The following is a 56,280-nucleotide window of genomic DNA, read 5'->3' on the forward strand; positions in this document are numbered from 1 at the left end:
TGATGTGGTCGCCCAGTTTGAGGAGGAGACCGGCATCGATGTGAAGGTGACCCTCTCCAACAACGAAGACATGATTTCCAAGCTCCGCGCCACGGGCGGTGCCGGGTTTGACCTGGCCCAGCCGAGTCAGGATCGCATTGTCGGCGTGCAGCGCCAGTTCAATATCTACAAGCCGATCGATTTCAGCCGGGTGAACACGGATCAGTTGCAGCCGTCCATGGTCAAGGCGACCCAGGATTCCACCGAACTGGATGGCCAGTTTTATGGGGTGCCCTCGGTGTGGGGAACCAGTGGTCTGATCGTGCACAGCTCGGTAGCGGGTACCGTGTCTGACTATACCGACCTGTGTGATCCAGCTGTCGAAGGTCAGGTCAGCTACCGCCTCAAGCGACCCACACTGATCGGTTTCGCCTTTGCCATGGGGATGGATCCGTTCGCAGCCTACGATGACCGGGACCAGTACGAGTCGATCATGGCAAAGGTTGAGGACAAGCTGATTGACTGCAAAAGCAATGTAAAAACCTATTGGACCGGTGGCGACCAGTTGCTGGCCCTGCTGCGCACCGGTGAAGTGAAAGCGGCCATGGCCTGGGATGCCGGCGGCTGGAAGCTCAACGCCGAGAACCCGGACATCCGGTTTGTTGCCCCCGAATCCGGCGCCCTGGGCTGGATCGATACCTTCGCGATTCCTCGCCGAAGCGAGAACGAAGAAGCCGCCTACAAGTGGATCAATTTCGTGATGCAGCCGGAGATTGCGGCCCGTATTACCAATGCGTCGGGCAACTTCACCGCCTCAAAAGGTGCCGATGAGTTTGTCAAAGCTGATCTGCGGGACGCTTACCGTGAAAGCTTTGATGACGCCGCCATCAACAATATCAAGTGGTATCCGCCGGTTCCCCCGGGACTGGAAACCATGGAAGGGCAGGTGCTGGATCGCGTCCAGGCCGCGAACTGATCCCTATGGGAATGGATTCGGACCTGTTCTGTGAGGGACTTGTACGCCGCTTTGGCAGCAATGCCGCGGTGGACCATGTGTCCCTGGACGTGCCTGCGGGCACGTTTTTCTCCATTCTTGGCCCCTCCGGTTGCGGCAAAACCACTCTCCTGCGACTGCTGGCCGGCTTTGACAAGCCCGATGAAGGAGATATCCACATCCGTGGCCGGCGCATGAACGATGTGCCACCAAACCGGCGGCCCGTGAACATGGTGTTCCAGCATCTGGCCCTGTTTCCCACCATGACCGTGGGCGACAACATCGGTTACGGGCTCAAGCGCCGGAAGATGCCACTGGCAGAACGTCGAAAGCGCATTGCCCGGGTGCTGGAGCAGGTCGGCCTGCCTGATCTTGAGCACCGTAACCCCCAGGAGTTATCCGGTGGCCAGCGACAGCGGGTGGCCCTGGCGCGCTGCCTGGTACTGGAGCCAACGCTCCTGTTGCTGGATGAACCCCTCGGCGCCCTCGACCTGAAACTCCGTGAGCAGATGAAGGTGGAACTCAAGCACCTGCAGAAGCAGTTCGGCACAACCTTCGTGTACATCACCCACGACCAGTCGGAAGCCATGGTGATGTCGGATCAGGTGGCCGTCATGCGCAACGGGCGATTTGATCAGGTGGCGCCACCGGAGGAACTTTACCGGGAACCGGCCACACCCTTCGTAGCCGGGTTCGTCGGCGACAACAATCGCCTGTCCGGTGAGCTGGTAGCGGTGCGGGATAATCTGGCAGACATCCGTCTGGATGATGGTGTTCTGGTTCAGGGACGGGTGGCATCGGACAACCTCAGAACCGGCCATCGGGCGGAACTGTATATCCGGCCCGAATCGCTGGTGTTGTCAGGTGATGCCCTCAGTGCCGGTTTCTCATCAATGCAGGCAAAGGTGCGTACCACCCTGTTTGATGGTGCCAACAGCCGGGTCGAGGCAGAGAGCTGTGGCCAGCCGGTGTACGCCCGCCTGCCCCAGGATGGCTCGGCACCGAGGCTGTCTGCCGACAGCTCCATCCGGCTGGCATGGAATCCCGCTCTGGCCCGGGTCTTTGGAGCCGACAGTCCGTGAAGTCATCGGTCAGTCGCTTATCCCTCTGGTTGCTGCTTACCCCGTTCCTGCTCTGGATCGTGTTGCTGGTGTTGTTGCCCCACCTCCAGATGTTACGGGTGTCGTTTCAGGTTCGGGAAAGCTGGGACACCATTGCCTGGGGCATTGAGCAGTACCAGAACTTCTTTACCGAGTCCTATTACTGGCGCACGTTCGTGCGTACCGGGGTGATGTCGCTGTTCACTACCTTTTTGACGCTGATCATCGCCTTCCCCATTGCCTGGTACATAGCCCGTCTTGCAAGGGGACGCTCCAAAGGCATTCTGTTTCTGGCTTGCCTGATTCCGTTCTGGGCCAGTGAGCTGGTGCGTACTTACGGCTGGATGATCCTGCTGCGTGAAAGTGGCCTGTTCAGTTCCTGGCTTCAGGCCCTGGGCTGGGTGGATGGTCCGGTGGAAATGCTCTACAACGACGTGGCGGTCATTATCGGCCTGGTCTATAACGGGCTGTTGTTCATGGTGGTACCACTGGTAACCACCCTCGATGGCATGGATGAGAACCTGGTGGAGGCCGGCTACGACCTGGGTGGCGACCACGGCACCGTGTTGCGCGAAATCGTTGTGCCCTGGGCCATGCCCGGCATTGTTTCCGGCTGCATCGTCGTGTTCATGCTCACCCTTGGCAGCTATCTGACCCCGGTGCTCATGGGCGGGAAGGACAGCGCCTGGTTTACCGAGCAGATCTTCACCCAGTTCATTACCCGCTTTAACTGGGAGCAGGGCGCCGCACTGGGTGTTCTGCTGCTGGTGCTGTCATCGGTTATCGTCTGGCTTGGACTGAAAGTCTCCGGCCAGTCGTTGCGGAAGGTGATGGGATGAAGGTGAGGGTGAAGCCATGATCCGTTCCGTCCCCCGGTCCCGTCTGTTCGATTGGCTCTACCTGGCGTACCTGGTCGCGTTTTTCGTTTACCTCGCACTGCCCCTGCTGGTTACAGCCGTGTTTGCCTTCAATGACGCGCCTTTCCCGTCGCTGCCATGGAAAGGCTTCACTCTGGACTGGTATTTCGCTGATGGCAGCGAGGGCCGCACCGGACTCTTCCACGACGATGGGCTGCTTACAGCGCTCTGGGTCAGTGCCAAAATTGCGTTCTGGGTAACGCTGGTGAGCCTTGCCCTGGGATGCGTGAACGCTGTGTTGTTTGAACGGGTACAGTTCCGGGGCAAGGAGTTCCTGTACCTGCTCATGCTGCTGCCTTTAGTGATTCCCGGGGTCATTCTGGGGGTGTCCATACTGGTGTTCTACAGCGGCATGGCCAATGATATGTCGGCCGCCTGGGGCATCGAACTGGACCTGTTCCGGCCCGGTATGACGCTGGTGGTAATGGGGCAGGTGGCCTTCATCGCGACTCTGAGTACGTTGGTGATCGCTGCCCGTCTTCGCAAGTTTGATCCCCAGCTGGAAGAGGCCGCCCTTAACCTGGGCGCCACGCCCCTGGTGGCCTGGTTTACCGTTACCCTGCCATGGCTGTTGCCATCCATTTTCGGAGCGGCCGCCATGGCGTTCCTGATGTCATTTGAAAACTTCAATACCACCGTTATGCTGACAGGTAGCGATACACCGTTGACGGTGGCCCTCTTCAATCGCCTTCGGGAAGGGTCGACGCCCGTGCTCAATGCGGTGGCACTGTTGCTGATGGTGGGCTCTGCGCTCCTGGCCTTGCTGGTGATGGGTCGCTCCTCACGTTAACGGTGTTCGCCGCCATCATGGGATAACGCGACCCGATTGAGCCGGCAGTCACCGGGAGGTCTCATGAAATTTATTTTCGAAGTGCATATCCGGGAAGGCCATACTGCCGAGGAATACGCGGATGCCTGGGTAAGGGCGAGCGAAATTATCCAGCAGGCGCCGGGCGCCCGCGGTACAGAACTGCACCGCAAGATTGGCGACCCCAATACGCTGATTGCCATCGCCTCCTGGGAGAGCAAGGAACAGCGGGATGCCATGGAAGGGCAGCATAACCCCGAGGTGGCCGCGATCATCCGCAGCGCTGCGCCTTTCGTGGATATCAAACCCATCGGTGAGTTTGAGGACCCGGAATGGGTGGTGGAGCCGCCTCAATCATCGCATGGTCACGAATCGCCTTGAGCGCACCGGTCGTATGCCCCGAAAGAGTGCTCCGGATTTGCGGGGACTGGACTATAATCAGATCTGATCGCCCCACAACTCAGGTTTGCCTTCCTGATGCCACAGATTAGCCTGCTTCGTCTGGTTACCGCGTTTCTGGCCTTGATACTGCCTGCACTTACCTATGGAGCGTCTCAGCCGGTAGCCGAAGGTTGGGAGTATCGCTGGGGTGATTCTCCCTTTACCGAGGACGGTGTTCCGGAGTGGGTGGTGCAGGATGCACCCGAAAAATGGCAAAGCATTGGTTTTCCCTCCAATCCACCCGGCCGTGAAGGGCGTGAGAATGTCTGGTTCCGGGTCACCCTGCCAACCGGCGAGTGGCAGGAGCCCGTCCTTTACATCTTCAGTGTCGATCTGATCGTTCAGGTCTGGGTTGAGGGTGAAAAAATCTACCAGTATGGCGAGTTTGATGACCAGGGCCGGGGCCGGTTTGAGGGCTGGCCGTGGCATGAAATCGTGCTGCCGGAGAACTATGAAGGCAAGCCGGTGTATTTCCGGATTTTCTCCAATTACACGGATATCGGGCTGTGGGGCGAAGTCTCCATCATGGATCATCCGGATCTGGTTCTCTACATTCTCAAGAACTCCCTCGAAGCACTGGTCATTGCGGGTTTCGCCACCTTGATTGCGTTGTTGGCGATCATCTTTGCGCTGTTGCAGGCGGAAAAGAAAACCTTTGCAACTATCTCTCTGTTCACTCTCTCATCTGCCCTGATGCTGGTTTCTGAGAGCCAGGCCAGTCTACTGATTGCTTACCAGCCGTTGATGTGGGATTACCTGGCTGCCGGCTCCTATTGCATGCTGCCGGTGGCCCTGGCACTGCTGCTGGAGCAATGGCTGACCAATCATCGCCCCTGGGTGATAAATCTGATCTGGAAAGTTCATCTTGTTTACCTGGTGGGTGCATTGCTGGGCGCGCTGGCGGGCGTGTTTGATCTCTCATCTACGTTCCCGCCATTTGATGCCATGTTTCTGGTTTCTCTGGTTATTATTTTTGCCGTCGTGCTTCGTCGCATCGGTAAAATGTTGCGCGAGCAACAGGTACTGCTGTTGGCCTTTGGCTTTTTCTGTGCGCTGCTGATTGTGGATATGGCAGTGGCCCATGGTGTGCTTCCCTGGGGCCGGGTCCCGGTCAGTTGGGGAATGCTCCTGTTCTCTCTGGCGGTGGTGGTTATTTCACTCTGGCACTACGCAGGCACCCAGGAGGCGTTGAAGCGGCTGAACGTGTCACTGGAAGAAAAGGTTGCCGAACGTACCGCCAAGGCGGAGGCTCTGGCCCGGCGCGAGCAGGCGCGGGTCCGAATGCTGACCTTTGAAAATGAGAAAAACCGGATTCTGGGCGACGTGATAACCGAGCTTCAGGACTGTCTGGGCCTGCAGCAGGCGTTCGGGTTGCTTGTCCGGGCACTCCCGGATATTTGCAGCCCGCTTAAAGGCGCCTTTTATCAGCGGGGCTCAGACGAGCGGTATGATCGGGTTGCCGTCTGGGGTTTCAGTCGCCCGGTTCCGCTCCCGGTGATTCTGGATGCCCGCAAAGGCCTCCCGGAGCCCTCCAGGCTGCCGCAACTGAAACAGTGGCAGGGCGCCGAGGGGGAGGGGAGAGAGGCTGAGAGCGGTACCTTGTGTTTCTGGGTGAATGTGGAGTCGGCCAGTGCCGGCAATGTGACTGAAGGTGTGCTTCTGCTCGAGGGCGATGGCGTTTTCGGTAAGGCAGAGAGCGAGTATGGCTCGGCACGTCTGCTTACGGCGCTGGATCAGGCCATCCAGAGAATCGGTATCACCCTCTCAAGCATTGCCCTGCGGGAAGAGTTGCAGAAGTTTTCCTACGAGGATGCACTCACCGGACTGAAAAACCGCCGCTACTTTGATCAGCTTTTCGAACATGAAAGCGCCGTCGCGCAGCGTAACGATTTGTCGCTATCCCTGTTGATTGTCGACATCGATCACTTCAAACGGTTCAACGATACCCACGGCCACGAAGCGGGAGACCATGCCCTGAAGATCGTCGCTGGCATTCTTCAAAAGCAGTTCCGGGAGAGTGACATAGTTTGCCGGTATGGCGGTGAAGAGTTTGTGGTGGTCATGCCGGGAGCAACGTCCGAAGCAGCCCGGGATAAAGCGAACCAGCTGTGCGAAGCCGTTCGCAAGGTACCTATTATTCATCGGGAGCAGGATCTTGGGGCACTGACGGTCTCGGTGGGCGTTGCCAGCTGGCCTGACGATGCTGAAAAGCCACTACAGATTCTGACCCTGGCCGACAAGGCGCTGTATCGCGCCAAGGAAGCCGGCCGTAATCGGGTCGAAATCTCGGTTTAGACGGTCACACCACCAGGACCGGGCACTTGGCATGGGACGCAACCCGGTGGGAAACGCTGCCAAGGAACATGCCATCCTTGTCGCTGTGCGTTCCTTTGGTGCCCACGACAATCAGGTCTGCGCCCTTGTCTTTGGCAAAGTCGATGATAACTCTCGACGGCCTGCCCGCCTTCACAAAGCCCCGAACGTGGGTGGCGCCACGTTCCTTGGCAAGTTCCTTTGCGTGATTGACGACTTCCTTGGCGTATTCCGACAGCACCTTGTCCGGGATATCCATGTCGTCCGGGCGTCCTATCGACAGCGACGCCTCAAACAGGCTGTGGTGTTTGTAGACGCAGAGGAGAAAAATCTCTGCGTCGGTCAGTTTCTGCAGTTCGATGGCCTTGGTCAGAGCATCGAAGGAGGTCATCGAGCCATCGACTGCCACCAGAATCCGTTTGAACATCTTGCTCTCCTTTGTATTCACCCTTCAGGGTGATCAGATCACCTGAAGGCCAGGTCGCGCAGGAACAACGCAATTTGCGGGAACGCAATCAATAACCCGGCAGCGGCTATCAGCATGATTACGAACGGCGGCGTGCCGCGAATAACCTCCAGATAGGGGCGCTTGAATATCGCGATGGCGGTAAAGATGTCACAGCCGAACGGCGGCGTTGCCGAGCCGATGGCTACCTGCAGGGTAATGAGCACGCCGACCAGTACCGGGTCGATGCCAGAGGCCTCGATGGCTGGTGCAAAGATTGGCGTCAAAACCAGGATCACCACAATCGGGTCAACGAACATGCAGGCAATAAAGAAGGCGATACAGATGGTAATCATCACGCCTATCGGGCCCATGTCACTGATTCCGACCGCGTCCAGAATAGCCTGGGGGATTTGGGCAAAGGAAATAATCCAGGAGAAGCCGGTGCCCACGGCTACCAGAATAAATACGACAGCGGTGATCAAGCCTGTGGACTTCGCGATCCGATAGATGTCAGCAAGCTTGAGTGATCGGAACACCACGAACTCAAGCAGGAAGGCGTAGAGTACGCAAACGGCTGCAGCCTCTGTCGGACTGAAGATACCCCCGTAAATGCCGCCCACGATAATGACCGGGAAAAACAGCGGCCACAAAGCCTCGCGCATGGCTACGGCTCTCTGGCTCCAGGTGGACTTCTCCTCGGTCGGAAGGTTGTTGACGCGAGCATAGATCAGGCAGTAAATCGAAAACATTATCAGAATCATCAAGCCTGGCCCGATACCGGCAATGAACAGCTCGGCAATGGAGGTCTCCGAAATAACACCGTAAATAATGAAGCCGATGCTCGGGGGTATCAGAAACGCAATGTCACTGGAGTTGATAATCAGCGCGAGCGAGAACGGATCAGAATAGCCGGCCTTGAGCAGTTTGGGCCGCAACGGCGAGCCAACCGCCACAACCGTTGCCTGGGTAGAACCTGATACGGCACCGAAAAGGGTGCAGGAGGTGGCGGTACTGATCGCCAGACCGCCTTTTACGTGGCCGATGAACGCCATGACCATATTGATAAGACGGTCAGCGGATTGACCGCGGGTCATGATGTCTGCGGCGAGAATAAACATCGGGACGGCAATGAGAGAGGCTGGCCGGATGCCACCCATCATCTGCTGGACGAAGGTGCCCATCTGGCCGAAGCCATCAAACATCATTACAAAGCCGACCACAGCGCCGGTGATCAGGGGAATCATCATCGGGAAGCCCAGCAGCAATAGCCCGATCATGATCAACATCATTATAGTTGCCATGATTTCTTATCCTTCCTTTATGTCAGCTGCAGGGTTCATACTTCCGATTCGGTATCCGCGTAACCGTCTACCACCCCGGTAGAGAGGTACACGTCCTTGCTGGTGAAGTTCTTGATGGCCGTGAGGAGGTACTGAATTCCCGTAATGGCAAAACCGATGGGCACCCAGATATAGATCCACCAGATTTCAAAACCCAGCGCAGGCAGAATGCGGCCTCGGCTGTACAGGGTCTGGATATATTCGAACGAGTGATAGCAAAGGAAGAACATAACCACAGAGGTGAACAAAGCGATGATGATCATCAGCACTTTTCGCCCCTTGACCGGAATGGCGTCGTAAATTGCAGACATCCGGATATGCCTGCCATGGCGGGCCGCATAGCCGATGCCGGCAAAGGTGATCAGGATAATGAGAATCCGGTTGATTTCACCGGAGAAGAAAAGGCCTTCGCCGAACACATACCGCGCAATAACGTTCACACAGGTATTGATGGCCATCAGGATGACGCCAACGGCCAGCATGAACGCCTCGACCTTGGCAATTATTTCATCGATGGTTCCAAGAAATCCGGGCAGGCCGGACTCGTAGATGCCGGTATCGTCTTCAAGATCCGGGGAATTCTCGGACATGGGGTCTGCTCCAGAGAATGTCGCTCCCGGCCGGTAGGAAGTCCCCGGCGGGGCGGGGTTAGTACAGCTACCCGCCGGCCGGAGCCGGCGGGAGTGGTTCCATCAGGTTCAGTTGTTCTGAACTTCTTCCAGGTCTTCCTTGAACTGGTTCAGCAGTTCTTTGCCGCTCTCGCCAGTCATTTCGATGAACTTCTCTTCAACCTGGGGCGCACGGGCCTTGAAGGCTTCGATCTGCTCGTCGGTCAGACGGGTAACGGTGACCTCATCGCTGGCTTTCTTGATCTTGGCCAGGGCCTCATCGGCGAGACCGTCGATGTGCACGATGATTTCTTCAAACGCATAGTCAGCGGCGTCTTGCACCAGCTTCTTGTCTTCATCAGACAGGCCGTTGTAGAAATCCTGGTTGGCCATCATGGCAGTGGTGAACCAACCGTGCTTGGTGAACACCAGGTTCGGAGACACTTCGTACAGACCGCCGGACTCGATCCAGAAAATGGGGTTTTCCTGACCCTGGATCATGTTGGTCTGCAGTGCGCCGTACACTTCACCCCAGGGCAGCGGTGTGGGCGTTGCGCCAAAGGCAGAATAGGTTTCTGACAGAAGCGGGTTGGTCATGACCCGGATCTTCTTGTTGTTGAAGTCCTCAGGCTCAGTGACCGGCTCGTCCACGGTCACAACCATTTCACCTTCCGGGTACATCTTAAGCAGCTCGAGGCCCTTCTCTGCGTATAGCTCCGGGAAGTCCTCGTTGATGGCTTCACTCGTGCGGAAGAACTCGATAACCGTATCCATGTCGGTCGGCATCAGGTAAGGAATGAAGAAGATCTGGGCTTCAGGAATCAGGGAACCGGTAAAGCCGGGCGACTGGTTAACGAAGTTGAGGATGCCCGCCTGGGTCTGCTCCATGATGTCGTCGGACTCACCCAGCTCGCCAAAACGGTAAACCTGCAGGGTGTGGTCGGAATTTTCCTCGATGTATTCCTTGAACTTGTAGGCGAACACATCCTGTACGTCGCCCTCGTATTCCTCGTGCGCGTACCGCCAGTTTGCGGCGTTTACAGAATTCGCCATGGTCATCGCAGCGAATGCGAACGCTGAAATTCCGGCCAGTTTTTTGAACTTGCTCATGCTGCTCATCGGGTTTTCTCCGTTCGTTTTTTTGCTGAAATTTATTGTTACATTAATAAAGACTGGCAAAACAAAGTGGTTTTCGCAAGAAAATGGCCAAAACAATAAATTTCGAAGCGGTCGTTTTCCCGGTTTCGCAAGTTCATGAAATCACGGTTGATTCATGTCTGAAAGGCAGGTTTGGAGGAATCCACGGAACTCACTGGCAACCCGATCGAGGCTGTTTTCCAGCCGGTGGCCATCGGGCAGAACCAGTATGGGAAGGCCCTGGTCCCGTGCCAGGTCAAGCACCGGAACGACCGGCACTACGTCATCCTCCCAACCGTGGATGATCTGGCAGTGGCGGGCCCGGATGATCGGGCTGGACTGGGGGTACCGGGTCATGGCAAGGGCTGGCGCCAGGATAAAGCAGCCCAGAACCGGAGTGTCAGAGCTGGTTTGAGCGCACACCCAGCCGCCCATGCTGGAGCCGGCCAGTATAGTGTTTGCCGGATTGGCGCCGCTCTGAGCCATGGCCTCCTGCATTTGTTTCAGGCGGGTAGAAGGATCCTTGGTACTCCTGTGATCAATCGCATGGGCATTGATGTTCGGGAAGGTTTCGGCTTCGGCTTTCATGGCCTGGATTTTCGTGCTGCCCGGGCCGCTTTCCAGGCCGTGGGACAGGAAGACATGGATCGGGGTATCGGTCATGATGAAAAAGGCTCCTGCTTTGAACACTGTTTACCCACGATGATGAGCAGCCGAACCCTTTATGTCCACTTTGCAGGCTGAGCCAGCCGTCCGGTCGGCGCGTATAGAAAACAGCGAAGCGAACAGGGAAACGGGATTCATGAAACACCTCAAAAGCCTTCTGATGATGCCGGTATTGATTGTCAGCCTTGTGGGCGCGCCTGTGGCGCAAGCCGACAGCTGCCCGGCGTTTCTCGATCATGAAATGCGTAAACTGCACTCCTCCGACACCGTTAATCTCTGCGACCTGGCGGCCGGCAAGCCGATGCTGGTGGTCAATACCGCCAGTCGCTGCGGTTACACCGGCCAGTTTGAGGGGCTCGAGGCCCTGCACAAGCAATACGCGAAGGATGGGTTGGTGGTGGTCGGTTTTGCCAGCGACGATTTCCGTCAGGAGGCAGATTCGGAAGCCGAAGCAGCGACTGTCTGTTTCAAGAACTTCGGTGTGACCTTCACCATGATTGCCCCGGGCGCGGTTACCGGACCCGAGGCAAACCCGGTGTTCCAGGCCATTAACGAGCAGAGTCAGCCCCCGCGCTGGAATTTCACCAAGTATGTGATTGATCGATCAGGCACGGTGGTGGAGAGCTTCCCAAGCCGTGTGCGTCCCCAGGATCCGGAGCTGATCGATGCGGTTGAGTCTGTGCTTTAGGAGAGTGCCTGAGGAGCCTTTCTGGTTTGAGCAAGGATATCGAGCGCGTGCCTGCGCTTCGCGGGATCGTAAATGTCCACGGTGAACATCAATTCATCGACCTCAATGCCTGAAAGGATCTGTTCAAGCTGGCGCTGGATAGTCTTGGCATCGCCGAGCAGCTGGAGCCCGAGAAAATCCTTCACGCTGGCTTTTTCGCCGGCGTTCCACAATCCCTCCATGGTGTCCACGGGAGGCTTCATCCAGAGTGGCTGGCCCCGGAACAGCGCGAGAATACGCTGGTAGCTGGTTGTGGCCAGATGCTCGGCTTCCTGCACCGAGTCCGCCGGAATGGCCGGCAGTGCGAGCATGGCGTAGGGCTTTTCGAGTCGCTCCGAAGGTTGGAAATTGTCGCGGTAGACTCGCAGGGCTTCCCGATACAGTCTGGGGGCAAAATGCCCGGCGAAGGCATAGGGCAAGCCTCGCACGGCGGCAAGCTGGGCACTGTAAAGACTTGAACCCAGCAGCCACAGAGGCACGTTGGTGCCGGCCCCCGGTATCGCCTTCACGGGTTGGCCAGGCTGAAGAGGGCCAAGCAGCGACTGAAGCCGCGCGACATCCTCCGGAAACTGTTCTGCCCCCAGGCCATCACGCCTGAGAGCCCGTGCGGTTACCGGGTCAGTGCCGGGTGCGCGGCCGAGTCCGAGATCAATCCGGCCCGGGTACAGGCTTTCCAGCGTTCCGAACTGCTCGGCGATCACCAGTGGGGGATGATTTGGCAGCATGACGCCGCCAGAACCGACCCGGATAGCCTCCGTCTTGCCAGCGATGTGCCCGATCAAAACCGAAGTAGCGGAGCTGCTGATGCCCTCCATGTTGTGATGTTCGGCCAGCCAGAAGCGCTTGAAGCCGAGTTTCTCAGCCCGTTGGGCATAGGCCACACTGTTGGCAAGCGTGGTGCCGACCGAGTCGCCCTCGCGGACGGAGGCCAGTTCGAGCAGTGAGTATTCAGGACAGTCAGGCATGGAGCTCCCGTTGCAGAAAAGTCATTCGCGAATTCGCAACCATGGTGCCTGCGGGCGCTTGTTTCAAGATTAGCCCCAATCGGTGCTACAGATCGATCACAATCGGCGGGTTCAGAGGCTTGAACCTCCCGTTGCAGGTGCTGGCGTTCACGTAGAGGCAGTCACCGATCTGTTCCCGTCCGTGGTCTTCGTGAATATGGCCGAAGATATGCAGCTTCAGAGTCAAGCTGGCTACGCGTTCGGCCAGCGCCTCGCAGCCGGGACGAATAATACCGGTGGGCGAATCGATTTTGTCCCGGATACCCGCCGGAGGACCGTGGGTGATCAACACATCGGTGTCTTCGGGAATACGGGCCCAGCGTTCGGCAAGAGCGTCGCCCCGTTCAAGGTTGAACGCCCAGTTAAAGAACACCGGCGTCCATGGGCTTCCCCAGAACTTCAGGCCTTCCAGTTCCACCGGGCTGTCCTGCAAATAATGGGCATGGCGTATCAGTTCGCGAGCTTCGGCCGGCTCATCCTGGAAACACCAGTCGTGATTGCCGGCAATCAGGATTTTGTTTCTGTGGGGTAACTCGGAAAACCACCGGTCGAGATCCTCCAGTTCATCCAGGGTCCCGACGCCGAGGCAGTCGCCGGCGTGAATCAGCAGGTCGCCGTCAGGCACCTGGATCTGGCGATGCATGCTGTGGGTGTCGGAGATGCAGACTATTCTCATGGTGTTGAAGGTTCCGATCGGTGGCATTCGCGCATTATTGTTGAAACTACGATAGCATTTACGGCCCGTTCAGCCCTCATGATTTTCCAGTGATGCCATGCGATTGATTCTGAGCCGGAAGGGGTTCGATTCTTCTGCCGGTGGTTGTCCCAGCCCGGTTTTACCGGACGGTTCCCTGTGTGTACTGCCCATTCCGGATGCCCAGTCCCGAATCCGCTACAGCGAAGTCGTTTTCGAAGAGCGCCGTCTGGGCAAAATTGCCCGGGATCTCACCGGCGGCAGAATTCGAGGCGGGCATGGCGCCCACCTGGACCCGGACCTGGTGGCCGATGCCTACCCACGTGAGAATGGCTGGCGACCTTTATTGGGGCAAACCGGTTCTGCCCAGGGGCATTTGCGCAATCAGGGGGTTGAGCCCGGAGACCTGTTCCTGTTCTTCGGGGTCTTCCGGCACGCTGAACTGCATAACCGTCGCTGGCGCTTTGTGCCCGGTTCACGTCCGTTTCATGCTATCTGGGGCTGGCTGCAGATTGGCCAGATACATGCCATTGATGAACTGGCACCCGATGCGTTGCACTGGGCCCGATATCATCCCCACTTCCACGGCCAGCCGGACGCTGGCAACACGCTCTATGAGTCTTCTGATGCCTGCCAGTTGGCAACCGCGACGGAGGTCTTTCCCGGCAGTGGCGTGTTCCCGATGTTGCGGGATGATCTTGTTCTCACGGACCCGCAGAGCCGGCTGCCGACCCGATGGCGTCTGCCGGCTGCATTTTTTCCGGGCGAGGACCGCCCGCCCCTGAGCTACCACACCAGAGAGGACCGCTGGCAGCTCAATTCACCCTGGTGCTACCTGACTTGCGCGGCCCGCGGACAGGAATTTGTCCTGGATCTGGATGCCTATCCGGATCTGATCGACTGGCTTGCGAGCCTGCTCAGAACTGGCCGTGGCGGCCAGCCCCCTCTCTAAATTTCCGGGCCCCGGCAATCGCCTCTTCGAAAACCACCGGGTAGCCCCCGGCCCCCTCGGCTTCCAGGGCTTCCCGGGTATCCAGATCCCATTGATGAATGGCAGACGCCCTGTCTGCCCGCATGCAGCGTTGCGGGAATCCGGCAATGGTTGCCGCCAGTTCCTGGGCCGCTTGCAGTCCCGTCCCGTCCGGAACGAGTCGGTTTGCCAGTCCCATTTCCATGGCCTCCTCTGCGTTGACGGGGCGCCCGGTCAGTATCATGTCCATGGCTCGCCCATGGCCGACAATGCGGGGCAGCCGGACGGTGCCACCATCAATCAGGGGAACGCCCCAGCGCCGGCAGAAAACGCCAAATACCGAAGAGGCTTCCACAACCCGCAGGTCGCACATCAGAGCCAGCTCCAGACCTCCGGCCACGGCATAGCCGGAGACGGCAGCGATCACCGGTTTGGTAAAGTGCATACGGGTCGGGCCCATGGGGCCGTGACCCGTTCCATGGGGGTCAATCCTGTTGCGCCGTTGCTCATCGCCGATCGCTTCCAGGTCGGCGCCGGAGCAGAAATTTCCACCGGCGCCGCACAGCACTGCAACCTTCAGGGCATCGTTTTCCTCAAACTCGATGAATGCCCTGCGCAGGGCATCGGCTGTCGGGCCGTCCACGGCGTTGCGTTTGTCGGGCCGGTTGAGCGTGATAGTGTAGATGCCCTCATCGATACTGGTCAGAACCGCGTGCTCGGTCATTGCTTTACCCTGCAGTTGATCTGTCGGTGTGATATTCACCTAAGATAGTAGAACAACGCGTCTCAGGGAGAGGGCAATGTATCGGTACAGTCTGGGTGACCGGCGATGGCAGTTCGCAACGCTGGCGGAGTTGATGGCCAAGGCCACGCCAGCGCGCTCTGGTGATCGCCTGGCGGGTGTCATCGCGCACACCGCCGAAGAACGGGTGGTGGCCCAGATGGCTCTGGCGGACCTGCCTTTGAAAACCTTTCTGAACGAAGCGCTGATTCCCTACGAGCAGGACGAAGTCACCCGACTGATTTTCGACGATCATGATCCTGTGGCGTTCGAGCCGGTGTCCCATCTGACCGTCGGCGATTTCCGCAACTGGCTTCTCAGCGACCACGCCACTCCGGAGATGCTCGCAAGCATCCGGGCGGGTATCACACCGGAGATGATAGCGGCGGTCTCCAAGATCATGCGCAACCAGGACCTGATCCTGGTGGCGGCAAAGTGCGAGGTGCAGACTGCCTTTCGCAGCACCATCGGCTTGCCGGGGCGAATGTCGACACGGCTCCAACCCAACCATCCAACCGACGACATGACCGGCATCGCCGCCAGCATCCTGGATGGATTGCTTTACGGCAGTGGCGATGCCGTTATCGGGATCAATCCCGCGACTGACAGCGTGTCCCAGAGTGTCCGGCTGTTGCAGATGATGGATGAGGTGATCCGACAATACGAGATTCCGACTCAGTCCTGCGTCCTGACCCATGTTACCAACACCCTGGAAGCCATCGAACAGAAGGCGCCTGTGGATCTGGTATTCCAGTCCATCGGCGGTACCGAGGCGACTAACCGCAGCTTCGGATTTGATCTGGCAACTCTGGCCGAGGCCCGGGATGCGGCGCTATCGCTGAACCGAGGCACCGTGGGCAACAATGTGATGTATTTCGAGACCGGCCAGGGCAGTGCGCTGTCCGCTGATGCCCATCACGGTGTGGACCAGCAGACCTGTGAAGCCCGGGCGTACGCCGTGGCCCGCAAATTCCAGCCGCTTCTGGTGAACACGGTGGTTGGATTCATCGGCCCCGAATACCTGTTTGACGGCAAGGAGATTACCCGGGCCGGTCTGGAAGATCACTTCTGTGGCAAGTTGCTGGGCCTGCCCATGGGGTGTGATATCTGTTACACCAATCATGCCGAGGCCGACCAGAACGACATGGACAACCTGCTCACACTTCTGGGCGTAGCCGGCTGCAATTTCATCATGGGCATACCCGGCTCGGACGATATCATGCTGAACTATCAGACCACGTCGTTTCACGATGCCCTGTATCTGCGACGGGTTCTGGACAAGCGACCGGCGCCGGAGTTCGAACAGTGGCTGACCAGGATGCAGATCTTCGGCGATTCCGAAGGAAAGGTGCCTTCCGAGGGCTTACCGGAGGCGTTCCGGGAGAGTCTGGGCCGGTTGCAGGAGGGGCAGGGCAATGACTGAGCGCAAACCGGTAGTTATTGAGAACCCGTGGCGTCGGCTGTCGGCCTGGACCGATGCCCGGATTGGTCTGGGTCGCGCAGGTGTGAGCCTGCCCACCCGGGAGATGCTGGCGTTTCAGTTGGCTCATGCCCAGGCCAGGGACGCGGTACATCTGCCATTGGACACGGCTGCGTTAATGACGCAACTGGCGGAACTGAGCGAACCAGGAAAATCACTGCTGCCACATCAGCCGGTTCATCTGCACAGTCAGGCCGACGACCGGGTAACCTACCTGCAGCGCCCGGACCTTGGTCGCAGGCTCAGCGCTCAGTCCTGTGAGCAGTTGGATCGGTTGGGCCACACCGGCGACTCGCCCGTCGACCTGGCACTGGTGATCGCAGACGGCCTGTCTTCCTTCGGTGTGCAGCAAAATGCCCTCGGCCTTCTCGATGCGCTACTGACTGATCTTGAAGCCGACGATCAGACCTGGGAACTGGCGCCCCTGATCGTTGTCTCTCAAGGACGGGTTGCGATCGGGGACGATGTGGGGCACCGGCTCAACGCCCGCTGTGTGGTGGTGTTGATTGGCGAACGCCCCGGCCTGAGTTCTCCGGACAGCCTCGGGCTTTACCTGACCTGGGCGCCTGAGCCCGGGCTGACCGACGCCAGCCGGAACTGTATATCGAACATTCGGCCGGCGGGGCTGTCGTGGGCAGAGGCGAGCCGGCGGCTGATGTATCTGCTCAAAGAGGCCGGCCGACAGCAGGTTTCGGGGGTGCCGCTCAAGGATCGCTCGGAAGAGACGGTTATTGATCAGGGCATTGGCAACTTCCTGTTAGGCTAGCGATAACCGTTGAACCATTCAGGGTAGGAGAATTCCCTTGCAGCAAGCCGCGTACTATGAAAACGACACCACCCTCGCCCAGTACCTGGAATTTCACTTTGGCGAACGGTGGCATGGTGAGGCCAACTTTCCCAAGGCCCTGGCCGACGCTGCCATGCATGCGATGGATGGAAGGCCGCTTGAGCGCGCACTGGATATCGGTTGCGCCGTTGGTCGCACCAGCTTCGAGTTGGCCCGGCATTTCCGGCACGTGGACGGCATAGATTTCTCCAACGCCTTCGTTAACAAAGGTCAGGAAGTGGCCCGGGAAAAACGAGTGCGCTATGCCCGTCCGGAAGAAGGTGAGCTGGTGAGCTTTCAGGATCAGAGCCTGGCATCCCTCGGGCTGGAGGAGGCCGCCGACCGTGTGGCTTTTCACCAGGGCGATGCCTGCGATCTGCCATCGCAGTTCGCGGGGTATGATCTGGTGCTCGCGGGCAACCTGATCGATCGGCTGTACCAGCCATCGCTGTTTCTGGAAACCATCCACGAACGGATTAACGAGCTCGGGCTTCTGGTGATTGCCTCACCCTACACCTGGCTGGAGGAATACACGCCCAGGGAACACTGGGTCGGTGGTTTCAAAAAGAATGGTGAGGACTTCTCGACGTTCGACGGTCTGAGGGAAATGCTGGCGCCACATTTCCGCCTGCTGTTCGAGCCCTGGAGCCTGCCGTTTGTTATACGGGAGACGAGAAACAAGTTTCAGCACAGCTTCTCCGAGCTGACCGTCTGGGAGAAGGTAAGTCAGTGAACAGGGAAAGTTTGACGATGGCCTGCCGGCTGTCATCAAACTGTCACCGGAAAAGCCTAACCTGAGATCTCATCAGGACGACATGCATTGTGTTGTGCATCGTGTGAATGCTTTAACCGGGGACTTCCCCGGTTTTTTTATGCCTGAATAAAAGGATCTGACAGGATGAGGACCATTGCGTTTTACAGTCTGAAGGGCGGTGTTGGCAAAACCGCCGCTGCCGTGAACATCGCTTATCTGGCCAGCCAGGCCGGGTATTCGACACTGTTGTGGGATCTGGACCCTCAGGGCGCTTCCAGCTGGTACCTGGCCGGTGCCGACAAGATCAAAGGTCACAAGTTGTCGCAGTTGCTCAAGGGGAAGACGCCCATCGCCGAGTTCATTCACGAAAGCGACTATGAAAACCTGGACTTCATCCCGTCCCACACCAGTTTCCGTAATCTGGATGTCAAACTGGACCAGGAGGATGGCAGTAACCTGATCAAACAGTGGCTGGCACCTCTGTCCGAAGAAACCAGTCTGGTGATACTGGATTGCCCGCCGTCGCTGTCCCGGCTTTCGGAGCAGGTGCTAAAAGCGGCAGACGAGGTGTTTGTGCCGGTGATTCCCACCTGGCTGTCCCTGAATAGCTGGAAACAGCTGGCGGAGTTTGCCAAGGACAAGAAGCTGAAGCCGGGTAAGCTGCACCCGTTTTATTCCATGGCCGATCGGCGCAAAGGGCTGCACCGGGAGCTGATCAATGCCCAGGATGAGATCCTGCCCAAAGGCCTGAAAACCATCATTCCCAATGCCAGCGTGGTGGAGAAAATGGGCGAGGAGGGCACGCCGGTGGAACTGCTCGCGCCCAGCTCCGTGGCTGCCGATGCCTATCGCAGACTGTGGAAAGAGATCAATCGAATGCTCTGAGCACCGGCCAGGGCTTGTTCAGGTTCGCGCCAGTTTGTCCCGCCGCAGGGACCGCTCCAGCCGACGGTTATTCTCGCTTCGTTCCGAGAGCACCTGCTGAACGTACAGAATGTGCTTGCCGGCCAGTTCCCGGGCTTCGTCGGCCCTACCTTCCGTGATGGCCTCGTACAGCATTCGATGCTGTTCCACCAGGCCCTGACGGGTCTCCGCCTCCCTCTGGTACATGCCGCCAATGTTGGTCACCACATTGCTCTTCAGCATGTTGAAGAGGTTGCGAATGGTATGCAGAAGGATCACGTTGTGGCTGGCCTCGGCAATGGCCAGGTGAAAGCGTGCGTCCGCCGCGCCTTCGGCTTCCAGGTCCCGCTCCTTTTCGGTGCTGTAGCAGGCTTGCAGCGCCTCATAGGCGGTTTTCAGGTGGGCGCGGTCCACCTCGGTGGCCCGCAATGCCGCGTAGTAGGCACAGTCCGCTTCCAGGGTGCGTCGGAACTCCAGCAAATCCCGTTGGGCGTCCGGCCGGTTTTCCAGCAAGGGAATCAGCGGGTCACTAAAACTGCCTCCCAGGGACTCGGTAACGTAGTTGCCGCCGCCCTGGCGGCTCACCAGCAGGCCCCTGGCCGTCAGTCGCTGAATGGCCTCGCGCAGCGACGGTCGGGACACGCCGAACTGCTCCGACAACACTCGTTCTGGCGGCAGGCGCTCGCCTGGCTGCAAGGTGCCCTCCAGAATCATGGTTTCCAGCTGTTCAACAATGGTGTCTGCGAGTCTTTTTGGCGCGATCTGTCCGATGGCCATTCCTGATGTACCCGTATCGAAAATTGATTGGTAATACCAATATCACAAGTGACTTTCTCGGCCAAGGGTTAGCCTGAATAAGTCCTTCAAAGTGTGCCTTTTGCACCAAAAACTTTTGACATTGGCGGACATTTTCCCATACCTTGGTTAACTATTGATGTCAATTGGTATTACCAATTTATAAATTGGTCAGTTTGAGAGTGTATTGAGGCACCAGCCAATGAGCGACCTGTTTTACGATGCCGCCCCCAATGCCACCCGTGTAGCCCCGGAGCGGGAGCCGGAGAGGCATTACCCTGAAAAGCCCGAGGCCGTCACCCTGTTTGGCACCTGCGTGGTGGATCTGTTCTTCCCGGAAGCCGGGCTGGACGCCATTCGTCTGCTGGAACGTGAAGGCGTCCGCGTGCATTTCCCCCAGGAGCAGAGCTGCTGCGGGCAGCCTGCCTGGACTTCGGGATACCGGGATGAGGCCAAAGCCGTGGCCCATGCCCAGTTGGAGATCCTGGATCGCTCGGGTCTGCCGGTCGTTGTGCCGTCCGGCTCCTGTGCCGGTATGTTCCGGCATCATTACCGGGCGCTGTTTGCCGACGAGCCGGAAACCCTCAAGCGGGTGGAAGCGCTGGCCGAGCGCACCTTCGAGCTGACCGAGTTCCTGCTGAAAGTTTGCAAGGTGCAACTGTCGGACCGGGGTGCGCCCAGCAAGATCGCCCTGCACACGTCCTGCTCGGCCCGGCGGGAAATGAACACACACCTCCATGCGCGCGAGCTTCTCCAGCAGCTCGAAGGAGTCGAGCGTGTCGACCATGACCATGAGAGTGAATGCTGCGGGTTCGGCGGCACCTTCTCGGTTCGGATGCCGGAAGTCTCGGGTGCCATGGTCAAGGACAAGACGCGCTCACTGATGGATTCCGGCGCGGTGGAAATGGTTACCGCCGATGGCGGCTGCCTGATGAACATCAATGGTTCCCTCGAAAAACAGAAAGAGCGCTTCCGGGGACGGCATCTGGCCAGCTTCCTGTGGGAGCGAATCAATGGCGCCAGCGAAGGGGAGGTGGCATGAGCCAGCGTATTCCGGTGACCGAGCTGACTCCGGACTTCCGGGGCCGTGCCGAAGAAGCCCTGGCGGATGGGCAGCTGCGCAACAATTTCCGGGTGGCCATGGACTCGCTGATGACCAAGCGGGCCAACGCGTTTCCCGATGCCGATGAGCGTGAAGGGCTCCGGGAACTGGGTAACCGGCTCAAGGCCGGGGCCCTGTCGCGGTTGCCGGACCTGCTGGAGCAGCTGGAACAGAAGCTCACTGAAAACGGCGTCAAGGTTCACTGGGCGGAGACCGTCGAGGAAGCCAACGACCTGGTGCACGGCATCATCGAAGCCCGCAAGGGCCGCCAGGTGGTGAAAGGCAAGTCCATGGTCAGTGAAGAGATGGAGATGAACGACTACCTGGCGGAGCGGGGCATCGAATGCCTGGAATCCGACATGGGGGAGTACATTGTCCAGCTCGATAACGAAAAGCCGTCCCACATTATCATGCCGGCGATTCACAAGAATGCCCGGCAGGTGTCCAAACTGTTTCACGACAAGCTGGGGGAGCCGGAGACCGAAGACGTCAATCAGCTGATCCAGATCGGCCGGCGGACCCTGCGTCGGAAATTCATGGATGCGGATGTGGGTGTATCCGGAGTGAACTTCGCCATCGCCGAAACCGGCACCCTGTTGCTGGTGGAAAACGAGGGCAACGGTCGCATGAGCACCACGGCACCGCCCGTGCACATTGCGGTAACGGGCATTGAAAAAGTGGTGCCGAACCTGAGAGACGTGGTGCCGCTGGTGTCGCTGCTGACCCGTTCGGCCCTGGGGCAGCCTATCACCACCTATGTGAACCTGATATCCGGTCCCCGCAAACCGGACGAACTGGACGGCCCGGAGGAAGTGCACCTGGTGCTGCTCGATAACGGCCGTACCGGCGCCTTTGCCGATGCCCAGATGCGTCAGACCCTGAACTGCATCCGCTGTGGTGCCTGTATGAACCACTGCCCGGTTTATACCCGGGTGGGCGGCCACACCTACGGTGAGGTATACCCCGGCCCCATCGGCAAGATCATCACACCGCATATGGCTGGCCTGGACAAGGTGCCAGACCACCCCAGCGCCTCCTCCCTGTGCGGGGCCTGCGGTGAGGTCTGCCCGGTCAAGATTCCGATTCCCGAGCTGCTTCAGCGTTTACGGCAGGAAAATGTGAAGGATCCGGAGCAGCCGCAGCAGGTGAAAGGTGGCGGCGCCAAGTATTCCCGGATGGAGCGCTGGATCTGGCGCGGCTGGCAGATGCTGAATACGCGGCCGGCGCTGTATCGCAGTTTCCTCTGGGCCGCGACCCGCTTCCGGGCGCTGGCTCCGAAAAAGGCCGGCCCCTGGACCGAGAATCACAGTGCACCGGTGCCCGCCCGTCGTTCCCTGCACGATCTTGCGGCTCAACATCTTGACCAGAAGGGAGGCCGGCCATCATGACCGCCCGTGCGAATATCCTTGGTAAATTGAGAAACAGCCTCGCCGGCACGACACCCCGCCCGGACGAGTTCGACGAGGGGCTGGTAACCCGGCCCTGGCGCTACGCGCCGGAAGACCGCGTCGCACGGTTGCGCAGCCTGATGGAGGCGGTCCACACGGAAGTGCACCAGTGCCATTCTGACAGCTGGCCGGACCTGGTGACGCAGCTGCTGAACAAACGCAATCTGCGAAATCTGTTGTGCGCGCCGGGTCTGGACCATGGCCGGGCACTGAAGGCGCACTGCGAGGCCACGGAGCAGACGATCGAATTACTGGCCTACGATCAGCCGGTGGAAGCCTGGAAGGAAGAGCTGTTCTGGAATGTGGATGCCAGCCTGACCGGCACCCTGGGTGGTATTGCTGCCACCGGTACAGTCGTGCTCTGGCCGGATCGCCACGAACCGCGGTTGATGAGTTTGGTACCTCCAGTCCACATTGCCCTGCTCAAGGCCAGCGAGATTCACGACAATCTGTATGACATGATGGTGTCTCAGGACTGGGCAGCCGGGCTGCCCACCAATGTCCTGCTGGTGTCCGGCCCGTCCAAGACCGCGGACATCGAACAGGTGCTGGCTTATGGCGCTCACGGGCCTCGTGAGCTCATCGTGCTGGTTCTGGAGGACCTATGAGCTTTTCCGCAGCCACATTGGCCGATATCCGGCAACGGATTCCGGAAAACCGGGTGTTCAACGATCCGGTGTCCACCCTCGCGTTCGGAACCGACGCCAGTTTCTACCGGCTGATCCCCAAGGTGGTGGTGCGGGTTCAGGAAGAGGCCGAGGTGGTCGATCTTCTGGCGATTGCCCGCAACCACAAGGTGCCGGTGACTTTCCGGGCCGCCGGTACCAGCCTTTCCGGGCAGGCCATCAGCGACTCCATCCTGATTGTCCTTGGCGACCAGTGGAACGGCCACGACATCCGCGCTGAAGGCCGCCAGATTCGCCTGCAGCCGGGTGTGATCGGCGCCCAGGCCAACGCCTGGCTTGCGCCCAGGGGTTACAAGATCGGTCCCGATCCTGCTTCCATCAACGCCTGCAAGATCGGCGGCATTGTTGCCAATAACGCCAGTGGCATGTGCTGTGGCACGGCCCAGAACAGCTACCACACCCTGGCTGGCATGCGCCTGGTGCTGGCAGACGGCGCCGTGCTGGATACCGAGGACCCGGCGAGTGTGGCGGTGTTCCGCGACAGTCATGGCGAGTTGCTGGCGGCCCTGAAAAAACTGGCTATCAATACCCGGGAGAATCCGGAGCTGGCGGAACGTATTCGGCACAAATACCGCCTGAAAAACACCACCGGGTTGTCCCTGAACTCCCTGGTGGACTTTGAGGATCCCGTCGACATTCTCACCCATCTGATGGTGGGCTCCGAAGGCACCCTGGGTTTCGTGAGTGCTGTCACCTACAACACCGTGCCGGAATACCCCGACAAGGCCACGGCGCTGCTGGTGTTCCGCAATGCCGAGACCTGCTGCCGGGCGGCGTCGGCGTTGCGGTCGCAGCCTGTGGCGGCGGTGGAGCTGCTGGATCGCCGCAGCCTTCGCTCGGTGCAGGACAAGCCCGGCCTGCCTGACTGGATTCATGATCTGTCGGAGGATGCCTGCGCGCTGCTGGTGGAGACCCGGGCGCCCTCCTCGGAGAGTCTGGATGAACAACTGGCCCGGATCAGGGCGTCCCTGGCGGATTTTCCGCTTGAGCAACAGGTGGACTTCACCCGCGATGCCAAAGTCTCTGACCAGCTCTGGGCCATCCGCAAAGGGACCTTCCCGGCCGTGGGCGCGGTGCGACCGAACGGTACCACCGTGATCATCGAGGATGTGACCTTCCCGATCGATCAGCTATCTGAGGGTGTTACCCGTCTCCAGGAGCTGTTTGTTAAGCATGGCTATGACGACGCGATCATCTTTGGCCATGCTCTTGAAGGTAACCTGCACTTCGTGTTCCCCCAGGGGTTTGACGACCCCGCGGAAGTCGCCCGCTATGAGGCCTTCATGCAGGATGTGGCGCAGCTGGTGGCGGTGGAGTTTGGTGGTTCGCTGAAGGCGGAACACGGTACCGGCCGGAATATGGCACCGTTTGTGGAGCTGGAGTGGGGGCACGACGCCTGGCAGCTGATGTGGCAGATCAAGCGGCTGCTGGACCCGGAGAATCTGCTCAATCCGGATGTTGTGCTCTCGGAAGACCCGCAGATCCACCTCAAGAATCTGAAGCCCTTGCCCGAGGCCGATCCTCTAGTTGATAAATGCATTGAATGCGGTTTCTGCGAGCCGGTGTGTCCCTCGGAAGGGCTGACCCTCTCGCCACGCCAGCGCATCGTGATCTGGCGGGACATCCAGGCCCGCCGCCGTGCTGGTGAAGACACGGCCGAACTGGAGAAGGCCTACCAGTATCACGGCCTGGATACCTGCGCCGCCACCGGTCTGTGTGCCCAGCGCTGTCCGGTGGGGATCAATACCGGCGACCTGGTGCGCAAGCTGCGCAGTGAAAAGGCCGGCGGCCAGTCCGTGGCCAATCAGTTGGCAAGACACTTTGCCGGCGCGCTGAAAGCCACCCGTTTTGTCCTTGCCAGCGCCTCCATGGCCGAACGGCTGATGGGCGCGCCAATGCTGACCCGTCTCAGTGCGGGCGTCCGAAAGGTGTCCGGAGGCAAGGTCGCCCAATGGGATCCGACTCTGCCCCAACCGGTGCGGTTTGTGTCACCAGCAGCACAGGAGGATCCGGCCGATGGTCGGCCCCGGGTGGTGTATCTGGCCGCCTGTGTGTCCCGGACCATGGGCCCGGCCCGTAGCGATAAGGCGCAGGAGCCGTTGATCAGCGTGACCCGGAGGCTGCTGGAGAAAGGTGGCTACCAGGTGGTGTATCCGGAGGCGCTGGACAGTCTTTGCTGTGGCCAGCCCTTCGCCTCCAAAGGCTATCCGGAGCAGGCCGCCACCAAGAAGGACGAACTGATTTCGGCACTATTGAGGGCTAGCCGCAATGGGGTGGATCCGATCTACTGCGATACCAGTCCCTGCACCCTCCAGATCCGTGAAGCTGCCGAAGAGGCCGGGCTCACACTGTTCGACCCGGTCCGGTTTATTCGGGATCATCTGTACAAGCGACTGGACTTCGAGTCGGAGCAGACCCCCTTGGCGGTGCACGTCACCTGTAGTACCCAGCATCTGGGGGAATCACAAGGTCTTATCGATATCGCTCGCCGCTGCAGTAGTAATGTGGTGATCCCCGAGGGCATCCACTGCTGTGGCTTTGCCGGGGATAAAGGCTTCAACGTGCCCGAGTTAAATGCCCATTCCCTGAAAACCCTGGCTCAACAGACGGCCGGTTGTGAGGAGGGTATCTCCACCAGCCGCACCTGCGAGATCGGCCTTAGCCGACACAGTGGCATCGACTACCACGGTCTGGTGTATCTGGTGGATCGAGTCACCAGGCCGAAAGCCGACGCCTAGGGTCTATTTCATCTCGAAGCCGCATTTGCGCAGGAAATCGCGCATGTGCGGCCGCAGTTTTGAGGTGAACAGCGGCTTGAGCTGCTCGGACCAGGTGGTGTCCTTGTTGCCTCCGGTCCGTTCCCGGTAGTACTCCTTCATGGTGCGATCGAAGCCGGCCACCAGTTCTTCGTCACGGGCATCGGAGTAGTAGTCTTCCCTGAGGATGGCCTCCACCGGCAGTCGGGGTTTCACCTCCGGGTTCTGGTCCGGGTAGCCCAGACACATGCCGAACACCGGATAAACGTGTTCCGGAAGCCTGAGAATCTCGCTGATTTGGGCCGGATTGTTGCGGATGCCACCGATGTAGCACAGCCCAAGCCCTTCGGATTCCGCGGCAATCGCCACGTTCTGGGCCATCAGACTGGTGTCGATGGTGGCAACCAGTAACTGTTCCGTCATCCCTCGCACCACGTCAGCCCCGGCCCGCCCTGCGGCGTCGGTTGAACGCCGCATATCGGCACAGAACACCAGAAAGTCCGAGCAGTCGGCAATATAGCTCTGGCCCCCGGCAAGTTCAGCGATTTTCCGGCGGTTGTCGGGGTTGATCACGTGAATGATCGAATAGGCCTGCACATGATTCGAGGTGGCGGCGCACTGGCCGGCGCGAATCAGTTCCCTGAGCAGGTCAGGCGGGATCTTTTCACCGGTGAATTTGCGGATGGAACGGTGGGATTTGAGCAGTTCTATGGTTGGATTCATGGGGTCTCGCAGTGAGTTCATGGATGTCGCGCCAGTCTGTGACAATTATCATACCAAACGCTACACAGTACTCGCGCATGCGCGGAAGCCAAACTGATACGCTGAAAGATCACACCGTCTAGCCTGGAATGCTTTGCCTTTATGGACCTGAACCTGCATCTGCCAACACTGCTGGTCACTTCGGTCATGATCAACCTCCTGATCGGCGGCATGCTCTGGGCGATCTATCACCTTCGCCATCGGGAGCGCTGTTTTCTGCTCTGGGCCCTCGCCTGCCTGACCTTTGTGTTGGGTACCGCATTCGCAGTGGCCAATGAGTGGCCCGGCGCTCCAGGGGGGCTGATATTCGTCGCCCACCTGTTTCTTGGTGCTTCACCGCTGTTGGTCCTTGCTGGTATCCACGCACTGATGGGGTTGCCAATAGCGGGCAAGAGACGGTCATCCCGTCTTATCCATGGCGCCTTGCTACTCTATCTGTCTGGCCTGGCTGTCAGCGCGGGTTGGGATCCGGTGGTGGCCAGATTCCTGACTGCGCTGTTCTCGGCATTAATCTTCAGCCTGGCGATCTACCGGCTGGGCTCAATTGGGCACAGGCCCAGACTTCCCCTTCGCATTCTGCAAACACTGTTCGGCATCCACGGGACGCTGATGATGACCCAGGTACTGGTGATCGCAGTCTCCATGAGCGGAAGCGTACAGCTGGATCTTCAGGGGCTGCTGAAACTCATGCTGATGAATCACCTGCTGCTGGTGAGTGCCACGGCCATGGCGCTTCCGTTATTGGCGTTCACCCGTTCCGAACAGGCTCTGGTGGTGCTGGCGGAGCGGGATGGGCTTACCCAGCTGTACAATCGCCGGGCGTTCTACCGGGAAGGCGAGCTGGCATTTGAAAAAGCCCGGCGGGCGGGGGACCTTGTCACCGTGCTCATGATCGATTTGGATCACTTCAAGCAGATCAACGACCGCTGGGGGCATGCCACCGGCGATGAGGTATTGAAGGTCGTTGCCAGTCTGATGAGAGCCGAACTCAGGGATGACGACATCGTTGGCCGCGTTGGCGGTGAAGAGTTCGCAGCCGTACTTCGCAACAATAATCGCGAAGCGATCGAGGCGATAACCGGGCGCCTGTTGCAAAGAATCGTTGAGACTGGCCGGGAGGTCCAGGGTGTTCCGGTGCATCTTTCGGCCAGCATCGGTGGTGCGACTCTTACCCGGGACCATTGCTCTTTTGAGGACGTTATGGCGTCGGCGGACAAGGCGCTTTACCGGGCCAAGCACAATGGCCGCAACCGGGCCGAATTTGTTCCGACGTCAGCGGCCGCGAAACTCTGACGGCCGCTTGGCCAGAAACGCCGAAACACCCTCCGCGAAGTCTTCAGTACGGGTCATTTCGAGGAACGCAGCACGTTCCGCTTCCAGATGGTCGGCCAGCCGGCCACCGTTGGCCTGATCGATCAGTTTGCGAAAGGCGCCATAGGCTCGGGTTGGTCCCTGGGCGACTTTGTCGATCATCCGGTTCAGCCGGTTGTCGAATTCGCTGTCGGGGGCAACTTCGTTGACTATGCCCCAGTCCCGGGCTTCAGCAGCGCCCAGTGTGCGTCCGAGCAGCATCAGTTCGGCCGCCCTGCCGGCGCCGACTTTGTGGGCCAGGGCCCAGCTACCGCCGCAGTCCGGAACCGCGCCAATGCCGTTGTAGGCCACCAGGAATTTTGCCTCTTCATCGGCGATCACCAGATCGGCCATCAGGGTGAGACTCAGCCCTGCGCCGGCCGCCACGCCCCTGACTGCGGCAATCACAGGTGCATCCATGCTGCGCAGAAGCAGGATGGCGGGGTTGACGGCGTCCAGGATGGCGCCGATGGCTGCGCCAGCCTGCTCCGACGTGCCCGCCATACTGGATACATCGCCGCCTGCCATAAAGGCTCGCCCCGCGCCTGTCAGAACGATGCAACGAACACCGGAAAGATCTCGTATCTCCCGCACCGCCGCAAGGAAGGCCTCTGCCAGGGGCACATTGATGGCGTTGAGGGCCTTCGGACGATTGAAGGTCAATCTGGCGACCCCTGTTCCGGCATCAAATGCGGTGGTTACCAGTGAATCTGCCATGGTCACATGCCCTCCCGGTAATGCAGGTCTCACGGTCAGAAACCTGCGTACTGATTTCGTGGTCTTTGGGATAACAAGATAGAGCGGTTTGCCTAATGTTGCCCGAATGGACTACTTTAAATCTGAATCGGGGTTCACCCCGACGACAAGAAAAAACAAAAAATACAATCATCTTCGGGCGTGGGATGGGTACTGTCAGGGCGTGATCGCGTGCCTGTGTGCCCGGCGCCAGGGGTGCCGGGAGGAAGTTTGAGCATCCTTGAAATCAGTAACCTGTCTCTGTCATTTGGTGGCGTGAAGGCGCTGCAGGACGTGAGTTTCCGGGTGCCTGAGAACACCGTAACCACTATTATCGGCCCTAACGGCGCTGGCAAGACGTCGCTGTTCAACTGCATCTCCGGGTTCTACAAACCCCAGCAGGGCACGATTCACTATCAGGGGCAGTCACTGCCGGGCAGCATCAAGCCACCGAAGCGAGCCGCAATGGGGCTGGCCCGAACCTTCCAGAACATTGCCCTGTTCCGGGGCATGACCGTGCTCGACAACATCAAGCTGGGCGCCCACGTGCATATGAAGAGCGGTCTGCTCAGTGCCCTGGCCTATTTCGGCCCGGCCCGACGCGAGGAAATGGCCGTTCGTAAAGACGTGGAAGAGCGGATCATCGATTTCCTGGAGATAGACCACATTCGCCGCCAGCCAGTGGCGAGCCTTTCCTACGGTCTTCAAAAGCGCGTTGAGCTGGCTCGGGCGCTGGCCATGCAGCCGAAAGTGCTGATGCTGGATGAGCCGGTGGCGGGCATGAACCGGGAAGAAAAGGAAGACATGGCCCGCTTTATTCTCGACATCCGGGAAGAGTGGGGTGTCACCGTGCTGATGGTGGAACACGACATGGGTATGGTGATGGATATTTCCGACCACATCGCGGTGCTCAACTTTGGCCAGGTCATCACCGAAGGCCTGCCAGCGGACGTACAGAACAACCCCGAGGTGATCAAGGCCTACCTGGGTAATAGCGATATCGAGAGCCTGCGCAAGAAGCTCAACGCCGAGGGGGAGGCCGCCTGATGGATTGGTTGTTCTTCGGCGAAATCAGCCTGGCGGGCCTGGCCATGGGCGGCCTGTATGCCCTGATCGCTCTGGGTTTCGTGATCATCTATAAAGCCACGAGGGTCATCAATTTCGCCATCGGCGAAATCATGATGTTCGCGGCCTACCTGTTTCTGGCATTCGCCGGCGGCATGGAGCTGTCGCCCTGGATTGCCCTGCCTATGGCGGTTATCGGCGGCAGTATTCTCGGCGGTGTGATAGAGAAAACCATGATCCGGCCGATGCTGGGGGAATCGCCGATTTCCGTGGTGATGGTCACCATCGGTATTGCCAGCATTCTGGTGGGTCTGGTGGAGTTTATCTGGACCGCTGATCCGCAACTGCTGCCCAACTTCCTGCCCCGGGAGCCGGTGTTTATCGGGGAACTGTATCTGGCACCCAAGATCGCTTACGGCTTTCTCATTGGTTCCGCCCTACTGATCATTTACCTGCTGTATTTCCGGTTCTCCCGGGGTGGTGTAGCCCTGCGAGCCACCGCCTCGGATCAGGCGGCAGCCTATTCCATGGGCATCAACGTGCGCCGGGTCTTCAACATGGCCTGGGTGTTCGGTTCTCTGGCGGCATCACTGGCCGGTGTACTGGTGGCGGCCACTGGTGGGCTTAGCCCGCAATTCGGGATCATCGGCCTGAGTGTACTGGTGGTGGTGATCGTAGGCGGCCTGGACAGCATTCTCGGCGCCCTGGTAGCCGGCGTATTCATCGGCTGGCTGGAAACCGTGGCGGGCGCCTATCTGGGCGGCGAGTACCGGATGCCGGCAACTTTCCTGGTGCTGGCGATTATCCTGGTGATCCGCCCCTACGGCCTGTTCGGCACCCACGAAATAGAGCGAGTGTAAGATGCGCATCGGTGACGCGAAACAGAGTTACGAGGCCGATGAGGCAATCTGGACCAGCCAGACCCAGAAGCTTTGGCTGGGGCTGTTCCTGCTGATTCTGCTGGTTTTCCCGTTTGTGGTGAATTCCTACCTGCTTTACCTGGGGTGCCTGGTCGGCATCGCCGTGATCAGCACCACCGGCCTGAACATCCTGACCGGTTTTACCGGCCTGATTTCCCTCGGGCAGGCCGGCTTCATGGGCGTGGGCGCCTATACCGTGGCCTGGTTATCCCTCAATACCGCCCTGCCGTTTCCGGTTACGCTTCTGATGGCCGGGCTGATGGCCGCCGCCGTGGGCATTCTGGTGGGCCTGCCCTCGCTTCGGGTCAAGGGCCTGTACCTGGCCATCGCCACCCTGGCGGCGAGCGTGTTCCTGCATTTCATTTTCGCCGAGTGGGAATCGGTGACCGGCGGGATGGGCGGTTTGAGCCTGGCGCCGGCGCACCTGTTCGGACTGACTTTCCAGAGCGATTTCAGGATGTATTTCATCATTGTGCCGCTGGCGGTGCTGATGGTGCTGGCGGCCCGCAATGTGTTCAGGACCCGGATTGGCCGGGCGTTTATCGCCATTCGCGACCGGGATATTTCCGCCGAGATTCTCGGGATCAACCTCTTGCGTTACAAGCTGATGTCGTTTGCCCTCAGCTCGTTCTATGCCGGGATCGCCGGTGGCCTGTTCGCCTATTTCTATCGGGTGGTGACGCCGGAAAGCTTCCCGCTTTCCATGTCGATTTTCTATCTGGCGGCGGTGATCGTCGGGGGCATGGGCAACCTGCTGGGGGGCATTCTCGGCGCCGCCTTCATGACTCTGGTGCCGGAAGCCCTGAAACTGCTGACCGCTGCGCTGACGCCTTTTTATCCCAACGCCCCGGTGTTCATGTCGCCGATGCTGGAAATTATCTTCGGTGCCCTGATCGTGGGCTTTCTGATCTTTGAACCCCATGGCCTGGCGGAGATCTGGCACCGCATCCGCCGGTTTTTCCGGCTGTGGCCATTCAGGAATTAACCGTGTTTCAACGGGCCTGGAACACAGAGCCCATGCACCACCAACAACAAGAAGCAGCAAGGAGAAGAAACATGTTCAGAAACATCCTCGAAAAAGGTCGCCGGCTTGCCGGGCTTGGTAGCCTGGTCGCTGCGCTGACCGTTGCTGCCCCGGCGATGGCTCAGGACAAAGAGCCCATCGTGTTCGGCGGCTCGATCCCGCTCTCCGGTGTTTTTGCCTTTGCCGGCATTCACCTGCACGCGGGCCTGACGGACTACACCGACTGGATCAACAGCCAGGGCGGTATCAATGGTCATCCGGTGGAATACGTGATGGAAGACACCGCCTATGAGGTGGACAGGTCAGTCGCAGCCTTCAAAAAGATTTCCGGCAGCAGCTCCCCGGCCACCTATTACGGCGACAGCACCGGTTTCATGAAAGCCATTGCCTCGGAGCTCAACAGCCAGGGCAACACGCTGATGAGCGGCGCGTCTTTCGCCACCGTACTGACCGACAATGAAACCTATCCGTACCAGTTCATCCCGGGCCCTAACTACAGCCAGATGTTCGGGATCATCCTGGAGTACATCGCCTCCCAGGGTAAGGGTGGCGAGATGCCAAACGTGGCGTTTGTCTACAGCGATACCGAATTTGGCAAGGACCCGATCGAGAATGGCAAAGCCCGCGCGGCTGAGCTGGGCATCGAAGTGGTGGAAGAGATCGTCACCAAGCCGGGTAGCGTCGATGTCTCCGCCGAAGTGTTGAAGTTGCGCCGCGTGCGCCCGGATTACGTGGTATTTCACGGCTATGTGTTGTCACCGATCAACGAGTTCATGGTGCAGATGCGCCAGATGGGCCTGGACACCCAGTTCATGGGCACCTTCTGGTCCTCCGACAAGCTGATCATCGACAAGATGGGCGCGGATGCCGACGGCTACATGGGTGTTATGCCTTACAACTACTACGATAGCGAGGAAAGCGGTCCGATGCTTGATGCCCTGAGGGCTCAGGCAGAGAAAAGTGATCCGGAGGCTGGCTATCGTCCGACCGGCTATATTCAGGGCTGGTTCAACGCCATGGTCTGGACGGAGGTGATCAAGCGCACACTGGATGCCGGGAAAGAGCTCAACGCGGACAACATGGCCGAAGCCCTGGCTTCCATTGAGGACTGGGACACCGGAGGCATCATAGGCATTCCGGTCACGGTGAAGGATATGTCGTTCCCGGTGGGCCGTATCTGGCGGGTGAATGCCGAGGCGGGCCGTTATGAGCCGGTATCGGACTGGATCCACCTCGACTGAGGGGCTGTATGGAAGCCTTACTGGAAATCGATAATATCGAGGTGGTCTACAACAAGTCAGTGCAGGTCCTCCGGGGCCTGTCACTGCGGGTGCCGGAGGGGGCCATTGTGGCGCTCCTCGGCTCCAATGGTGCTGGTAAATCCACCACCCTCAAAAGCGTCTCGGGGCTGCTGACCCTGGAAGACGGGGAGGTCACGGCCGGCGAAGTACGCTTCAGGAGTAAGGATGTAAAAGGCGTTCCGCCGGAGCGGCTTGTGCGCGACGGGCTCTTCCATGTCATGGAGGGTCGACGAGTGTTCGAGGACCTCACGGTGGAGGAAAATCTCATCGCCGCCACCTACGCGCTCAGTGGCAGTAAGCCTTCCCTGAGTGACAGCTACGAGTTGGTTTATAACTATTTCCCGAGACTGAAGGAGCGCCGTAAGCAGCTGGCCGGTTATCTCTCAGGCGGCGAGCAGCAGATGCTGGCCCTGGGTCGGGCGCTGATTGCACAGCCGGACCTGATCATGCTGGATGAGCCCTCGCTTGGTCTGGCGCCGCTGCTGGTGGAAGAGATCTTTACCATCGTGGCCAGAATCAACCGGGAGCAGGGCACTGCCATCCTTCTGGTGGAACAGAACGCCGCGGTGTCATTGGCGATCGCATCCTACGGTTACATCATGGAAAACGGCAAGATCGTGATCGACGGCCCGGCGGACAAACTCACGGCCAATGAAGATGTTCAGGAATTCTATCTGGGTGTGGGTGGCAAGGAAGGTGAGGCCCGCAGTTATCGAGACATCAAGCACTACAAACGCCGTAAACGGTGGCTGTCATGACAATGCCTTCCATCCCTGACCTGACGCTGACCCAGATGCTGCGGGCCCATGCCCGGGAGCGCCCGGACGCCCTGGCCCTGCGCCAGAAGGACTTCGGTATCTGGCAGGCCTATTCCTGGCAGGACTATTACCGGCGGGCACGGCACTTCGGGCTGGGGCTTCGTGCCATGGGGCTTGAGCCTGGCGGCCATGTGGCCATTATCTCGGAAAACCGGGTGGAGTGGGTCATCGGCCAGATGGGCATCGGCCTGGTGCAGGGCATCTGTGTCGGGGTCTATCCCACCAGTCCCTGGAACGAGGTGGCCTATGTTCTTGAGCACAGCGACGCGGAGTTCGTGATCTGCGAAGACCAGGAACAGACTGACAAGGTGCTGGAAGCCTGGCCAGAACTTCCCAAACTGAAGCACTGCATTGCCATCGATATGAAAGGCCTGCGCTACTACCCGGAGCCGCCGGCAGCGTTCGAGGATATCGAGGCCAGGGGCCGGGAATTCGAAAAGCAACATCCCGGGTTGGTGGATGAACTGCTGGACAGCCAGCAAATGGATGACACCGCCCTGATGATCTATACATCCGGATCCACCGGTCGACCGAAAGGGGCGATGATCAGTTGGCACAATCTGCACGCCGCGGCGCCGGGGCTCATCAAGCTTTTACAGGCCGATGAACATGGGTCCACACTCTCTTACCTGCCCCTCTGCCATGTGGCCGAACAGGCCTTTACCAACATCGCACCGGTTTATGTGGGCAGTACGGTCAGCTTTGGTGAGAGTCTGCGGACCATTCAGGAGGATCTGCGTGAGATAGCCCCGACCTTTTTCCTGGGCGTGCCGAGGATCTGGGAGAAACTGCACTCGTCCATCTACATCAAGATTCAGGAGACAGGACGATTGCGGCAGGCATTGTTCAACTGGGCGATTCGGGTCTGTTCACCCATGGCCACCAAGCCTCGCTCGGCGTGGAACCTGAAGGAGAAATGCCTGTACGGCATCAGCTACTGGCTGGTGTTGCGCGCCTTGCAGAATTTTATCGGCCTGCGCCGATGCAGCATTGCTCTCACCGGGGCGGCTCCTATATCAACCGGCATACTGGAGTTCTTCCGGACCATCGGCATTCCCCTGGTAGAGGTTTATGGCCAGACGGAGAGCACCGGCGTTGCCACGGCGCAACCCGTTGATGACGTGCGCTTGGGAACGGTGGGTGTCGCTGTGTCCGGGGTAGAGGTAAAGCTCGGAGAACACAACGAGATCATCATGCGTGGTGGCAGCATGTTCAAAGGCTATTACAAGAACGACGAGGCCACCGCCTCAACCCTGAAAGACGGCTGGCTGCACACCGGCGACGTAGGTGAATGGCGGGATGGCCAGCTCAAGATTGTCGACCGCCTGAAAGACATCATGATCACGGCTGGCGGCAAGAACCTGTCACCGACGGAAATCGAGAACACCATCAAGGCCAGCCCCTACATCAAGGAATGCATTGTGATCGGTGAGGCCAGAAAGTACGTGTCTGCGCTGATCCAGATTGATTTCGATACGGTGGCCAAGTGGGCAGAGCAGGAGAGAATTGCCTACACCACCTTCCGGAGCCTGACCGAACAGCCACAGGTGAATGAACTCATACAGGCCGAGGTGAACAAGGGCAACGAGCAGCTACCGCAGGTGGCGCAGATCAAGCGGTTCCATTTGCTGACCAAGGAGTTGGACCACGACGACGATGAAGTGACGGCCACCATGAAAGTCCGCCGCAGCAATATCTACGAGAAATACACCGAGGTGATCGAGTCGCTTTACGCCTGATGGGAAGGAGCCTAGAAACGGGCGCCTTCTTCCACCCGGATGCGTTCCATGTACTGGGTCATGGCGGCATTGAGTACCGCCAGAACCAGGAACAGCAGGATGCCCTTGGGGACCAGGGCATGGATTTCAGGGTTGGGTGCGGTGCTGGCGGTTACCAGGATCAGGCCCAGGATATTGCGGGCCAGACGCAGGGTGAGCATGGCGCAAAGGTACCCGGACTGAAACGCCGATTGTGCGCCCTTGAGCAAACGGCCGAAAGCCGGCATCAGGTGCACGGTGTTGAGCAATAGAACAGAAAAGATGATTAACTGAACAACACTTAAAATGGTCATGACCAGAGACTACCAAACGACTCAGCTGGTTAAAAAACGGGCCAAATTATCCCCGATTGGGCAAATTTAATCCAGTTCACGGCCCGGTTGCTTAATAACTGCTGTTCAGAAGGTCGTGATAGTCGCTTCGAAATCGTTGGAAACTCAGATAGTTATTTCGGTGGTCCACCAAACCTGCAGAATTGAACGCTTCCACAAAGGCCCGGGACTCTCCGGTGCTGACCTCGCCGTAGAAACCGCCGTCCCAGTCCAGCAACTGAACCATTTCCAGCAATACCGTCATCGCCAGGGCCCCGTTGGCTTTTTCCAGGTACCGGTACGCCAGTGCGTAATGCTCGAAGCGATACGGTGTGTTTGCAGCGTCGGCGGCGGTGATATCCCAGAGGGGGTCGTAGTCATAGTGCTGATACACCGGAGCAACGGTCTCCCCTGCTGCAACGACGGCCTGTCCCTCCGCGAACCAGTAGGGCAAAAGGCTGTAACCCGCATCATACCGGGACAGGTTTTCCTGGACGAAATGGGCCAGCTCGTGGGCAACAAACTGGCCGGTCTTATGGGGCCACTGACCGTGATACGGGTTGAACGCCACGGCGGCCATTGAGGCCGACACAAACTCAGTGTGTGGCACCTCTGGGCTGAGGCAGCCGATGACCTGTCTGGGATAGGGAATTGCCGCGCTGCGGTCCTCGATAAAATCGGGCCAACGCAACTGGAACCGACTCAGCACACCGTCGATCCGACGTTCAAGCTCCGACGCGGCAGCCCGGAACGAGGTCTCGCTGTAGGCCGGTGAGCCATAGACCCGCACCCGGCCGCTGTGGGTTTCGAAATACAGAGGTTCGTTCCGACAGGCCTCAGTGTCTCTGCCCAGTGCCCAGGAGCTCGTGGGGTAGTGCCGGCCGGTATCCCGTGCGTCATAGAAGAGCCCGGATACGAAGCCATCGGAATCCGGGTAATGGAGACTGTCAGAGGTAGTGACCTTGCAACCGGTCAACGTCAGCACAAGAACACTGAATACCAGCGTGGCTTTACTGGTTGTCATAAGAGACTCCCGAAACGATCCTGTTGTCCAGAATGATCGCAGGGTTTTCGTGGAGGCTCCGTCAACGGGGTGTAATAATCAGGTAAAGCGAGCTAGCGTAGTGATTGATATGGACGAGGGAGAACAGATAGATGGACTACATCGCTCCTGTCAGCAGCGCCATCATGGCAATTGTCTGGATTGTTTACTTCCAGCTGTTTTTTCTGCAATACAAACGGAACAACCGTCCCTACCTTGTGATTCACCATGCCCAGAATGAAAACCCGGATGCCCTGTGTCTGCTGGTGAACATGGGTAAGGAAACGGTGCACGTGCAGTGCGTTCAGGTGGTCCTCCACACCCGTGCGGGTGAAGAGAAGGTCATGACGGTCACCGAGTATCGTCGGGTCGGCGCGGACGATGCGAACGTGCACCAGGTGTTGCGCCAGGGCCCGTTACAGCCCGGTGGGTATCTGGTGCTGGGCTCGTTCAGGAACATCATCCTGGGGCGACGCAGCGAAGAAAGTGACAGCGATTACCTGTTCGAGGACATCACCGGTGTTGAGATCCGGGCCGCGGTGATTCACGGGCCCACAAAGTATCCGGTTGGGGTGCGGCGGAGTTTTACCCTCAGCCATGAAGGTCGGCCCGAGATTTTTCCGCGCAATATCCACAGTGAACAACTGGTGCGCCGGAAAGACCGACATCAGGTCAGGCGCTGGGTTGAAGAGGAGCTTCGGCCAGAATGCAAAGGGAGCTCTGAATCTGACAGCTCGGATCAATCTTCACAGTCGCATTGAGTCAGGCAGAGGCGGATGGGGCCGCTTGCGTTTCCGGTTCTATTTCTTGAGGATGTGCCGTGACACTCGCCAACGAAGCAAAGGAGGCATTACATGTCATTGAAAGACGAACTGATCAGAAAGGCGGAAACGCAGCTGGAGGAATGGGAAAAGCAAGCCGATTCCCTGAAGGCCAAGGCGAAAGCGAAGGAAGCCGAAGCCGAAAACGAGAAGGCGAGCGCCGATATCCAGCAGAGTGCATCGGACGCGCTGCGCTCGGTAGAGAACAAGATCTCGGATGGCCGCAAAAAACTGGATGAGCTCAAGCAGAGCGGTGAAGACAACATCGACAGCCTGCGCCAGCAGCTCTCCGATCTGGTTGGGCCTGGCGATAAACGCTAGGCCGCCCCTCTGCGGAACGCCGGGCTGCTTTTACTGGAACTGGGTATAGCAGCGCTGCCGTTTCGTCTGCCAGTCCCGCCATTGGGACTCCCGGTGGTGGAGCTGGTAACGTTCCATCACCGCCATAAACCTGCCCATGTAATCGCATTGACCGGATGTCGGCAGCCACTCGCCGGGACCACGTCCGTTCCGCAGAACACTGTCAGGCTGACTCAATCTGATCTGGTTCTTCGGGTCGCTCAGAAAGCGTTCTTTCTGCGAGGGTGGCCACTGATCGGCTCCGCGCTTTTCGGCAAATGCCAGGGGTACCACCTGAGTCGAGGCCCAGCTTTCCGAAGCAGCCGGGTCCTCCCGTGTCACCGCCGCCAACACAATCAGGATCGCTGCGATCAGTAATGCCAGCCTGGTGTCCTTCATGCCTCACCTTGTTCGTGCGTTAAATACACCAGAACCTACGAGCAGGATGGGCAAAGGGCTTACCTCGACCCGGGCAAAACTTTGTGACCAGGCAACTCTGAATCGCCGGTCTCAACGTACGGTTAAGCTCACCTGTGATGCACACAGACCGGTCAGCAGCGGAGACGAGTATGCCCGAGGGTCCTGAAATACGGCGCATGGTGGATGACATTCACAAGGCCGTTGGCGGCAAGACAGCGCAATCGGTATTTTTTGCCTTTGAACACCTGAAACCTTTCGAGGGCACCCTTCGGGGGCGCAGAGTCGAGAGGGTGGAAGCGCGAAGTAAAGCCGTGTTGGTGTTCTTTGAGGCCACGGATGAAGACGGCCCATGGTGCGTTTACAGCCATAACCAGCTGTATGGCAAGTGGCGCATGGGCAAACCCGATCGGGAGCCGAGTACCAATCGGCAACTGAGATTTGCGATTATAGGTTCGAAGAAAGCCGCCCGGTTATACAGTGCGTCCGATATCCAGCTGGTTCGGCCCGACGAATTAAGTGAGGTGCCCTATCTGTCACGACTGGGGCCAGACCCTCTGAATCAGGATGTCAGTGTCGATCAGCTTCTGGCGGTGTTTGACGACAGGCGTTTCCGGGGCCGCAACCTGGGTGGCTTGCTTCTGGATCAGGGCTTCGTTGCCGGTATTGGTAATTATCTGCGCTCCGAAATTCTCTTTGAGGCTCGTATCTCACCGAAGGCCCGGCCTCGCGATCTTGATGTCGATCAGCAGGTGAGATTGGCCGAGGCCATTTTGACACTGGTGCAGCGGACCTACCGGTTGAAGGGCGTCACCAATTCGCCCGAGCGGGCAGAGCGGCTAAAACAGGAAGGATGGACGTTCGGACAGCGCCGGCACATGGTCTTTAACCGCGATGGCCAACGCTGTCACGATTGCTCATCGCCCCTCGGAAAAACCATGATGGCCAGCCGGCGGCTATATTACTGCCCTGAGTGCCAGAGCGTGCCCGCTTAAACGAATTGCTCGGTACAGGCCCGTCCCAGCCGATCGTGGACGGCCAGCCACCGGCTTTCCCTGGGCGGGAGCTCGATCACGATTCGATCGACATTCGCCTGGTCCATTGAGTGCATCGCGGTGTAGAGCATGCGGGCGTACTCGTTCGGATCGGCGCTGAGCATGATGGACTCGGAGGCCAACTCGCCCGGGGCTGACTGCCACCAGATCACGCCAACCCTCTCGCCCGACGGTGTGATTGCTGGCAGGTGCCGCGCGAATTGATCCGTTGCTACGCCAACGGTGGGCGTGACCGGCTGGTAGTGGCGCTTTACGCTTCCCGGTACCACCTGGCTGGCGCCTTTGCCTGGTGCCAGTGTGATTCCGAGGCAGGCTTCGATGTCGCTCTGGCCGATCTGCCCCGGTCGCGCGATGACCGGGGTTTCGCCGGTCAGGTCGACAATGGTGGATTCAATGCCCACCGAACAGTCGCCACCATCCAGAACCGCCGCGATTTTCCCGGATAACCCCCCGAGCACGTGCTCTGCGGTAGTCGGACTGATCCGGCCATAGGGATTGGCGGATGGGGCTACCAGATCCCGACCAAGCTTCTCCATGGTTGCCACCGTGGCCGGGTGCGCCGGCATCCTGACCGCCACGCCGGGATTGCCGCCGGTGATGAAATCGCTGACGTTGCTTTTCTTTGGAAGTAGCAACGTGAGCGGCCCTGGCCAGAAGGTGTTGATCAGCTTTTCGGCCGCCTCTGGCACCCGATCGACCCAGTATCTGATGCGTTCGGGCGAGGCTACGTGCACGATCAGCGGATGTCCGACAGGGCGCTGCTTTGCCTCAAACACTTTTCTGACCGCCTGTTCGTTGCTGGCATCGGCCGCCAGTCCATACACAGTTTCGGTTGGCATAGCCACGAGGTGGCCGGCAAGCAGCAGCGAGGCGGCTTTCTCGATGTCAGTCGTTTGTGTTGCGTCTAGTTTGATGGTTTCGGGCATAGGGTCTCACGGGTTGCTGGTCGGGCTGACCGCAATGGCTTGCCATTGATTCTTGTAAAAACGCTCGATCGAGGTTTGCTCATCGTCAATCCGGAACAGATACAGCCAGTCGTTGTCGATGAGGTCCTGAACGACCTGGTGCTTCTGGGCAATCTCGGCAATGGCTTCTTTCGGTGCGGCCAGATACACGCTCAAGCGCAGGGGTTCGTGAATCCAGCGTTCGCCATCGTGTACGGACTGCAGCGGCAAACCGATGCGCAGATCACCACCGTTGCCTTCAAACACACCCAGGTGACCGCCAACCACGTTGTGCAGCACTTTATTGCCGCTGCCGTAATGCAGGTTGTCGGTGACCGACATGAAGTACTGCAGGTTGATCCAGTGGGTGACCACCATGGGCGCGGTCATGATCAGCTCAAGAATCTTGAACCCTTCATCGTTCTGCCAGCGGTAATCGTGCAGGAAGCTGCGTCCACCCAGATCCAGGTGCCGGGTGGCCGAGCGAGGCGCCACGATAAAGCTGGCGTTGCCGGCCAGGCCCCATTCCGGGCGTACTTCGGACCAGTCCTGGCTGCGTTTTCTGATGGCGCTGTCCACGTCGTTGTCGCTTGCGACACCCAGACGAACGGCGCGTTCGCGACGGGCCTGGGCTCCGGCCTTGGCCAGGAATTTCCGGATGTCGTCGGGAACCTCACCGGCGCACTCGACCTCGTCGGTAGTGGTGTTATGCAGTGCTCCCACGAAGCGGGTTTCGGGAGGAATCGAGAGACCCTGTTCCGCCAGGGCCGCACGTACGTCCTTGTCGTTCAGCATGTCGGCAAGCACACGAACATTCACCGAGCCGGTCTGGCCGCCGCAGGCGCCGCAGTCCAGGCCGGCGGCGTGGGGGTTGTTGCGGGTGCTGCTGCCGTGCCCGACCAGCAATACTGTGGGGGCAAACCGGTCGGTCAGGGTCATGGCCCTGAGGATACCGCCAGCCAGTTCCGCTTTCTCTTTAGCTCCCAACAGGGTGCCATTCTGGCGGATCTCGAAGTTGGTATGTCCTTTATGGAGCTGGTCCACGGGCTTGGCCGATGACTTGCCAAAAAAGGTCTTGCGAACCATACGCCCCAGACCTGCCAGCCCCATACTTTCTATAAAGCTGAAACTGGCCGGACCCGCGTTGGAAAACTGTGACCAGTGGGTATGGTTAGCCAACGATTGCTGGCTGAAGCGGCCGGAGGATTCGGCCTCTGTGACTTCAAGCGCGGGTGCCAGCAGTCCCGGCAGTTGGGGCCGGGAAAATTCAGTGCCCTTGGGGCGATACGAAATCGGCAGCCCGAAGAAACCGGCGAACCCGAGTGTCTGGATCGCAGGGTCCTGGGCTTCCAGTGCACGGCGAAAGACCTCCGAGCGAACATCAATGCAGAATGCGGCCTGCAGTTTGAGGGGCTCGTCGCCCGGCAACGGTTTTTCCGGCTTTGACAGAAGCTTGTCAGCCAGCTGTAACTGATAGGCGGCCTCCGCTTCTCTCAGCTGGTGCCAACCTGTGGTTTGAGACTGCTCATGGATTTCCTGCATTTCCGGCCAGGCGTCCCACTGTTTCAGCCAGTCCCGTTTCAGCTCAGCGAAGATGGCGCCGCCAACGTGCTGGACATGCCGCCAGATGGCCAGCTCCCAGGCCAGCCGGATTGCCAGAAGGCCCGGGAGAAGGTCCTCCTCGCTGCCACGCAGCCGGGCTTGCCAGCGCAGGTAAGCGGCCCAGGATGACCACCCGTTGATATCCAACAGTAGCGCGTGGGCATAATCGGCAGTGTAGGAGGGTTGCGCCGCGAGAGCGTTGAACGCGTCGGTGATCAGTTTTTCATGATCATTGGGCAGAACCTGAAATTGGGAAGGCAGGGATGGCTCTTCCATAACAATGGCAATGCCACGGTCCGCGCGGGTCATCTCCAGCCAGCTGTGATACAGATCCTGGGCATCCGCTTTGAAATCTCCCGTATCGAGGCGCTGGAAGTAGTCGCCGCAGAACTGGCTGATCTGGTGTACAACCTCATCCTGCCAACCCACGTGATGAGCGGTATCGCGGTTGCGATCCAGTTGCGCGCTGAGGTTCTGCCAGTGCTCCGGCATGCTGGCGGTCTCGGCGGCGACTACACCATTACCCTGATGCTCAAGTGCCGCCTGATTCTGGCAGCAGGTGCCATTGAGTGCCGCCATACGAGAGGCGACTCTGGAAAAGGGCAAGTCCCGCATTTCCCAGAACGGGTTGACCGCGATCATCTGATCCAGGGGCCAGGACGGTGCGATTCGACGGCAGGCATCCAAGACAGCTGCCTGCCACTCCGGTGTCTGTCTGTTCTGTTCAATCGATGGATCGAGTTGCCTTGCTTGCATTATGCAGACTCCCTGGAACCGGAAGTTGAAGAAACGCTGACCATGGCCCTGGGACGCACCACATCAGGCAGTTTTGCTGGCCAGATTTTCAGGGTCAGGCGTGTGGACCACTCGTCAAGGTAGCCCGCGGCAAACAGAAATCGGTAGAGCCTGGCGCCTACGGATGTGAACCGGTGATAGCGGATCTGGTAATAGCCGCGCACGAGCAGAGCGATAAGAACAGCGACAAACCCCACGGCTTCCAGGCCCGCCTGACTATCGGGTGGTGTCAGCACCAGACCAAAGAAGGTTTTCTGCAGCCAGTACAACGCCCAGAAAACCACTCCAAGGAGTAAGCCCCTGCCAAGGGTAAGAACGCCGCCTGATGCAGACAGGAACTCTGAAAGCAGAATCGTCAACGCGATGCCCGGCACGACCCATGAAAACAGATCCGCCGGCGCTGACTCGTTGGCCAGGAAAATCGTCGGCAGCATGAACAGGGCCGCAAAAGAAGCAGCTGTTAGCCACTGCCGCGGCCCGGGCTCGTTGATCGCAACGAGTCGTTTCTTCATCGACAACTCAACCGTGTTGCCGGCATTGAGGAAGGTGTGGGCTTTGTAGGCGGAATGGGCCACCAGGTGCAGGAGTGCCAGCTCGTATAGACCCAGAGCGCATTCAACCAGCATCCAGCCCATCTGGGCGCAAGTGGACCAGGCCAGTTTCACCTTGATGGAAATGCGCGTCATCATGACAAGGCTGGCAAAGACCGCCGTGGGTCCCGCTACCAACAGCAAAAGCCATTGGGCAGCGCTTGCCTGGACAATCAGAGGCGCCATCAGAATCATCAGGAAACCACCCAGGTTCACAACGCCAGCGTGAAGCAGGGCGGAGACCGGCGTGGGCGATTCAACCACCTGGATCAACCAACCGTGGAATGGCATTTGCGCGCATTTGAAGAGGGCCGCCGCCGCCATCAGCATCGCGGCAGCGTGCGCTGCTACGGGCAATTCTGGTGACGCTGAAACCTGTGCAAGGATTCGATCAATGAACGGCGTGTCGTACTGAACATAAAGCAGCAGGAACCCCGCGCCCAGGCAGAGCTCTGCAATGCGCGCAAAAATGAACTTCTTGTGGGCGGCGAGGGCTGCACGCGGACGATCGGGGAAAAACATCAACAACTGATGCAGGCTGATGCTGATGGCGATCCAGCTGATGAGGAACACCAGCAAATGGTTGGTGATCGCGATGAAGGCAACACTGGCAAGGATCACCTGCAGCCAGACCATAAAGCTGCGCTGGCCCGGATCCCCCGCAAGATACCGTTCCGAGAAACGCCCCAGCACCATTCCCAGCAGAGTGATCAGCAACAACATGATAGAGGCCAGTGGCCCGTGGCTGAACCAGACGCCAGCTACGGGCCACAACCAACTTGTAATGGCGGCGGCCACAGCGGAAACGAAGGCAAGTTTGAAGGTCAGCGATCGTACGAGAAGGTTGTTCGGTTTGGTTGCAAACCCCGTCGCCACGGCCCCGGCGCCGTAAAGCAGCGGGACCAGCAGGTAGAACAAGGATTCGATCGCCTGAACGTCGAACATGTGAGGGCCTCGGAATCAAACGTGTGTGTACGCGTAGTATCCGAAAGTTTTTATGTGAACAAAAATATATATATCCGATCGAAGCGTTCTAAATTAAAGAACAATTGGTCTGTGGTTTGTAAAACCTTTCTTCAAACACCATCTTTTGGCCTCGTTAAAAGAGACAGCCACAGGGGGTTGGCGGCAGTAACCCGGTCGCCGTTCCTCGAAAAGGCGTTTTAGCAGTGACAACCGGAAAAGACCGAGGCAAAAGAAGTGGATCGTGAAAACAAGGGGGCATTCCTGGCTCGAAGGAAAAAGCACTCCACATTGACGGCCGGGCTATACCATCCCACGCCCGAAGCCATGATGACCGAATACTGGGGTGTGTTCGTGGATAATACGCCATACATCCTACTGCTATCTGACAACCAGCGGAGCGCTCGCGAGAAAGCTGAGCGGCTGGCCGAATCTGCGAATTTCCGGACGCTCCTTGAAGCAACGCTGACAGCCTGCAAGGCAATCGAAGCGAGGGCTGTTGACGGGCGGACTGTAAATTGGGGGGAGCAGCTCACCGTGATCAGCGCCAGTCGCTCTGGCGATGTGGAAACGGGGACCAGGGAAATCGGCGAGATCAGGGCAATCCTGATGCCCGGTTGTCATCAGGCCATAGCGGATACCCTCTGCATAGACACCACCCTCGCGACCATCATTGATGCGGATTTTCCCCAGGTGTCAGATTTTGAAGAGTTGCCAGAACTGTCCGAGCGTGATGTGCAGATGTCGCTGGGGAATCTGGAGGCCCGCAAACATCCCCGTGGGGGCCATTAAAGATGCGTTCTTTCTACGAGCTTGAGGTGTCTTCCGAAATCGGCCATCAGGCGAGGCGAATTCGATAGCGGGTAACGCCGTGGCTTTCTTCCCGAGTCCACTCAATCCGGTGGCCAGTGATCTCACACAGGGCTTGCAGGTCTTTGCGGCCGGTGGGGTCGTCCGCCAGAAAATCTACCTGTGTACCGCTGGGCAGGTCTTTGACCCGTTTTTTGAAGCGCAGGACGGGAAGGGGGCATACCAGACCGACGGCGTCGATCTGGTATACCTCAGACTGATCAGTCAAGGCGAACGCTCTCGGCGCTGGTTTGTGCGGCCGACGACCAGCCAAACTGGTTAAGCACCAGCGGTGCCGCCGTAGCAATCAGCAGAGCTGCGACAAACGCGGAAATCATGACCTTCACGATGATCCTCCTTTGCCTTGTTTGGCCTCAACTTCAGCTACCCACAGGTCGTGGTGCTGGCGAGCCCACTCGAGATCAACCTGCCCGTTGCCCATGGCGTCGAACGCGCCTTCCATACCGACAGAGCCGATGTAGATATGGGCAATGATGGCCAGCATCATCACAAACGCTACAATCGAATGCCAGATGTTCGCGTATTGCATCTCTTCATGGGGTGCCAGATCGGTCGGGAAGCTGGTTCCCAGAATGCTGTTGATCACCGCGAATGTGTCGGCAAACATCGGCATCTGGAACGGAAACAGCAGTGACAGACCTGACAGGGATACCGAGACGCCGAGAATCATCACCGTCCAGAAAATGATCTTCTGGCCGGCATTGAACTTCTTGGCGGAAGGGTGGCCTTTGGTAAAGATACCGCCGCCAGCCTTGATCCACTGCCAATCGAGTTTGTTGGGTATGTTATGGGCAACCCACATCACGAAGGTCATCACCAGGCCGAGCATGAATGCCCAGGCCACGTTGTTATGCAGCCATTTGGAACCTGCGGCCAACGTGGCAAACGCGTCCGGCCCCATAACCGGAATCAGGAAGCTGCGTCCCATCAGGGTGATCAGCCCGGTCAGGCCGAGTGCGATGAACGAGCCGGCCAGCAGCCAGTGACCAAAGCGCTCGACAGCCTTGAACCGCTCAATGGTGGTACCTGCAGGCCCGCCATCAATCATGATTTTGCCGCGAACGAAATAGAACACCACCAGCAGGCCGATGATCGCGAGCAGTGCGCCGCCGCCATAGGTGATCATCGGGCCTTCCCGAAGCTTCCACCAGGGCATGCCGCCGTCCTGAATCAACACATCGGCGGCTGGGCCGCGTACCTGAGTGGTTGGCTCAATTTCGTTGTAGCGGATAGCCCGCCAGTTCTCCGAATCGGAGACGCCGCCCCGGGTTCCCAAAGGCGCCGAGACAGAGGGTGCGTTCTCCGGATTACCGAGGTTCTGGGAGCGAAAACTGTCTTCGACTTCCAGCTGCTTTTGGCGTCGCAGGATGTCTTCGAGGGTTTGAGCCCCACCGGTTGCGCTTCGTTCCGGTTCGGGAATGTCCTGCGCCCAGGCAGGATTAAATAACAGCGTCGCTAGCACCAGGGCGACGACGCCTATCAGTTTTTTGTTCATCTAGAGCACTCCAGCGGAATCAGCAAGAAGAAATCTATGCCGTAACCGAATTCGGGGCTCCGAAGAGCCCCAAATCCGTCAGGCCAGTTTATGCACCCTTCTTCTCGTAAGCAGTGCCCCATCCCCATGCACCGGAACCGAAACCACGGTTCACAATACGCTGGCGATAGATATCCGCAACCTCGTCGCCGTCACCGGCCAACAGGGCTTTGGTTGAGCACATTTCCGCACAGATCGGCAGTTTGCCCTCAGCAATACGGTTACGACCGTACTTCTGGAACTCAACAGTGGAATTGTCTTCTTCCGGACCGCCTGCACAGAACGTGCACTTGTCCATCTTGCCCCGGCTGCCAAAGTTGCCCGCTTGCGGGAACTGGGGCGCACCGAACGGGCATGCGTAGAAGCAATAGCCACAACCGATACACAGGTCCTTGGAGTGGAGCACGACACCGTCTTCGGTCTGGTAGAAGCAGTCCACCGGACAGACAGCCATGCAAGGCGCGTCTGAACAGTGCATGCATGCTACCGAGATCGAACGTTCGCCCGGCTTGCCATCTTCGATGGTTACCACGCGGCGACGGTTGATGCCCCAGGGAACCTCGTGCTCGTTCTTACAGGCCGTTACGCATGCATTACATTCGATGCAGCGCTCGGCGTCGCAAAGGAATTTTGCTCTTGCTTGTCCTTCAAGTGCCATGGTCTACACCTCTTGTTATGCCGGCATGATCGAACACAGGGTCGCTTTGGTCTCTTGCATCTGCGTGACCGAGTCATACCCGTATGTTTGAACCGTGTTGGTGGATTCGCCCAGAACGATGGGGTCGGCGCCCTTGGGATACTTGTCCCGCAGGTCCTTGCCCTGATAATGACCGCCGAAGTGGAATGGCATGAACGCCACGCCTTCTCCGACCCGTTCTGTGACCATGGCCTTGACCTTGATCTTGGCTCCTTCTGGGCCATGTACCCAAACGTCGCTGCCATCACGAACGTTCAGATTGTTGGCGTCGCGCGGATTGATCTCGATGAACATATCCTGCTGAAGTTCCGCCAGCCAGGGGTTCGAGCGGGTTTCGTCACCACCACCCTCGTACTCAACCAGACGACCGGAGGTGAGGATGATCGGGAACTCCTTGCTGAAGTCCTTCTGCTGGATGGATTCATACATGGTCGGAACCCGCCAGAAGGTCTTGTCTTCGTAGGTCGGGTAGTCGGCCACGAGGTCGCGACGATTTGTGTACAGGGGCTCGCGGTGCAGCGGTACCGGGTCCGGGAAGTTCCAGACGATGGCACGGGCCTTGGCATTGCCGAACGGCGCGCACTCGTGCTTGATGGCCACTCGCTGGATGCCGCCGGAGAGGTCGGTTTTCCAGTTGGTGGAGGGGCCTGCCACTGCTTCAATGCTGGCTCGCTCTTCGGCGGTGAGGTCACCATCCCAGCCCAGGTCCATCAGCATCTGCATGGTGAACTCGGGGTAGCCATCCTTGATTTCCGAGTTCTTGGAGTAAACACCGTCTGCCAGAATGTTCTGGCCGTTGTGTTCAACACCGAAACGGGCCCGGAACGTCAGGCCGCCCTCGGAGACTGGCAAGGACATGTCGTACAGGTTGGCGGTGCCCGGATGGTTCATCTCGGGGGTGCCCCAGCACGGCCACGGCATGCCGTAGAAATCACCATCGCAAGGTCCACCCACGGCACGCAGTGTGGTCTTGTCGAAGTGATGCTGATACTGCATGTGCTTCTTGAGGCGTTCCGGAGACTGGCCGGTATAGCCGATGGTCCACATGCCGCGGTTGAATTCGCGGGTGATGTCTTCAATCGACGGCTCGTCTCCGTCAATGGCGATGTTGCGGAACATGCGATCGGTAAAGCCGAACTTGTCCGCAAACAGTTTCATGATCTCGTGGTCCACCTTGGAGTCGAACAGCGGTTCAACCACCTTCTCCCGCCACTGAAGTGAGCGGTTGGAAGCGGTTACCGAGCCGTAAGTCTCGAACTGGGTCGTGGTGGGCAACAGGTACGCGCCCTCCTTACGATCATGCAGCACCGCAGAGACAGTGGGGAAGGGGTCAACCACGACCAGCAGGTCGAGTTTCTCCATGGCTTCCTTCATTTCTGTCATCCGGGTCTGAGAGTTGGGCGCGTGGCCCCACAGCACCATGGCGCGGGTGTTATCCGGCTGCTCAAGGTTTTCCTTGGCTTCCAGAACACCGTCAATCCAGCGGGAGACCGGAATGCCCTTCTCGTTCATCATGGCCCGGGACTTGCCGTCTTTATCCCAAACGGCAAAGCGGCCTTTCAGCCAGTCGAGGTCCTCTTCCCAGACTCGAGCCCAGTGGGCCCAGGAACCAGCAGACAGTCCGTAATAGCCCGGCAGTGTATCGGCGAGCACGCCGAGGTCGGTAGCGCCCTGAACGTTGTCGTGGCCGCGGAAGATGTTCGTACCGCCGCCTGCTACGCCCATGTTGCCGAGGGCCAGCTGCAGCACGCAGTAGGCGCGGGTATTGTTGTTACCGTTGGTGTGCTGGGTACCACCCATGCACCAGATGACAGTGCCGGGCCGGTTGTTGGCGAGAGTGCGAGCTACACGCTCAAGCTGTGCGCCAGGCGCACCGGTAACACGCTCCACTTCTTCGGGGTTCCAGCGCTTCACTTCCTCGCGGATGTCCTCCATGCCGTATACACGGGTACGGATGAACTCTTTGTCTTCCCAGCCGTTCTCGAAGATGTGCCAGAGAATACCCCACACCAGTGCAACGTCTGAGCCCGGACGGAAACGCACGAACTCGTCGGCATGGGCTGCTGTGCGGGTGAAGCGCGGATCGCAGACGATCAGCGGAGCGTTGTTTTCTTCCTTCGCCTTCAGTACATGCAACAGCGACACCGGGTGCGCTTCCGCGGGGTTGCCCCCGATGATGAAGATCGCCTTGGACTTGTGGATGTCGTTGTAGGAGTTGGTCATCGCGCCGTAGCCCCAGGTGTTGGCTACGCCGGCAACCGTGGTCGAGTGACAGATACGGGCCTGGTGATCAACGTTGTTGGTGCCCCAATAGCCGGCAAACTTCCGGAACAGGTAGGCCTGCTCGTTGTTGAACTTGGCGCTGCCGAGCCAGTAAACGGAATCGGGACCACTCTCCTCACGGATTTGCAGCATCTTGTCGCCGATTTCGTTGATGGCCTGGTCCCAGGGAATCTTCTGCCACTGGCCGTTGACCAGCTTCATGGGACTCTTCAGACGGCGCTCGCCGTGAGCGTGCTCCCGAACGGATGCGCCCTTGGCGCAGTGGGCGCCCATGTTGAAGGGGCTGTCCCAGCCGGGTTCCTGGCCGGTCCAGACGCCGTTCTGTACTTCCGCTTCGACGGTACAGCCGACCGAGCAATGCGTACACACTGATTTCTTGACGACCACTTCACCGCCACCGGTGGCTGGAGCTGCAGCTTCAACCCGACCCGATGTCAGCGACAGTGCCGCCAGACCACCCACTGCGACCCCAGACGTTGTCAGGAATTGACGACGATCCAGCGTTTTCGCAGCGAGAGAAGAAAGCAAAGAGCCTGCACGGGGGCCTTTCGCTACCCCGTTGGTCTTCTTCCTTAACATGTCGTATACCTCTCTCTTTTATTATTCTCGTTTTTCCGGAAAGCTCAGTCTCTCAAGGGCCTTTCGCAACCTTGATCAACTCAGACCACCGTTAAAAGCGAGCCGATTCGAAATATTTACGTGTGTGTTCGGTATCACGTAATCCGCGGCTTTTCGGCGCGTCTGTTCTGACGACCTCGGCTGCGGCGTTCGGTGCAACCGTCACTGCCACCGCAGCTGGAGCTGCGAAAGCGGCCATTTTCAGGAAATGGCGACGGCTGTTTTCACGCTTCGGGTTGTCCATTGGACACCTCCCCCTGGGTTAAGGAACCTGTCGGTCCCGGTTACTGAATTGCAAAGGCTTCGGCTTCCACTGCCATGAAGGCCCGGCCAAGCGAGCCCACCGGCGCGTAGAAGATGGCACTTTGCGCTTCTTCCAAGTCGGTAAAAAACAGTTCTGCCCACTTCGCTAAATGGGCATCAAAAAAGGCTTTCTGGGAGGCCACACCGCTGTCACAGGGAAATTCGCCGGTGATAATCCCGGCCATGATTTCACACAGGGTGCAGATGTGGTCTTCCGGTTCCTTGACGTCGCTGCGGGCTTTAATACCACGTGACCTCAAATCACTCCTGAGCTCGGCCAGGGGTTTTTCGTTCAGGAAGCCGGTGAGGTAATAGCTGGCATAGGGAAGGAGCTCACCGCGGCCCAGGCCGACAAACAGGTTATTGAACTCCCGCTCGAGATCGTAGGGGTTGGTGCGCTCTGCGAGCTTGGCCAGGTTCTTCGAGGCGGTGCCGAGAGGTGTGTCGTCCCCCTGCAACGAGGACAGACCTTGCAGCAATTCCGCCGAGGGTGGTCGGTCAAGCAGGACGCCCAGCAGCTGATAGATTTGGGCCCGCGCTCTATCTTCGTCAGTGATTGAGCGCGGGCACTGGATTTCGGCCGTGTCAGTCAAGTCGTTTTCCTTCTAATTATTATGTGCGCTCTCTCACACTATCTTAGTACACAAACAAGAATAGTGGGGTAAGCCACGTTTATTTCGCCAATAGGTGAAATGCATTCTGCTAATAGTCAAAACGCATGCGAGGGCGGAATCGCGGTTCCGGCACCTCTTCTGCTTGGCTGTTCTCCGGTTGTGCGGGCACTCGGTTGGTCAGCTCCGCCTGCCGGGTATGGTCGTCCTGCTCAATGGCTGCCTGTTCATCCTCATGCCCGTCAGCTTCCGCCTGCCCGGTAACCGTGGATTCGGCATCGGCCGGGGAGGGTTGAGCCAACGACTGCATAGGTTCATCAATGACATCCGCCGCCTTTTTGGCTTTATCCACGAGCCCTTCGCCGACCCGATAGAGTGATTTCACCGTTTGCCCAGCCGTCGACGCCAGGGTGTAATCCTCGTCGTAGTCATTCAGCCCATCGAGAACAGCCAGCACCGGATTGGATTTCCAGAGGCTTCTCAGGGCCTTTCGGCGCAGGAACTCGGGTATTTCCTTGCGCATGAATCCGGTGATATCCGTTCCGCTCTCAATGGACGACGGATCGGGCAGTCCGTACTTCTCCAGAAGCTCCGGTTCTGACAGGCTCTCGTTAATGGCGAGTTCCTGTTCCTCCGGGGCCGGTTCGGCTTGCTCCGGTTCCGGAGGCGGCAAAGGTTCTACCGCTCTGTTGGCTTCGGCCTTTTTGCGCGCCCAGCGCTGCCAGCGTGATTCAACCATTACTGTAACCTGGGTTTCTTGATGTTGGCGGGAGCCCGGTATACATCGCTTTCCTGCCGAATACGTGGATCACCCTTGGCGTCTTCCACCGCGTCCACGCGCACCTCATCCCGGCGCCGTTTCTTGAACGGCTCCTCGATGTAATGCATGTCGACAAATTCCTTGATCCAGGCGGCCAGGGATTCCGGGATGGGGACGGCTTCAACAATGCTTTCGCCGCTGTCCAGGGAGTCCAGAGCCTCGTGGGCGCTGGCCGTAACGGTGCTGACCGCCCAGCCTGAGGGCGACTGGCCGGTGACGTCACGGTCCAGGATGATCCAGACGGAAGGCGTGCTCATATTGAGGGAGACGAGATAACCTTCGACATCGGCACGGAACAGCTCCATAGTGACCGTGCCGGCGTGGTAATCGACCACCTCGCCCTCTCGTACCAGTTCTTTCCAGAAGGCGTCCGGTGCCCCGGGGATGACAGCAACAGGTTTCCAGACGTGTTTCGCCCACCGCGTTACCCCCGGCGATCGGCGAACAACGGCACCCACCTGCAATGCTCGTTTCCAGTGATCGGTTCTACTGCTCATGATGTGTCTCTTTTTGTTATAGATAAAAGCTAGCAGGGCTCCAACAATTATCCAATTGTCCGAAAGTAGATGGCTATGGCATGCTCGAAATGAGAGATTGGTACGTATACGTATAACAACAACGAACAGAGTAAAGTTCCTGATGACATCAAAAAAATCCCTATTGCTGTGCACCTGCGACAAGAGCCAGGGCTTCAATTCCGAGGCCCTTCAGGCGGTTGCGGGTGCCGAGCAGGTCGTCGCGGTAGACCAGCTGTGCGGCAACGATATGAAAGTCGCAGCCGAACACCTGGGCGCCAGCAACGACGTGCTTATCGCCTGTGGCCAGCAGGCAGCGCTGTTCGAGCGTCTGGCCGAGGACATTCACGCCGAGATCCAGCATGTAGCGCCACTGCACACCATCGATATACGTGACCGGGCGGGTTGGAGTTCTGCCGATGCCAACCCCAAGCGGTTGGAAGCCAAGCAGGCGGCCCTGGTAGCTGCAGCCCAGTTGCCGGGGCCCACGGCCCCGGCGAAAAGCATCCAGTCCAACGGCGTCTGTTGCATCGTGGGCCCCACCGAGCAAGCCATCCGCATGGCCGGGCTGGTGCAGGATGAGCTGGGCGTTACCTGTGTGGTCAACGATGCCGGCCCCATCCAGTTGCCATCGGCCGCCTACGACGTGGCCAAGGGCCAACTGACCAGCGCTTATGGCGCCCTCGGCAACTTCAAGCTGGAGTTCGCCGGGCTGCAGACCCTGCATCCGGCCGGTCGGGGTGAACTGGGTTACACGCCGGCGCAGACAACGGCTCGCAGCGAGTGCGACGTGTTTATTGATCTGCGCGGTGGCGCGCCCGCCTTCCCCAGCCACGAGAAACGCAATGGCTATTTCTGGGCCGATCCGAACAAAGCCGGCGAGCTGGAGCGCATTGCCCTCACGGCCCGGGAAATGGTGGGCGAGTTCGAGAAAACCGTCTTTTTCCGGCTGGAAGAGTCCCTGTGTGCCCATTCCCGGGCCAACAAGCCGGGCTGTACCCGGTGCCTGGACGTTTGCCCCACGGAAGCGATCTTCTCTGCCGGCGACCACATCCAGATCGATTCTGACATCTGCGCAGGTTGTGGCTCATGCGCGGCGGTTTGCCCCACATCCGCAGTCACCATGAACGAAACGCCCTACGAGGCGATAGTCAAAGTCATGGACGTGATGGCGAAGACCTATCGCGAGCACACTCACGAATCGCCACGCCTGGTATTCCATACCCTGGGCGCCGGCTCGGAAGCCATCACCTACCTGGCTCGCTACGACGATGGCCTGGCCGACGATCTGATCCCACTCGGACTGGAGCATGTGGACCGTATTGGCCACGCCGAGATCATGGCGGCGTTCGGTGCCGGTTATGCCGAAGTGCTGATTCTGGCAGACAACGAGCTGGATCGTCGGGCCCTGGCGGCCGAAGTAGAGCTGGCCCAGGCCATGCTCAAAGGCACTCATAACTCGCCAAGCCGGGTTCGGGTGATTGATGCCATCGAGTTGTCCGCGCCGGGCGACAACGCGGGACGGGTCAGTGAGCCGGTGCTGCTGGTGGGCGGCCGTCGCGACATTACCCGGGTGACCGCCACAGCCATGGCGGAGAAGGTGGACGAGCCGATCCCGCTGCCCAAGGGTGCGCCGTACGGTGCCATCGAGATTGATTCAGACAAATGCACTCTGTGCCTTGCCTGCGTTTCCCTGTGCCCCACCGGCGCACTGGGGGATCACCCGGACCGGCCGGAAGTGCAGTTCACCGAGAACGCCTGTGTGCAGTGTGGTATCTGCGACAGTACTTGCCCCGAAACGGCGATCACGCTCAAGCCGCAGCTGGATCTGTCAAAGGCCGCGCTCAGCCCGAGGGCTTTGCATGGCGAAGAACCGTTCGAGTGCATCCAGTGCGGCAAACCGTTTGGTGTGGCCAGTACCATCAACCGGATTGTCGAAAAGCTGGAGAACCAGCACTGGATGTACACCAAATCTGATAATGTCCAGCTCATCAAGATGTGCGACGACTGCCGGGTGAAGGCACAGTTCCATGGCGACACGGCGCCCATGGCTGGCGCCGCCAGACCCAGGGTTCGTACCAGTGATGACTACCGGGACAATTGATTGATAGACAGGAATTTCCATGGTCCAGTACACCGAAGTAGGAAAAAGTAACCTGATTGGCACCGATGCGCCCCGGCCACAGGACAAGAACCCCAGGGGCGTGGATCGTATTATTGCGGTTGCCTCAGGCAAGGGCGGGGTGGGGAAATCCACCGTGTCCTCCAATCTGGCCGTGGCCATGGCGTCCAAGGGCCTGAAAGTCGGCCTGCTGGATGCCGACGTCTATGGCCCCAGCCAGCCGAGGATGCTGGGTGTGTCGGGCCGACCTTCCAGCCCGGACGGCAACACCATCCTGCCGCTTCGCAACCACGGCGTGACCCTTATGTCACTCGGGCTGATGACCTCCGAAGAGGAAGCCATTGTCTGGCGCGGACCCATGCTGATGGGCGCTCTGCAGCAAATGATGAACCAGGTGGACTGGGGAAGGCTGGACGTGTTGCTGGTGGATCTGCCGCCGGGCACTGGCGATGTCCAGATGACCCTGAGCCAGAAGTTTTTCGTGGCCGGCGCCATCGTGGTGTCGACGCCCCAGGACATTGCCCTGATGGATGCACGTAAGGGCATCGACATGTTCAAGCGCATGGACGTGCCATTGTTCGGCCTGGTGGAGAACATGGCTTCTTTCATCTGCGATGGCTGCGGCAAGGAGCATCATCCCTTCGGCCACGGTGGTGCCCGGGCTGAGGCCGAGAAGCTGGGGGCACCGTTCCTCGGTGAAATTCCTCTGGATCTCGATATCAGGATCGGCTCCGATGGCGGGGTGCCCATTGTGGTGTCCAAGCCCGACAGTCCGCAGGCCCAGGCTTTCCAGCGGCTGGCCGATCAAATCATTGCCTCCGAACAATACGCCCGGGCCGTCCAATGATCATTGAGTCTCCCCGTTTCCCACCGCTACTGAGCGGCGAGGTTGTGCCCCCGCATACGGATCCTTTCGATAAGGCCGTCAGCCGTGCCATCGCCGGCGTGGATTCCGGCACCATTTTCTATTCCGAGGCCGTGGATACCCTGCGCGCGGCACTGGTGCTGGCGCCCGAGACGCCGTTGGAAGAGGCCATTCAGGCGGTGTACGTGGCCCAGATAGGTCTGGCCGAGAGCCTTGGCGCACTGGCGCCGCCCGAGGTGCCGGTGCAGTTCCAGTGGCCTGACCGCATCAAGGTCAACGGGGCCCTGTGTGGCAGCGTCAGGTTTGCGGCCGATGTGTCCGACCCCAAAGAAACGCCGAACTGGCTGGTGATCGGTATCGTGGTGCCCTTCACCCATCCTGGCGGCGAGCCGGGTGAAACGCCGGATCAGACCTGTCTGTACGAAGAGGGCTGTGTAGAGATAATGCCCATGGCGTTGCTGGAGAGCTGGTCCAAGCATACGCTGTTATGGCTGACCTATTTTCTGGACAGCGGGTTCGAGCGGGTCCACAACGAGTGGCGTCCGCGCTGCGATACCATTGGCAAGCGCATCGAGGAGCCCAGAGCCGGCCTGTTCGTGGGTCTGGATGAAAAGGGGCGCATGCTGTTGCGCCAGGATGTGATGACCGAAACTGTTAGCCTGATTGATTATGCGGAGCACCTATGAAACTGGCCCGAACCCTGAGACTGGACATTTCCGATGAAAACGTCTTC

Annotated in this window: 57 protein-coding genes (2 of these 57 cut by a window edge); 31 read left to right on the top strand and 26 right to left on the bottom strand. The window is 59.0% G+C overall.

Going from position 1 to position 56,280, the window contains the following annotated elements:
• The 6 genes from NUW46_RS01760 to NUW46_RS01785 form a co-directional block, all read left to right on the top strand.
• Positions 1–955: the 3' portion of an extracellular solute-binding protein gene (locus tag NUW46_RS01760; RefSeq protein WP_418142000.1), read on the top strand. 125 nt of this gene lie to the left of the window's left edge; only the last 955 of its 1,080 coding nucleotides appear in the window; the start codon falls outside the window, past its left edge; it ends in the stop codon at positions 953–955.
• Positions 956–960: 5 nt separating this feature from the next.
• A complete protein-coding gene (locus NUW46_RS01765) occupies positions 961–2,055 on the top strand; it encodes an ABC transporter ATP-binding protein (RefSeq protein WP_418141238.1) in 1,095 nt (364 codons plus the stop codon).
• Positions 2,052–2,912: an ABC transporter permease gene (locus tag NUW46_RS01770; RefSeq protein WP_418141239.1), complete on the top strand. Its 861-nt coding sequence runs from the start codon at positions 2,052–2,054 to the stop codon at positions 2,910–2,912. The genes NUW46_RS01765 and NUW46_RS01770 overlap by 4 nt, the downstream gene beginning before the upstream one ends.
• 16 nt (positions 2,913–2,928) lie before the next feature.
• Positions 2,929–3,780, top strand: a complete 852-nt coding sequence (locus NUW46_RS01775) for an ABC transporter permease (RefSeq protein WP_418141240.1) — start codon at positions 2,929–2,931, stop codon at positions 3,778–3,780.
• Between the two features lie 63 nt (positions 3,781–3,843).
• Positions 3,844–4,179: an antibiotic biosynthesis monooxygenase family protein gene (locus NUW46_RS01780; RefSeq protein WP_418141241.1), complete on the top strand. Its 336-nt coding sequence runs from the start codon at positions 3,844–3,846 to the stop codon at positions 4,177–4,179.
• A gap of 96 nt (positions 4,180–4,275) precedes the next feature.
• Positions 4,276–6,534 (top strand): diguanylate cyclase, encoded by a 2,259-nt coding sequence (locus NUW46_RS01785; RefSeq protein WP_418141242.1) that lies wholly within the window; start codon positions 4,276–4,278, stop codon positions 6,532–6,534.
• Between the two features lie 4 nt (positions 6,535–6,538).
• On the opposite strand, the gene NUW46_RS01790 is transcribed toward NUW46_RS01785, so the two are convergent.
• The 5 genes from NUW46_RS01790 to NUW46_RS01810 form a co-directional block, all read right to left on the bottom strand.
• The gene (locus NUW46_RS01790) at positions 6,539–6,979 is read right to left on the bottom strand and encodes a universal stress protein (RefSeq protein WP_069182708.1); all 441 of its coding nucleotides are present in this window, start codon (positions 6,977–6,979) and stop codon (positions 6,539–6,541) included.
• A 38-nt stretch (positions 6,980–7,017) separates the two neighbouring features.
• A complete protein-coding gene (locus NUW46_RS01795) occupies positions 7,018–8,301 on the bottom strand; it encodes a TRAP transporter large permease (RefSeq protein ID WP_069182709.1) in 1,284 nt (427 codons plus the stop codon).
• Positions 8,302–8,336: 35 nt separating this feature from the next.
• A complete protein-coding gene (locus NUW46_RS01800; protein WP_069182710.1) occupies positions 8,337–8,930 on the bottom strand; it encodes a TRAP transporter small permease in 594 nt (197 codons plus the stop codon).
• A 108-nt stretch (positions 8,931–9,038) separates the two neighbouring features.
• Positions 9,039–10,067 carry a TRAP transporter substrate-binding protein DctP gene (gene dctP, locus NUW46_RS01805; protein WP_069182711.1) on the bottom strand — a complete coding sequence of 343 codons (1,029 nt, stop codon included), beginning with the start codon at positions 10,065–10,067 and terminating at the stop codon, positions 9,039–9,041.
• A 141-nt stretch (positions 10,068–10,208) separates the two neighbouring features.
• Positions 10,209–10,748: a YqiA/YcfP family alpha/beta fold hydrolase gene (locus tag NUW46_RS01810; protein WP_418141243.1), complete on the bottom strand. Its 540-nt coding sequence runs from the start codon at positions 10,746–10,748 to the stop codon at positions 10,209–10,211.
• Positions 10,749–10,887: 139 nt separating this feature from the next.
• Between NUW46_RS01810 and NUW46_RS01815 the strand changes: the two genes are divergently transcribed.
• Positions 10,888–11,439: a glutathione peroxidase gene (locus tag NUW46_RS01815; RefSeq protein ID WP_418141244.1), complete on the top strand. Its 552-nt coding sequence runs from the start codon at positions 10,888–10,890 to the stop codon at positions 11,437–11,439.
• On the opposite strand, the gene NUW46_RS01820 is transcribed toward NUW46_RS01815, so the two are convergent.
• Both NUW46_RS01820 and NUW46_RS01825 read right to left on the bottom strand, forming a co-directional pair.
• Positions 11,436–12,443, bottom strand: a complete 1,008-nt coding sequence (locus NUW46_RS01820; protein WP_418141245.1) for an LLM class flavin-dependent oxidoreductase — start codon at positions 12,441–12,443, stop codon at positions 11,436–11,438. The genes NUW46_RS01815 and NUW46_RS01820 overlap by 4 nt on opposite strands.
• A gap of 85 nt (positions 12,444–12,528) precedes the next feature.
• A complete protein-coding gene (locus NUW46_RS01825) occupies positions 12,529–13,158 on the bottom strand; it encodes a metallophosphatase domain-containing protein (protein WP_205632633.1) in 630 nt (209 codons plus the stop codon).
• Between the two features lie 97 nt (positions 13,159–13,255).
• Between NUW46_RS01825 and NUW46_RS01830 the strand changes: the two genes are divergently transcribed.
• Positions 13,256–14,128 carry a hypothetical protein gene (locus tag NUW46_RS01830; protein WP_418141246.1) on the top strand — a complete coding sequence of 291 codons (873 nt, stop codon included), beginning with the start codon at positions 13,256–13,258 and terminating at the stop codon, positions 14,126–14,128.
• On the opposite strand, the gene NUW46_RS01835 is transcribed toward NUW46_RS01830, so the two are convergent.
• Positions 14,094–14,870 (bottom strand): crotonase/enoyl-CoA hydratase family protein, encoded by a 777-nt coding sequence (locus NUW46_RS01835; protein WP_418141247.1) that lies wholly within the window; start codon positions 14,868–14,870, stop codon positions 14,094–14,096. The two genes, NUW46_RS01830 and NUW46_RS01835, sit on opposite strands and share 35 nt — an antisense overlap.
• A gap of 76 nt (positions 14,871–14,946) precedes the next feature.
• On the opposite strand from NUW46_RS01835, the gene NUW46_RS01840 reads away from it, so the two are divergent.
• From NUW46_RS01840 to NUW46_RS01855, 4 genes are all read left to right on the top strand, one after another.
• Positions 14,947–16,350, top strand: coding sequence for an ethanolamine ammonia-lyase subunit EutB (locus tag NUW46_RS01840; protein ID WP_418141248.1), 1,404 nt, complete (start codon positions 14,947–14,949; stop codon positions 16,348–16,350).
• On the top strand, positions 16,343–17,173 hold the full coding sequence (eutC, locus tag NUW46_RS01845; RefSeq protein ID WP_418141249.1) for an ethanolamine ammonia-lyase subunit EutC: 831 nt from the start codon (positions 16,343–16,345) through the stop codon (positions 17,171–17,173). Before NUW46_RS01840 ends, eutC begins: the two co-directional genes overlap by 8 nt.
• A gap of 37 nt (positions 17,174–17,210) precedes the next feature.
• Positions 17,211–17,966 carry a putative 4-mercaptohistidine N1-methyltransferase gene (locus NUW46_RS01850; protein WP_069182719.1) on the top strand — a complete coding sequence of 252 codons (756 nt, stop codon included), beginning with the start codon at positions 17,211–17,213 and terminating at the stop codon, positions 17,964–17,966.
• A gap of 165 nt (positions 17,967–18,131) precedes the next feature.
• Positions 18,132–18,872, top strand: a complete 741-nt coding sequence (locus tag NUW46_RS01855; RefSeq protein WP_209399169.1) for a ParA family protein — start codon at positions 18,132–18,134, stop codon at positions 18,870–18,872.
• Positions 18,873–18,890: 18 nt separating this feature from the next.
• On the opposite strand, the gene NUW46_RS01860 is transcribed toward NUW46_RS01855, so the two are convergent.
• Entirely contained in the window at positions 18,891–19,667 is a 777-nt protein-coding gene (locus tag NUW46_RS01860) for a GntR family transcriptional regulator (RefSeq protein WP_069182721.1), read from the bottom strand.
• A gap of 220 nt (positions 19,668–19,887) precedes the next feature.
• Between NUW46_RS01860 and NUW46_RS01865 the strand changes: the two genes are divergently transcribed.
• The 4 genes from NUW46_RS01865 to NUW46_RS01880 are packed head-to-tail and all read left to right on the top strand — an operon-like array spanning position 19,888 to position 25,659.
• Positions 19,888–20,727: a (Fe-S)-binding protein gene (locus NUW46_RS01865; protein WP_418141250.1), complete on the top strand. Its 840-nt coding sequence runs from the start codon at positions 19,888–19,890 to the stop codon at positions 20,725–20,727.
• A complete protein-coding gene (locus tag NUW46_RS01870; protein WP_418141251.1) occupies positions 20,724–22,175 on the top strand; it encodes a LutB/LldF family L-lactate oxidation iron-sulfur protein in 1,452 nt (483 codons plus the stop codon). The genes NUW46_RS01865 and NUW46_RS01870 overlap by 4 nt, the downstream gene beginning before the upstream one ends.
• Complete coding sequence (locus NUW46_RS01875) at positions 22,172–22,843, top strand: LutC/YkgG family protein (protein WP_222465979.1); 672 nt, start codon at positions 22,172–22,174, stop codon at positions 22,841–22,843. The genes NUW46_RS01870 and NUW46_RS01875 overlap by 4 nt, the downstream gene beginning before the upstream one ends.
• Positions 22,840–25,659, top strand: coding sequence for an FAD-binding and (Fe-S)-binding domain-containing protein (locus NUW46_RS01880; RefSeq protein ID WP_418141252.1), 2,820 nt, complete (start codon positions 22,840–22,842; stop codon positions 25,657–25,659). The genes NUW46_RS01875 and NUW46_RS01880 overlap by 4 nt, the downstream gene beginning before the upstream one ends.
• Positions 25,660–25,662: 3 nt before the next feature.
• On the opposite strand, the gene nfsA is transcribed toward NUW46_RS01880, so the two are convergent.
• On the bottom strand, positions 25,663–26,400 hold the full coding sequence (gene nfsA / locus NUW46_RS01885; RefSeq protein ID WP_418141253.1) for an oxygen-insensitive NADPH nitroreductase: 738 nt from the start codon (positions 26,398–26,400) through the stop codon (positions 25,663–25,665).
• A 141-nt stretch (positions 26,401–26,541) separates the two neighbouring features.
• On the opposite strand from nfsA, the gene NUW46_RS01890 reads away from it, so the two are divergent.
• Positions 26,542–27,732 (top strand): diguanylate cyclase, encoded by a 1,191-nt coding sequence (locus NUW46_RS01890; protein ID WP_418141254.1) that lies wholly within the window; start codon positions 26,542–26,544, stop codon positions 27,730–27,732.
• On the opposite strand, the gene NUW46_RS01895 is transcribed toward NUW46_RS01890, so the two are convergent.
• Positions 27,712–28,506 (bottom strand): enoyl-CoA hydratase/isomerase family protein, encoded by a 795-nt coding sequence (locus NUW46_RS01895; RefSeq protein WP_418141255.1) that lies wholly within the window; start codon positions 28,504–28,506, stop codon positions 27,712–27,714. The genes NUW46_RS01890 and NUW46_RS01895 overlap by 21 nt on opposite strands.
• 249 nt (positions 28,507–28,755) lie before the next feature.
• On the opposite strand from NUW46_RS01895, the gene NUW46_RS01900 reads away from it, so the two are divergent.
• From NUW46_RS01900 to NUW46_RS01925, 6 genes are all read left to right on the top strand, one after another.
• On the top strand, positions 28,756–29,571 hold the full coding sequence (locus NUW46_RS01900; protein WP_418141256.1) for an ABC transporter ATP-binding protein: 816 nt from the start codon (positions 28,756–28,758) through the stop codon (positions 29,569–29,571).
• On the top strand, positions 29,571–30,449 hold the full coding sequence (locus NUW46_RS01905) for a branched-chain amino acid ABC transporter permease (protein ID WP_064229120.1): 879 nt from the start codon (positions 29,571–29,573) through the stop codon (positions 30,447–30,449). Before NUW46_RS01900 ends, NUW46_RS01905 begins: the two co-directional genes overlap by 1 nt.
• A 1-nt stretch (position 30,450) precedes the next feature.
• Entirely contained in the window at positions 30,451–31,494 is a 1,044-nt protein-coding gene (locus NUW46_RS01910) for a branched-chain amino acid ABC transporter permease (RefSeq protein ID WP_418141257.1), read from the top strand.
• Positions 31,495–31,565: 71 nt separating this feature from the next.
• A complete protein-coding gene (locus NUW46_RS01915; protein WP_418141258.1) occupies positions 31,566–32,774 on the top strand; it encodes an ABC transporter substrate-binding protein in 1,209 nt (402 codons plus the stop codon).
• Positions 32,775–32,782: 8 nt separating this feature from the next.
• The gene (locus NUW46_RS01920; protein WP_418141259.1) at positions 32,783–33,592 is read left to right on the top strand and encodes an ABC transporter ATP-binding protein; all 810 of its coding nucleotides are present in this window, start codon (positions 32,783–32,785) and stop codon (positions 33,590–33,592) included.
• Entirely contained in the window at positions 33,589–35,391 is a 1,803-nt protein-coding gene (locus NUW46_RS01925; RefSeq protein WP_418141260.1) for an AMP-dependent synthetase/ligase, read from the top strand. The genes NUW46_RS01920 and NUW46_RS01925 overlap by 4 nt, the downstream gene beginning before the upstream one ends.
• 11 nt (positions 35,392–35,402) lie before the next feature.
• Here NUW46_RS01925 and NUW46_RS01930 read toward each other — a convergent pair whose 3' ends face one another.
• Both NUW46_RS01930 and NUW46_RS01935 read right to left on the bottom strand, forming a co-directional pair.
• Positions 35,403–35,723 (bottom strand): hypothetical protein, encoded by a 321-nt coding sequence (locus tag NUW46_RS01930; protein ID WP_305965596.1) that lies wholly within the window; start codon positions 35,721–35,723, stop codon positions 35,403–35,405.
• Between the two features lie 91 nt (positions 35,724–35,814).
• A complete protein-coding gene (locus NUW46_RS01935; RefSeq protein WP_418141261.1) occupies positions 35,815–36,765 on the bottom strand; it encodes a hypothetical protein in 951 nt (316 codons plus the stop codon).
• A 131-nt stretch (positions 36,766–36,896) separates the two neighbouring features.
• On the opposite strand from NUW46_RS01935, the gene NUW46_RS01940 reads away from it, so the two are divergent.
• Positions 36,897–37,544 (top strand): hypothetical protein, encoded by a 648-nt coding sequence (locus tag NUW46_RS01940; RefSeq protein ID WP_069182736.1) that lies wholly within the window; start codon positions 36,897–36,899, stop codon positions 37,542–37,544.
• Between the two features lie 93 nt (positions 37,545–37,637).
• Positions 37,638–37,925: a hypothetical protein gene (locus tag NUW46_RS01945; protein WP_418141262.1), complete on the top strand. Its 288-nt coding sequence runs from the start codon at positions 37,638–37,640 to the stop codon at positions 37,923–37,925.
• Between the two features lie 30 nt (positions 37,926–37,955).
• On the opposite strand, the gene NUW46_RS01950 is transcribed toward NUW46_RS01945, so the two are convergent.
• The gene (locus NUW46_RS01950) at positions 37,956–38,342 is read right to left on the bottom strand and encodes a hypothetical protein (protein WP_418141263.1); all 387 of its coding nucleotides are present in this window, start codon (positions 38,340–38,342) and stop codon (positions 37,956–37,958) included.
• Between the two features lie 170 nt (positions 38,343–38,512).
• Here NUW46_RS01950 and nei point away from each other — a divergent pair, with 170 nt between their 5' ends.
• On the top strand, positions 38,513–39,355 hold the full coding sequence (nei, locus tag NUW46_RS01955) for an endonuclease VIII (RefSeq protein WP_418141264.1): 843 nt from the start codon (positions 38,513–38,515) through the stop codon (positions 39,353–39,355).
• Here the strand turns inward: nei and NUW46_RS01960 are convergent.
• From NUW46_RS01960 to NUW46_RS01970, 3 genes are read right to left on the bottom strand one after another with little or no spacing between them, the layout of a single operon-like run.
• A complete protein-coding gene (locus tag NUW46_RS01960; protein ID WP_418141265.1) occupies positions 39,352–40,341 on the bottom strand; it encodes an L-threonylcarbamoyladenylate synthase in 990 nt (329 codons plus the stop codon). The genes nei and NUW46_RS01960 overlap by 4 nt on opposite strands.
• A gap of 6 nt (positions 40,342–40,347) precedes the next feature.
• Positions 40,348–42,717, bottom strand: a complete 2,370-nt coding sequence (locus NUW46_RS01965) for a YbcC family protein (RefSeq protein WP_418141266.1) — start codon at positions 42,715–42,717, stop codon at positions 40,348–40,350.
• A complete protein-coding gene (locus NUW46_RS01970; RefSeq protein ID WP_418141267.1) occupies positions 42,717–44,291 on the bottom strand; it encodes an NADH-quinone oxidoreductase subunit L in 1,575 nt (524 codons plus the stop codon). Before NUW46_RS01970 ends, NUW46_RS01965 begins: the two co-directional genes overlap by 1 nt.
• 255 nt (positions 44,292–44,546) lie before the next feature.
• On the opposite strand from NUW46_RS01970, the gene NUW46_RS01975 reads away from it, so the two are divergent.
• Positions 44,547–45,101, top strand: coding sequence for a hypothetical protein (locus tag NUW46_RS01975; RefSeq protein WP_228744415.1), 555 nt, complete (start codon positions 44,547–44,549; stop codon positions 45,099–45,101).
• A gap of 46 nt (positions 45,102–45,147) precedes the next feature.
• Here NUW46_RS01975 and NUW46_RS01980 read toward each other — a convergent pair whose 3' ends face one another.
• The 9 genes from NUW46_RS01980 to NUW46_RS02020 all read right to left on the bottom strand — a co-directional run bounded on the left by NUW46_RS01980 (position 45,148) and on the right by NUW46_RS02020 (position 52,542).
• Positions 45,148–45,387 (bottom strand): sulfurtransferase TusA family protein, encoded by a 240-nt coding sequence (locus NUW46_RS01980; protein WP_153634349.1) that lies wholly within the window; start codon positions 45,385–45,387, stop codon positions 45,148–45,150.
• Positions 45,380–45,505 (bottom strand): hypothetical protein, encoded by a 126-nt coding sequence (locus NUW46_RS01985; RefSeq protein ID WP_264754179.1) that lies wholly within the window; start codon positions 45,503–45,505, stop codon positions 45,380–45,382. Before NUW46_RS01985 ends, NUW46_RS01980 begins: the two co-directional genes overlap by 8 nt.
• Positions 45,502–46,674: a formate dehydrogenase subunit gamma gene (locus NUW46_RS01990; RefSeq protein ID WP_418141268.1), complete on the bottom strand. Its 1,173-nt coding sequence runs from the start codon at positions 46,672–46,674 to the stop codon at positions 45,502–45,504. The genes NUW46_RS01985 and NUW46_RS01990 overlap by 4 nt, the downstream gene beginning before the upstream one ends.
• Before the next feature lie 88 nt (positions 46,675–46,762).
• A complete protein-coding gene (gene fdh3B / locus NUW46_RS01995) occupies positions 46,763–47,371 on the bottom strand; it encodes a formate dehydrogenase FDH3 subunit beta (protein WP_069182749.1) in 609 nt (202 codons plus the stop codon).
• A gap of 15 nt (positions 47,372–47,386) precedes the next feature.
• On the bottom strand, positions 47,387–50,272 hold the full coding sequence (locus NUW46_RS02000; protein ID WP_222465988.1) for a formate dehydrogenase subunit alpha: 2,886 nt from the start codon (positions 50,270–50,272) through the stop codon (positions 47,387–47,389).
• A gap of 91 nt (positions 50,273–50,363) precedes the next feature.
• Positions 50,364–50,555 carry a twin-arginine translocation signal domain-containing protein gene (locus NUW46_RS02005; RefSeq protein WP_069182751.1) on the bottom strand — a complete coding sequence of 64 codons (192 nt, stop codon included), beginning with the start codon at positions 50,553–50,555 and terminating at the stop codon, positions 50,364–50,366.
• A 40-nt stretch (positions 50,556–50,595) separates the two neighbouring features.
• Positions 50,596–51,207: a TorD/DmsD family molecular chaperone gene (locus NUW46_RS02010; protein ID WP_136629270.1), complete on the bottom strand. Its 612-nt coding sequence runs from the start codon at positions 51,205–51,207 to the stop codon at positions 50,596–50,598.
• A gap of 109 nt (positions 51,208–51,316) precedes the next feature.
• Entirely contained in the window at positions 51,317–51,964 is a 648-nt protein-coding gene (locus NUW46_RS02015) for a DUF3306 domain-containing protein (RefSeq protein WP_418141269.1), read from the bottom strand.
• Complete coding sequence (locus NUW46_RS02020; protein WP_069182754.1) at positions 51,964–52,542, bottom strand: DUF3305 domain-containing protein; 579 nt, start codon at positions 52,540–52,542, stop codon at positions 51,964–51,966. The genes NUW46_RS02015 and NUW46_RS02020 overlap by 1 nt, the downstream gene beginning before the upstream one ends.
• A gap of 142 nt (positions 52,543–52,684) precedes the next feature.
• Here NUW46_RS02020 and NUW46_RS02025 point away from each other — a divergent pair, with 142 nt between their 5' ends.
• The 4 genes in view from NUW46_RS02025 to NUW46_RS02040 are tightly spaced (at most 19 nt apart) and all read left to right on the top strand, a layout consistent with a single transcriptional unit that may run on beyond the window.
• Entirely contained in the window at positions 52,685–54,664 is a 1,980-nt protein-coding gene (locus NUW46_RS02025) for a 4Fe-4S binding protein (protein ID WP_418141270.1), read from the top strand.
• A 19-nt stretch (positions 54,665–54,683) separates the two neighbouring features.
• A complete protein-coding gene (locus NUW46_RS02030; protein ID WP_083231750.1) occupies positions 54,684–55,529 on the top strand; it encodes an Mrp/NBP35 family ATP-binding protein in 846 nt (281 codons plus the stop codon).
• A complete protein-coding gene (locus tag NUW46_RS02035) occupies positions 55,526–56,233 on the top strand; it encodes a biotin/lipoate--protein ligase family protein (RefSeq protein WP_227514456.1) in 708 nt (235 codons plus the stop codon). Before NUW46_RS02030 ends, NUW46_RS02035 begins: the two co-directional genes overlap by 4 nt.
• Positions 56,230–56,280: the 5' end (the start) of a DUF6505 family protein gene (locus NUW46_RS02040; protein WP_136629941.1), read on the top strand. 426 nt of this gene lie beyond the right edge of the window; the window shows 51 of its 477 coding nt (coding positions 1–51); the start codon lies at positions 56,230–56,232; its stop codon lies beyond the right edge, outside the window. Before NUW46_RS02035 ends, NUW46_RS02040 begins: the two co-directional genes overlap by 4 nt.

The organism is Marinobacter sp. MA (assembly GCF_048298425.1).
Lineage (GTDB): Bacteria > Pseudomonadota > Gammaproteobacteria > Pseudomonadales > Oleiphilaceae > Marinobacter > Marinobacter salsuginis.

Coding starts and splice junctions, on each gene's coding strand:
- NUW46_RS01765 (WP_418141238.1), top strand. CDS start 961: ATGGGAATGGATTCGGACCTGTTCTGTGAGGGACTTGTACGCCGCTTT.
- NUW46_RS01775 (WP_418141240.1), top strand. CDS start 2,929: ATGATCCGTTCCGTCCCCCGGTCCCGTCTGTTCGATTGGCTCTACCTG.
- NUW46_RS01780 (WP_418141241.1), top strand. CDS start 3,844: ATGAAATTTATTTTCGAAGTGCATATCCGGGAAGGCCATACTGCCGAG.
- NUW46_RS01785 (WP_418141242.1), top strand. CDS start 4,276: ATGCCACAGATTAGCCTGCTTCGTCTGGTTACCGCGTTTCTGGCCTTG.
- NUW46_RS01790 (WP_069182708.1), bottom strand. CDS start 6,979: ATGTTCAAACGGATTCTGGTGGCAGTCGATGGCTCGATGACCTCCTTC.
- NUW46_RS01795 (WP_069182709.1), bottom strand. CDS start 8,301: ATGGCAACTATAATGATGTTGATCATGATCGGGCTATTGCTGCTGGGC.
- NUW46_RS01800 (WP_069182710.1), bottom strand. CDS start 8,930: ATGTCCGAGAATTCCCCGGATCTTGAAGACGATACCGGCATCTACGAG.
- dctP (WP_069182711.1), bottom strand. CDS start 10,067: ATGAGCAGCATGAGCAAGTTCAAAAAACTGGCCGGAATTTCAGCGTTC.
- NUW46_RS01810 (WP_418141243.1), bottom strand. CDS start 10,748: ATGACCGATACCCCGATCCATGTCTTCCTGTCCCACGGCCTGGAAAGC.
- NUW46_RS01815 (WP_418141244.1), top strand. CDS start 10,888: ATGAAACACCTCAAAAGCCTTCTGATGATGCCGGTATTGATTGTCAGC.
- NUW46_RS01820 (WP_418141245.1), bottom strand. CDS start 12,443: ATGCCTGACTGTCCTGAATACTCACTGCTCGAACTGGCCTCCGTCCGC.
- NUW46_RS01825 (WP_205632633.1), bottom strand. CDS start 13,158: ATGAGAATAGTCTGCATCTCCGACACCCACAGCATGCATCGCCAGATC.
- NUW46_RS01830 (WP_418141246.1), top strand. CDS start 13,256: ATGCGATTGATTCTGAGCCGGAAGGGGTTCGATTCTTCTGCCGGTGGT.
- NUW46_RS01835 (WP_418141247.1), bottom strand. CDS start 14,870: ATGACCGAGCACGCGGTTCTGACCAGTATCGATGAGGGCATCTACACT.
- NUW46_RS01840 (WP_418141248.1), top strand. CDS start 14,947: ATGTATCGGTACAGTCTGGGTGACCGGCGATGGCAGTTCGCAACGCTG.
- eutC (WP_418141249.1), top strand. CDS start 16,343: ATGACTGAGCGCAAACCGGTAGTTATTGAGAACCCGTGGCGTCGGCTG.
- NUW46_RS01855 (WP_209399169.1), top strand. CDS start 18,132: ATGAGGACCATTGCGTTTTACAGTCTGAAGGGCGGTGTTGGCAAAACC.
- NUW46_RS01860 (WP_069182721.1), bottom strand. CDS start 19,667: ATGGCCATCGGACAGATCGCGCCAAAAAGACTCGCAGACACCATTGTT.
- NUW46_RS01865 (WP_418141250.1), top strand. CDS start 19,888: ATGAGCGACCTGTTTTACGATGCCGCCCCCAATGCCACCCGTGTAGCC.
- NUW46_RS01870 (WP_418141251.1), top strand. CDS start 20,724: ATGAGCCAGCGTATTCCGGTGACCGAGCTGACTCCGGACTTCCGGGGC.
- NUW46_RS01875 (WP_222465979.1), top strand. CDS start 22,172: ATGACCGCCCGTGCGAATATCCTTGGTAAATTGAGAAACAGCCTCGCC.
- NUW46_RS01880 (WP_418141252.1), top strand. CDS start 22,840: ATGAGCTTTTCCGCAGCCACATTGGCCGATATCCGGCAACGGATTCCG.
- nfsA (WP_418141253.1), bottom strand. CDS start 26,400: ATGAATCCAACCATAGAACTGCTCAAATCCCACCGTTCCATCCGCAAA.
- NUW46_RS01890 (WP_418141254.1), top strand. CDS start 26,542: ATGGACCTGAACCTGCATCTGCCAACACTGCTGGTCACTTCGGTCATG.
- NUW46_RS01895 (WP_418141255.1), bottom strand. CDS start 28,506: ATGGCAGATTCACTGGTAACCACCGCATTTGATGCCGGAACAGGGGTC.
- NUW46_RS01905 (WP_064229120.1), top strand. CDS start 29,571: ATGGATTGGTTGTTCTTCGGCGAAATCAGCCTGGCGGGCCTGGCCATG.
- NUW46_RS01910 (WP_418141257.1), top strand. CDS start 30,451: ATGCGCATCGGTGACGCGAAACAGAGTTACGAGGCCGATGAGGCAATC.
- NUW46_RS01915 (WP_418141258.1), top strand. CDS start 31,566: ATGTTCAGAAACATCCTCGAAAAAGGTCGCCGGCTTGCCGGGCTTGGT.
- NUW46_RS01920 (WP_418141259.1), top strand. CDS start 32,783: ATGGAAGCCTTACTGGAAATCGATAATATCGAGGTGGTCTACAACAAG.
- NUW46_RS01925 (WP_418141260.1), top strand. CDS start 33,589: ATGACAATGCCTTCCATCCCTGACCTGACGCTGACCCAGATGCTGCGG.
- NUW46_RS01930 (WP_305965596.1), bottom strand. CDS start 35,723: ATGACCATTTTAAGTGTTGTTCAGTTAATCATCTTTTCTGTTCTATTG.
- NUW46_RS01935 (WP_418141261.1), bottom strand. CDS start 36,765: ATGACAACCAGTAAAGCCACGCTGGTATTCAGTGTTCTTGTGCTGACG.
- NUW46_RS01940 (WP_069182736.1), top strand. CDS start 36,897: ATGGACTACATCGCTCCTGTCAGCAGCGCCATCATGGCAATTGTCTGG.
- NUW46_RS01945 (WP_418141262.1), top strand. CDS start 37,638: ATGTCATTGAAAGACGAACTGATCAGAAAGGCGGAAACGCAGCTGGAG.
- NUW46_RS01950 (WP_418141263.1), bottom strand. CDS start 38,342: ATGAAGGACACCAGGCTGGCATTACTGATCGCAGCGATCCTGATTGTG.
- nei (WP_418141264.1), top strand. CDS start 38,513: ATGCCCGAGGGTCCTGAAATACGGCGCATGGTGGATGACATTCACAAG.
- NUW46_RS01960 (WP_418141265.1), bottom strand. CDS start 40,341: ATGCCCGAAACCATCAAACTAGACGCAACACAAACGACTGACATCGAG.
- NUW46_RS01965 (WP_418141266.1), bottom strand. CDS start 42,717: ATGCAAGCAAGGCAACTCGATCCATCGATTGAACAGAACAGACAGACA.
- NUW46_RS01970 (WP_418141267.1), bottom strand. CDS start 44,291: ATGTTCGACGTTCAGGCGATCGAATCCTTGTTCTACCTGCTGGTCCCG.
- NUW46_RS01990 (WP_418141268.1), bottom strand. CDS start 46,674: ATGAACAAAAAACTGATAGGCGTCGTCGCCCTGGTGCTAGCGACGCTG.
- fdh3B (WP_069182749.1), bottom strand. CDS start 47,371: ATGGCACTTGAAGGACAAGCAAGAGCAAAATTCCTTTGCGACGCCGAG.
- NUW46_RS02000 (WP_222465988.1), bottom strand. CDS start 50,272: ATGTTAAGGAAGAAGACCAACGGGGTAGCGAAAGGCCCCCGTGCAGGC.
- NUW46_RS02005 (WP_069182751.1), bottom strand. CDS start 50,555: ATGGACAACCCGAAGCGTGAAAACAGCCGTCGCCATTTCCTGAAAATG.
- NUW46_RS02015 (WP_418141269.1), bottom strand. CDS start 51,964: ATGGTTGAATCACGCTGGCAGCGCTGGGCGCGCAAAAAGGCCGAAGCC.
- NUW46_RS02020 (WP_069182754.1), bottom strand. CDS start 52,542: ATGAGCAGTAGAACCGATCACTGGAAACGAGCATTGCAGGTGGGTGCC.
- NUW46_RS02025 (WP_418141270.1), top strand. CDS start 52,685: ATGACATCAAAAAAATCCCTATTGCTGTGCACCTGCGACAAGAGCCAG.
- NUW46_RS02030 (WP_083231750.1), top strand. CDS start 54,684: ATGGTCCAGTACACCGAAGTAGGAAAAAGTAACCTGATTGGCACCGAT.
- NUW46_RS02035 (WP_227514456.1), top strand. CDS start 55,526: ATGATCATTGAGTCTCCCCGTTTCCCACCGCTACTGAGCGGCGAGGTT.